Annotated in this window: 46 protein-coding genes and 1 tRNA gene (2 of these 47 cut by a window edge); 27 read left to right on the forward strand and 20 right to left on the reverse strand. The window is 60.5% G+C overall.

Annotated features, from left to right (window positions below; translation table 11 throughout):
- Both QX034_RS16670 and QX034_RS16675 read right to left on the reverse strand, forming a co-directional pair.
- Positions 1 to 279: the 5' end (the start) of a PhzF family phenazine biosynthesis protein gene (locus tag QX034_RS16670; RefSeq protein ID WP_315763105.1), read on the reverse strand. It extends 570 nt beyond the left edge of the window; 279 of the gene's 849 nt are visible here — the first part of the coding sequence; its start codon is at positions 277 to 279; its stop codon lies beyond the left edge, outside the window.
- Between the two features lie 19 nt (positions 280 to 298).
- Entirely contained in the window at positions 299 to 502 is a 204-nt protein-coding gene (locus QX034_RS16675) for a DUF1127 domain-containing protein (RefSeq protein ID WP_315701458.1), read from the reverse strand.
- A gap of 98 nt (positions 503 to 600) precedes the next feature.
- Here QX034_RS16675 and QX034_RS16680 point away from each other — a divergent pair, with 98 nt between their 5' ends.
- Positions 601 to 1,944 carry a PLP-dependent aminotransferase family protein gene (locus tag QX034_RS16680; RefSeq protein WP_410050912.1) on the forward strand — a complete coding sequence of 448 codons (1,344 nt, stop codon included), beginning with the start codon at positions 601 to 603 and terminating at the stop codon, positions 1,942 to 1,944.
- Between the two features lie 16 nt (positions 1,945 to 1,960).
- Here the strand turns inward: QX034_RS16680 and QX034_RS16685 are convergent, their stop codons facing one another.
- Complete coding sequence (locus QX034_RS16685) at positions 1,961 to 2,764, reverse strand: N-formylglutamate amidohydrolase (protein WP_316195576.1); 804 nt, start codon at positions 2,762 to 2,764, stop codon at positions 1,961 to 1,963.
- Between the two features lie 135 nt (positions 2,765 to 2,899).
- On the opposite strand from QX034_RS16685, the gene QX034_RS16690 reads away from it, so the two are divergent.
- From QX034_RS16690 to QX034_RS16715, 6 genes are all read left to right on the forward strand, one after another.
- Positions 2,900 to 3,298 (forward strand): gamma-glutamylcyclotransferase family protein, encoded by a 399-nt coding sequence (locus QX034_RS16690; RefSeq protein WP_315701455.1) that lies wholly within the window; start codon positions 2,900 to 2,902, stop codon positions 3,296 to 3,298.
- Positions 3,299 to 3,407: 109 nt separating this feature from the next.
- Positions 3,408 to 5,414: a DNA primase gene (gene dnaG / locus QX034_RS16695; RefSeq protein WP_316195578.1), complete on the forward strand. Its 2,007-nt coding sequence runs from the start codon at positions 3,408 to 3,410 to the stop codon at positions 5,412 to 5,414.
- A 441-nt stretch (positions 5,415 to 5,855) separates the two neighbouring features.
- Entirely contained in the window at positions 5,856 to 7,982 is a 2,127-nt protein-coding gene (gene rpoD / locus QX034_RS16700) for an RNA polymerase sigma factor RpoD (RefSeq protein ID WP_315701452.1), read from the forward strand.
- A gap of 410 nt (positions 7,983 to 8,392) precedes the next feature.
- On the forward strand, positions 8,393 to 10,099 hold the full coding sequence (locus tag QX034_RS16705; protein WP_316195580.1) for an RNA-directed DNA polymerase: 1,707 nt from the start codon (positions 8,393 to 8,395) through the stop codon (positions 10,097 to 10,099).
- Between the two features lie 224 nt (positions 10,100 to 10,323).
- Complete coding sequence (locus QX034_RS16710; RefSeq protein ID WP_316195581.1) at positions 10,324 to 11,262, forward strand: DUF817 domain-containing protein; 939 nt, start codon at positions 10,324 to 10,326, stop codon at positions 11,260 to 11,262.
- 73 nt (positions 11,263 to 11,335) lie between these two features.
- Positions 11,336 to 11,875: a hypothetical protein gene (locus QX034_RS16715; RefSeq protein WP_316195582.1), complete on the forward strand. Its 540-nt coding sequence runs from the start codon at positions 11,336 to 11,338 to the stop codon at positions 11,873 to 11,875.
- Positions 11,876 to 12,046: 171 nt separating this feature from the next.
- Here the strand turns inward: QX034_RS16715 and QX034_RS16720 are convergent, their stop codons facing one another.
- The gene (locus QX034_RS16720) at positions 12,047 to 12,283 is read right to left on the reverse strand and encodes a hypothetical protein (RefSeq protein WP_315701449.1); all 237 of its coding nucleotides are present in this window, start codon (positions 12,281 to 12,283) and stop codon (positions 12,047 to 12,049) included.
- Between the two features lie 224 nt (positions 12,284 to 12,507).
- Between QX034_RS16720 and QX034_RS16725 the strand changes: the two genes are divergently transcribed.
- Entirely contained in the window at positions 12,508 to 12,882 is a 375-nt protein-coding gene (locus QX034_RS16725; protein WP_316196078.1) for a thiol-disulfide oxidoreductase DCC family protein, read from the forward strand.
- Positions 12,883 to 13,241: 359 nt separating this feature from the next.
- On the opposite strand, the gene QX034_RS16730 is transcribed toward QX034_RS16725, so the two are convergent.
- Positions 13,242 to 13,574, reverse strand: coding sequence for a hypothetical protein (locus tag QX034_RS16730; protein WP_315728879.1), 333 nt, complete (start codon positions 13,572 to 13,574; stop codon positions 13,242 to 13,244).
- Between the two features lie 377 nt (positions 13,575 to 13,951).
- Positions 13,952 to 14,464, reverse strand: a complete 513-nt coding sequence (locus QX034_RS16735; RefSeq protein WP_315728878.1) for a hypothetical protein — start codon at positions 14,462 to 14,464, stop codon at positions 13,952 to 13,954.
- 160 nt (positions 14,465 to 14,624) lie between these two features.
- On the opposite strand from QX034_RS16735, the gene QX034_RS16740 reads away from it, so the two are divergent.
- A complete protein-coding gene (locus QX034_RS16740; RefSeq protein WP_315701445.1) occupies positions 14,625 to 15,431 on the forward strand; it encodes a lytic murein transglycosylase in 807 nt (268 codons plus the stop codon).
- Positions 15,432 to 16,096: 665 nt separating this feature from the next.
- Here QX034_RS16740 and QX034_RS16745 read toward each other — a convergent pair.
- Together QX034_RS16745 and QX034_RS16750 are read right to left on the reverse strand one after the other, a co-directional pair.
- Positions 16,097 to 16,318 carry a hypothetical protein gene (locus QX034_RS16745; RefSeq protein WP_315701444.1) on the reverse strand — a complete coding sequence of 74 codons (222 nt, stop codon included), beginning with the start codon at positions 16,316 to 16,318 and terminating at the stop codon, positions 16,097 to 16,099.
- On the reverse strand, positions 16,315 to 17,154 hold the full coding sequence (locus QX034_RS16750) for an SDR family NAD(P)-dependent oxidoreductase (RefSeq protein ID WP_316195583.1): 840 nt from the start codon (positions 17,152 to 17,154) through the stop codon (positions 16,315 to 16,317). Before QX034_RS16750 ends, QX034_RS16745 begins: the two co-directional genes overlap by 4 nt.
- A gap of 177 nt (positions 17,155 to 17,331) precedes the next feature.
- Between QX034_RS16750 and QX034_RS16755 the strand changes: the two genes are divergently transcribed.
- Positions 17,332 to 17,736: a response regulator gene (locus tag QX034_RS16755; protein ID WP_315701442.1), complete on the forward strand. Its 405-nt coding sequence runs from the start codon at positions 17,332 to 17,334 to the stop codon at positions 17,734 to 17,736.
- Positions 17,737 to 17,811: 75 nt separating this feature from the next.
- Complete coding sequence (locus QX034_RS16760; RefSeq protein WP_316195584.1) at positions 17,812 to 18,423, forward strand: LysE family translocator; 612 nt, start codon at positions 17,812 to 17,814, stop codon at positions 18,421 to 18,423.
- Between the two features lie 73 nt (positions 18,424 to 18,496).
- On the opposite strand, the gene QX034_RS16765 is transcribed toward QX034_RS16760, so the two are convergent.
- Positions 18,497 to 18,643, reverse strand: coding sequence for a hypothetical protein (locus QX034_RS16765; protein ID WP_315701440.1), 147 nt, complete (start codon positions 18,641 to 18,643; stop codon positions 18,497 to 18,499).
- A gap of 297 nt (positions 18,644 to 18,940) precedes the next feature.
- Here QX034_RS16765 and QX034_RS16770 point away from each other — a divergent pair, with 297 nt between their 5' ends.
- Positions 18,941 to 20,167 carry a GGDEF domain-containing protein gene (locus QX034_RS16770; RefSeq protein WP_315701438.1) on the forward strand — a complete coding sequence of 409 codons (1,227 nt, stop codon included), beginning with the start codon at positions 18,941 to 18,943 and terminating at the stop codon, positions 20,165 to 20,167.
- Positions 20,168 to 20,236: 69 nt separating this feature from the next.
- On the opposite strand, the gene rpoH is transcribed toward QX034_RS16770, so the two are convergent.
- Together rpoH and QX034_RS16780 are read right to left on the reverse strand one after the other, a co-directional pair.
- Entirely contained in the window at positions 20,237 to 21,136 is a 900-nt protein-coding gene (rpoH, locus tag QX034_RS16775; protein ID WP_315703097.1) for an RNA polymerase sigma factor RpoH, read from the reverse strand.
- A gap of 219 nt (positions 21,137 to 21,355) precedes the next feature.
- On the reverse strand, positions 21,356 to 22,408 hold the full coding sequence (locus QX034_RS16780; protein ID WP_315701437.1) for an RluA family pseudouridine synthase: 1,053 nt from the start codon (positions 22,406 to 22,408) through the stop codon (positions 21,356 to 21,358).
- Here QX034_RS16780 and QX034_RS16785 point away from each other — a divergent pair.
- From QX034_RS16785 to QX034_RS16840, 12 genes are all read left to right on the forward strand, one after another.
- Positions 22,407 to 22,745: a hypothetical protein gene (locus QX034_RS16785; protein WP_315701436.1), complete on the forward strand. Its 339-nt coding sequence runs from the start codon at positions 22,407 to 22,409 to the stop codon at positions 22,743 to 22,745. The two genes, QX034_RS16780 and QX034_RS16785, sit on opposite strands and share 2 nt — an antisense overlap.
- Positions 22,746 to 22,956: 211 nt before the next feature.
- Positions 22,957 to 23,031, forward strand: a tRNA-Glu gene (locus QX034_RS16790).
- A 644-nt stretch (positions 23,032 to 23,675) separates the two neighbouring features.
- Positions 23,676 to 25,187 (forward strand): ATP-binding protein, encoded by a 1,512-nt coding sequence (locus tag QX034_RS16795; protein ID WP_316195585.1) that lies wholly within the window; start codon positions 23,676 to 23,678, stop codon positions 25,185 to 25,187.
- The gene (locus QX034_RS16800; protein WP_316196080.1) at positions 25,144 to 27,861 is read left to right on the forward strand and encodes a Z1 domain-containing protein; all 2,718 of its coding nucleotides are present in this window, start codon (positions 25,144 to 25,146) and stop codon (positions 27,859 to 27,861) included. Before QX034_RS16795 ends, QX034_RS16800 begins: the two co-directional genes overlap by 44 nt.
- Positions 27,854 to 28,861: a PD-(D/E)XK motif protein gene (locus QX034_RS16805; protein ID WP_316195587.1), complete on the forward strand. Its 1,008-nt coding sequence runs from the start codon at positions 27,854 to 27,856 to the stop codon at positions 28,859 to 28,861. Before QX034_RS16800 ends, QX034_RS16805 begins: the two co-directional genes overlap by 8 nt.
- Entirely contained in the window at positions 28,845 to 30,941 is a 2,097-nt protein-coding gene (locus tag QX034_RS16810; protein WP_316195589.1) for an AIPR family protein, read from the forward strand. Before QX034_RS16805 ends, QX034_RS16810 begins: the two co-directional genes overlap by 17 nt.
- A gap of 18 nt (positions 30,942 to 30,959) precedes the next feature.
- Positions 30,960 to 32,504 (forward strand): hypothetical protein, encoded by a 1,545-nt coding sequence (locus QX034_RS16815; RefSeq protein WP_316195591.1) that lies wholly within the window; start codon positions 30,960 to 30,962, stop codon positions 32,502 to 32,504.
- A gap of 379 nt (positions 32,505 to 32,883) precedes the next feature.
- The gene (locus tag QX034_RS16820; RefSeq protein WP_316196082.1) at positions 32,884 to 33,348 is read left to right on the forward strand and encodes a very short patch repair endonuclease; all 465 of its coding nucleotides are present in this window, start codon (positions 32,884 to 32,886) and stop codon (positions 33,346 to 33,348) included.
- A gap of 498 nt (positions 33,349 to 33,846) precedes the next feature.
- Entirely contained in the window at positions 33,847 to 35,322 is a 1,476-nt protein-coding gene (locus tag QX034_RS16825) for a DNA cytosine methyltransferase (protein ID WP_316195593.1), read from the forward strand.
- A 958-nt stretch (positions 35,323 to 36,280) separates the two neighbouring features.
- Positions 36,281 to 36,592, forward strand: a complete 312-nt coding sequence (locus QX034_RS16830; RefSeq protein ID WP_316195595.1) for a DUF736 domain-containing protein — start codon at positions 36,281 to 36,283, stop codon at positions 36,590 to 36,592.
- A 468-nt stretch (positions 36,593 to 37,060) separates the two neighbouring features.
- The gene (locus tag QX034_RS16835; protein WP_316195596.1) at positions 37,061 to 38,311 is read left to right on the forward strand and encodes an IS110 family transposase; all 1,251 of its coding nucleotides are present in this window, start codon (positions 37,061 to 37,063) and stop codon (positions 38,309 to 38,311) included.
- A gap of 524 nt (positions 38,312 to 38,835) precedes the next feature.
- Entirely contained in the window at positions 38,836 to 40,032 is a 1,197-nt protein-coding gene (locus tag QX034_RS16840) for a DUF932 domain-containing protein (RefSeq protein WP_316195597.1), read from the forward strand.
- 1,175 nt (positions 40,033 to 41,207) lie between these two features.
- Here QX034_RS16840 and mobF read toward each other — a convergent pair.
- From mobF to QX034_RS16860, 4 genes are all read right to left on the reverse strand, one after another.
- A complete protein-coding gene (gene mobF / locus QX034_RS16845) occupies positions 41,208 to 42,338 on the reverse strand; it encodes a MobF family relaxase (protein WP_316195598.1) in 1,131 nt (376 codons plus the stop codon).
- Between the two features lie 3 nt (positions 42,339 to 42,341).
- Positions 42,342 to 44,153 (reverse strand): type IV secretion system DNA-binding domain-containing protein, encoded by a 1,812-nt coding sequence (locus tag QX034_RS16850; protein WP_316195600.1) that lies wholly within the window; start codon positions 44,151 to 44,153, stop codon positions 42,342 to 42,344.
- Positions 44,150 to 44,470: a hypothetical protein gene (locus tag QX034_RS16855; protein WP_316195602.1), complete on the reverse strand. Its 321-nt coding sequence runs from the start codon at positions 44,468 to 44,470 to the stop codon at positions 44,150 to 44,152. The genes QX034_RS16850 and QX034_RS16855 overlap by 4 nt, the downstream gene beginning before the upstream one ends.
- A 395-nt stretch (positions 44,471 to 44,865) precedes the next feature.
- Positions 44,866 to 45,336: a hypothetical protein gene (locus QX034_RS16860; protein WP_316195604.1), complete on the reverse strand. Its 471-nt coding sequence runs from the start codon at positions 45,334 to 45,336 to the stop codon at positions 44,866 to 44,868.
- Positions 45,337 to 45,446: 110 nt separating this feature from the next.
- Here QX034_RS16860 and QX034_RS16865 point away from each other — a divergent pair, with 110 nt between their 5' ends.
- Positions 45,447 to 45,779 (forward strand): helix-turn-helix transcriptional regulator, encoded by a 333-nt coding sequence (locus QX034_RS16865; protein WP_316196083.1) that lies wholly within the window; start codon positions 45,447 to 45,449, stop codon positions 45,777 to 45,779.
- Between the two features lie 112 nt (positions 45,780 to 45,891).
- On the opposite strand, the gene QX034_RS16870 is transcribed toward QX034_RS16865, so the two are convergent.
- From QX034_RS16870 to QX034_RS16880, 3 genes are all read right to left on the reverse strand, one after another.
- A complete protein-coding gene (locus QX034_RS16870) occupies positions 45,892 to 48,456 on the reverse strand; it encodes a hypothetical protein (protein ID WP_316195606.1) in 2,565 nt (854 codons plus the stop codon).
- Complete coding sequence (locus QX034_RS16875; RefSeq protein WP_316195607.1) at positions 48,453 to 49,964, reverse strand: hypothetical protein; 1,512 nt, start codon at positions 49,962 to 49,964, stop codon at positions 48,453 to 48,455. The genes QX034_RS16870 and QX034_RS16875 overlap by 4 nt, the downstream gene beginning before the upstream one ends.
- 346 nt (positions 49,965 to 50,310) lie before the next feature.
- Complete coding sequence (locus tag QX034_RS16880; RefSeq protein ID WP_316195609.1) at positions 50,311 to 51,072, reverse strand: serine protease; 762 nt, start codon at positions 51,070 to 51,072, stop codon at positions 50,311 to 50,313.
- 1,020 nt (positions 51,073 to 52,092) lie between these two features.
- On the opposite strand from QX034_RS16880, the gene QX034_RS34045 reads away from it, so the two are divergent.
- Positions 52,093 to 52,374 (forward strand): excisionase family DNA-binding protein, encoded by a 282-nt coding sequence (locus QX034_RS34045; RefSeq protein WP_410050918.1) that lies wholly within the window; start codon positions 52,093 to 52,095, stop codon positions 52,372 to 52,374.
- A 137-nt stretch (positions 52,375 to 52,511) separates the two neighbouring features.
- On the opposite strand, the gene QX034_RS16885 is transcribed toward QX034_RS34045, so the two are convergent.
- Positions 52,512 to 53,315, reverse strand: coding sequence for a hypothetical protein (locus QX034_RS16885; RefSeq protein WP_316195611.1), 804 nt, complete (start codon positions 53,313 to 53,315; stop codon positions 52,512 to 52,514).
- Positions 53,316 to 54,251: 936 nt separating this feature from the next.
- On the opposite strand from QX034_RS16885, the gene QX034_RS16890 reads away from it, so the two are divergent.
- The gene (locus QX034_RS16890) at positions 54,252 to 57,242 is read left to right on the forward strand and encodes a CHAT domain-containing tetratricopeptide repeat protein (protein ID WP_316195613.1); all 2,991 of its coding nucleotides are present in this window, start codon (positions 54,252 to 54,254) and stop codon (positions 57,240 to 57,242) included.
- 242 nt (positions 57,243 to 57,484) lie between these two features.
- On the opposite strand, the gene QX034_RS16895 is transcribed toward QX034_RS16890, so the two are convergent.
- On the reverse strand, positions 57,485 to 57,671 hold the final stretch of the coding sequence (locus QX034_RS16895) for a glycoside hydrolase family 25 protein (protein ID WP_316195614.1). The gene runs 878 nt beyond the window's last position; the window shows 187 of its 1,065 coding nt (coding positions 879–1,065); its start codon lies off the right edge, out of view; it ends in the stop codon at positions 57,485 to 57,487.

Consider the following 57,671-nt stretch of genomic DNA (forward strand, 5'->3'; position numbering starts at 1 on the left):
CGCCTGGCCGCCCAGCGCGAGCCAGACGTGACAGGAGCCGAGCGTCGGATGGCCGGCGAACGGCAGCTCGCGCTGCGGCGTGAAGATGCGGACGCGGTAATCCGCCCCCGGCGCCTGTGGTCGCAGCAGGAAGGTGGTCTCTGACAGATTGGTCCAATTGGCGATCCGCTGCATCGTCGCATCGTCGAGGCCGTCGGCTTCGGCGATCACGGCGAGCGGATTGCCCTTGAACGGAACGGCGGAGAAAACGTCGACCTGGTGGAACGGCAAGGTCTTCATGCGTCGTCTCCTCTAGGCTCTATGCCCGCCAGAACGGCTTGGTCGCCTCACGGCGAACGGCTTCGGGATCGAGACCGCAGTCGCGCAGCTGATCGTTGTCCAGTGTCGCCAGTTCATGCCGCCAGGACCAGCGCTGCAGCCACGTTTGCGGAAGCTGCAACAGCGTGCCTTCTCCGTGGGCAGTTTGCGTGGTTGCCCAACGCTGCGCCAGGGAATATGCCATGTGTCACCTATTGCTCTTCAAGTCCTTCATTGTTCGGAGAGCAATCGCGCAGTACAATGTTCGGTGCAATTAAAACATTGCACTCGGAGCAATATAGCATGAATGCTTCGTATACCGTTCTGGTCGACGCCATCGCAGCCGATATCGCCAACGGCCGGCTCAAGGCCGGCGACCGGCTGCCGCCGCAGCGGCAATTCGCTTATGAGCGGGGCATTGCCGCCTCGACCGCGGCACGGGTCTATGCCGAGCTGTTGCGCCGGGGCCTCGTCGTCGGGGAGGTCGGCCGCGGCACCTTTGTTGCGGGTGAGACGCAGGCGCTGTTGCCGGCACTGCGGCTGGAGCCGTTCGATGGCCGCATCGACCTCGAGTTCAATTTTCCGACCCTGCCCGACCAGGCTGCCTTGATCGCCAAATCGCTGCAGAGCTGGCAACGGCCGGACGTGCTGGGCACGGTGCTGGCCCCGATCACCCAGCGCCGCCTGGCCGAGGCCGGGCGGACCAGCGCGAGCTTTTTCGCGACCGATCGCTGGCGGCCACGGGCGGAGAATTTCCTGTTCGCCGGCAGCGGCCGGCAGTCGCTGGCGGCGGCCGTGTCAGCGCTGGTCCCGGTCGGTGGTCGGCTCGGAGTCGAAGCCGTCACCTATCCGATGATCAAGGGCATCGCCGCCCGGCTCGGTGTCACCCTGGTGCCGCTCGCGATGGATGGCGAGGGCATCCGTGCTGACGCGCTGGTCAAGGCGCATCGCGCGCACGCGCTGAACGCGATCTACCTCCAGCCGGTGATGCAGAATCCGCTCGGCCACACCATGAGCGATGCCAGGCGCGAGGAGATCGTCCGCATCGTCCGCAAGCTCGACCTGATGATCATCGAGGATCTGGTCTACGGTTTCCTGAGCGATGCGGCGCCGCTCGCCTCGCAGGCCGAGGAGCGCGCGGTGATCGTCGACAGCCTCGCCAAGCGGCTGGCGCCGGGCATTGCCGTGGGCTTTCTCTATGTGCCCTCGCATCTGCGCGAAAAATTCGCGGTCACCGTGCGCACGGGCGCGTGGTCGGTGACGTCGCTGGCGCTGGCCGCCGGCATGGCGCTGCTGGCCGACGGCACCGCGGCGGAGATCACGCGGCGCAAGCGGTCGGATGCGGTGGCGCGGCAGGCGATCGTGACCGAATGTCTGGCGGGCTATCACATCGACGCCGATCCGCGCTCCTATCACGTCTGGCTCAATCTGCCGGACGGCTGGCGCGCCGAAACGCTGACCGCGGCCGCCGCGCGCGCCGGCATCGCGATCACGCCGGCCAGCGCCTTTGCCATCGCGCATGGACATTCGCCCAATGCAGTGCGCCTCGCGCTCGGGCTGCCGAGCCACGGCGAGCTGCGTATTGCCTTGACGCGTCTTGCCGGCCTGCTCGCCGCAAGGCCCGATGAGAGCGACATGACGGAGTAGGCCGCTCCGCGCGGGCTCAGACCAGACCTTGCGCCCGCAGGGTCACTTCGATCTCGCCAAAGATCCGGACCAGCCGTTCGGCCCATTGCTGCTGGCCGTCCGCGTCCGCGATCAGGTCCTGGCGGATTTCGATGCCGGAGTTGATCAGCCCGCGCGCCTCGCCATGGACCGGGATGGTGTAGTCGGTTGCTTCGCTGACGGCATAAGGCTGGTTGTCGCCGACCACGAGCTCCGGCTCGGCACGCAATGTCTGTAGGAGCAGCGGCGGCAGCGTGCGGTCGCGCTGGTAGAGCGTGCCGACATGCCAGGGCCGCTTGATGCCGGCATAGACCGGCGTGAAGCTGTGCAGCGCCAGCAGCAACGTCGGCTGGCCGGCGCGCTGGCGCGCCTCGATCACAGCACCGATGCGGTCATGATACGGAGCGAAGATCGCGCGGCGCCTGAGCTCGGCGGCCTCGTGCGTCAGGCCCTCATTGCCCGGGATCGTGGTGTGCTCGCTGATCATCGGGATCGCGTTCGGCGCCTTCGGTGGTCGGTTGCAGTCGATCACGAGCCGCGAATAGCGCTGCGCGATCAGATGGCCGTCGAGCGCGTCGGACACGGCCTCCGCCACGCCGGCGATGCCGATGTCGACAGCGATGTGACGTTCGAGCTCGCTCGCGGGCAGGCCGAGGTCGCCGAGCGCGCGGGGCAGCAGCCGGCCGTAATGATCGCAGGCGAACAGGAATGGCGAGCGGCCGCCCGCATTCCGTTCGAGCACAGGCGGGATCTCATCGGCCCCGAGCAGGGTGGATGCGGCGGCGTTGCCTTGGACAGTCATGACGTGATTCGGGGCCTTCAGGGACGAGATGATGATCCTAAAATCGGGCAGACGAAAGTCCATCCGGGCACGCTCGTGGCTTTGACGTCGCCCCGCCGAGCTTCGCTTCGCTCGCGATGGCGGCTATAGAGCCGCATGACCTCCGACCTGCTCTTCGTTTACGGCACCTTGATGCGCGGCTTCGATCATCCGATGGCGCGGCTGCTCGCGGCCAATGCCGAGTTTCTCGGCGAAGCCCGCTGCCAGGGCCGGCTCTATCTGGTGAAGCACTATCCCGGCCTCGTGCTCTCCGACGATGCCGCCGACATCGTGCATGGCGAGCTGTTCCGCCTGCGCGAGCCGCTCGCCCTGCTGGCCGAGTTCGACATGTATGAAGCCTGCGGCGAGGGCTTTGCCGAGCCCACCGAATATGTGCGGCGGCTGCTCGATGTGCGGCTTGCCGACGGCAGCTCGCGGGAAGCCTGGACCTATCTCTACAACTGGCCGGTCGCGGAGCTGCCGCGGATCGGTTCGGGCAGGTTCCTGGAGCATTGATGCCAGGAGCCCTGTGAATAGCCCGTACAACGGCGATTAAGTTCACATTTTGTGAACTGCTCCTATATGCCTAGTACCTTGGCATCGGCCGGAGACAGCCCCCAACCCTATGGCCCGCTTCACGCAGGAATTTCTCGACGAGCTCCGCGCCCGGCTCCCGGTCTCGGACGTGGTCGGCCGCCGCGTGAAGCTGAAGAAGGCCGGGCGGGAATTCAAGGGCCTGTCGCCGTTCCAGCAGGAGAAGACGCCGTCCTTCTACGTCAACGACCAGAAGGGCTTTTACCACGATTTCTCCTCCGGCAAGCACGGCAACATCTTCGACTTCGTGATGGAGACCGAGGGCGTTTCCTTTCCCGAAGCCGTCGAGCGGCTGGCGGGCCTCGCCGGGCTGGCGCTGCCGGTGGCGACGCCGGATGCCGCGCGGCATGAGCAGCATCGGAAGTCTCTCTATGACGTGATGGAGCTGGCGGCGAAATTCTTCGCTGAGACGCTGGCCTCGCGGCTGGGTGCGAAAGCGCGCGGCTATCTCGCCGATCGCGCGATCCAGCCGCAGACGCAGCTCGCATTCCGGCTCGGCTATGCGCCCCCCGAACGCTTCGCGCTGAAGGAGTTCTTAGGATCCCACGGCATTCCCGTCACCGACATGGTCGAAGCCGGGCTGCTGATCGGCGGCGACGACATCCCGGTGCCGTACGATCGCTTCCGCGATCGCGTGATGTTCCCGATCACCGATGCCAGAGGCCGCGTGATCGCCTTCGGCGGCCGTGCGCTGGAGAAGGACGTTCCGGCCAAATATCTCAATTCGCCGGAGACGCCGCTCTTCCACAAGGGCGACAATCTCTACAACCTCGCCACTGCGCGCCAGGCGACGCATAACGGCAGCGCCCTGATCGTGGTCGAGGGCTATGTCGACGTGATCGCGATGGTCACGGCGGGCTTTCCAGGCGCCGTGGCGCCGCTCGGCACCGCGCTGACGGAAAACCAGCTCGCGCTGCTCTGGAAGATGGTCGACGAGCCGATCCTCTGCTTCGACGGCGACCGCGCCGGACAGAAGGCCGCCTATCGCGCCGCTGACCTCGCGCTGCCGCACCTGAAGCCCGGCAAGAGCCTGCGCTTTGCGCTGCTGCCCGAAGGCCAGGACCCCGACGATCTGGTCCGCTCGGGCGGCCGCGGCGCGGTCGAGGAGGTGCTGGCCGTGGCCAAGCCGCTCGCCGAGGTGATCTGGAGCCGCGAGATCGAGGGCGGCAGCTTCAATACGCCGGAGCGGCGCGCGGCGCTGGAGGCGCGGATCGGCCAGCTCACCAATGGCATCGGCGACGAGGTGGTGCGCCGCTACTACCGCCAGGATCTCTCCGAGCGGTTGGGGCGCGCCTTCGCTCCCGAAGGTGGCCGCGGCTTCGGCCGCTCCTTCGGTGCCGAATCAGGACGCCGTTTTGCCCCGCGCGGTCCCGCTCTGGGACAGTCATCTGGACGGTTGTCCACAGGCCCCCGCCGCGGCGGCGGCTTATCCACAGGGGCGCCACTGGGCCGCGGACCGTACCAGGCGGCGAGCCCGCAACTCGCGGCCAGCCCGCTGATGCGCGGCCAGCGTTCGGCGATCTCGCGCCGCGAGGCGCTGATCCTGCTCTGCCTCGTCAATCATCCCTGGCTCCTGCACGACCATCTGGAGGAGGCGGCCGCGCTGGAACTTCCGCACATGGAAGCGCACAAGCTGCGCGCCGCCATCATCGCCGCCTTCGCGCATGACCACCACCATTCGCCGGATCCGGAAGAGCAGGCCGAGAAGATGCGCGCCGATCTCGATGCGGCCGGATTTTTACAAATTCTTCAAAGGGTTGAGCGTGCGATCACCACCGCCGCGGTCTGGGCGGTCGGGCCCGGCGCAGCGCGCGCGGACGTTCTTGCCACCTGGCATCAATTGGTCGCCTTGCATCGGCAGTGGCACACATTATTTAGGGAATTGAAGGACGCCGAGCTGGCGCTTGGGGACGACCCGAGCGATGCAAATCTGGGTTGGCTGAAGGACGTGAAGGCCAGAATGGCCGAGATGGACGGGACCGAAGCGCTCATCGAGGGCTTCGGGGAACTGTCCGGCCGGTTCAGCCGGAATGTGTAGCGCACATCCGGTCGAACGGTCCGCCACCAGGCCTTGCGACGCCAGGCCTCGCGAAATGACTCGCCAAACCCATGGTTTGGCTGCACAAACAGGGTTAAGCGAAGTTTAAGGGGTCCGGAGCATTTTCAGGAGTGGGGTCGCTGGGGCCGTCGGCAGCCGCGTTACGTTGGATGGCGTAACGGCGGGCGTCGTCCGACTGTAAACCGGTATCGCTTTTGCAGGCACACCGCAGGGTAAGACGTCGCATGGTAAGACCATGCCGTGTGCAAAAAAGCTTTCGCCGGGCCTTAAAGCGACACACCGGTGACAGAAATTAGGGGGTGGCGACGTAAAAGTGCGCCACCCTTTCCGCGTCGAGGACAGTAAGTAGATCAGGCGGGTGCCGCAATGCCAAGGTGCGAGATTGCCACAGGCAAAGCGGGCGCGTTTCGGGAGCAATGAATGGCCACGAAGGCAAAGACGCTGCAGGTGAAAGACAAGGAAAAGGACGACAAGGCGGTGGATACGCCTGAGAAGGACGCCACCGATGCGCCTTCCCCGTTGCTCGACCTGTCGGACGCCGCCGTCAAGAAGATGATCAAGCAGGCCAAGAAGCGCGGCTTCGTGACCTTCGATCAGCTCAACGAAGTCTTGCCGTCCGACACCACCTCGCCCGAGCAGATCGAGGACATCATGTCGATGCTCTCCGACATGGGCATCAACGTCACCGAGGCCGAGGACGCCGAGGGCGAAGAGGACAAGGACGAGGCCGAGGACGAGACCGACAACGAGCTCGTCGAGATCACGCAGAAGGCCGTCACCGAGGTCAAGAAGTCGGAGCCGGGCGAACGCACCGACGATCCCGTGCGCATGTATCTGCGCGAGATGGGCACGGTGGAATTGCTCTCGCGTGAGGGCGAGATCGCGATCGCCAAGCGCATCGAGGCCGGCCGCGAGGCGATGATCGCAGGGCTCTGCGAAAGCCCGCTGACCTTCCAGGCCATCATCATCTGGCGCGACGAGCTCAACGAAGGCAAGATCTTCCTCCGCGACATCATCGATCTCGAAGCCACCTATGCCGGCCCTGAATCCAAGGGTGGACTTAATCCCGCGATCGCCGCGCCCAACGGCGGTGACGGCGAGACGGCCGAGGCCGATCCGCCCGAGGCGCAAGGCGCCGCACCGGCTCTTGTCGCCCCGCCTGCCGCTCCCCCGCAGCCGACCCCGTTCCGTCCCGCGCCTGCCGCCGCTGACGTGGAGGAAAAGGATCCGGGCGAGGCCGCAGCCGAAGCCGACATGGAGGACGACGAGTTCGAGAACCAGATGTCGCTCGCGGCCATCGAGGCCGAGCTGAAGCCGAAGGTGGTCGAGACCTTCGACAAGATCGCGAGCGAATATAAGAAGCTGCGCCGCCTGCAGGAGCAGGACATCCAGAACCAGCTGCAGAGCGAGTCGCTCTCGCCCTCGCAGGAGCGCAAGTACAAGAAGCTGAAGGACGAGATCATCGTCGAGGTGAAGTCGCTGCGGCTGAACCAGGCGCGCATCGATTCCCTGGTCGAGCAGCTCTACGACATCAACAAGAAGCTGGTCTCGTTCGAGACCCGCCTGATGCGGCTGTCCGACAGCCATGGCGTGGCGCGCGAGGACTTCCTGCGCAACTACCAGGGCTCGGAGCTCGATCCGCGCTGGCTCAACCGCGTCTCGAAGCTCTCGGCCAAGGGCTGGAAGAACTTCGTCCATTACGAGAAGGACCGCATCAAGGAGCTGCGCCAGGAGGTGCAGTCGCTGGCGGCGCTGACCGGGCTCGAGATCGTCGAATTCCGCAAGATCGTGCACTCGGTGCAGAAGGGCGAGCGCGAGGCGCGCCAGGCCAAGAAGGAGATGGTGGAAGCCAACCTTCGCCTCGTGATCTCGATCGCCAAGAAATACACCAACCGCGGCCTGCAGTTCCTCGACCTGATCCAGGAAGGCAATATCGGGTTGATGAAGGCGGTCGATAAGTTCGAATATCGCCGCGGCTACAAGTTCTCGACCTACGCCACCTGGTGGATCCGGCAGGCGATCACGCGCTCGATCGCCGACCAGGCCCGCACCATCCGCATCCCCGTGCACATGATCGAGACGATCAACAAGATCGTGCGCACCTCGCGCCAGATGCTCAACGAGATCGGCCGCGAGCCGACCCCGGAGGAACTGGCCGAGAAGCTCGGCATGCCCCTGGAGAAGGTGCGCAAGGTCCTGAAGATCGCCAAGGAGCCGCTGTCGCTCGAGACCCCCGTGGGCGACGAGGAAGACAGCCATCTCGGCGACTTCATCGAGGACAAGAACGCGATCCTGCCGATCGATGCGGCGATCCAGTCGAACCTGCGCGAAACCACCACGCGCGTGCTGGCCTCGCTCACCCCGCGCGAAGAACGCGTGCTCCGCATGCGCTTCGGCATCGGCATGAACACAGACCACACCCTGGAAGAGGTCGGCCAGCAGTTCTCGGTGACCCGCGAGCGTATTCGTCAGATCGAGGCGAAAGCGCTGCGCAAGCTGAAGCATCCGTCGAGGTCGAGGAAGCTGCGGAGCTTCTTGGATAACTGATCAGTTCAAAAGCGGCGGGCGAAAGCCCGCCGCTTTCTTTTGTAGCCCGGGTGACCGAAGCGACACCCGGGTTTTGTTTTTCCTTAGTGTTCGCACACCGCTTCGCTTGTAGGTCCGCTAACTGCGATCAAGAATGATCGGGCTTTTAGGCGAAGACCTGAGTATGTTAATTGTACACGCGTAGGTCATTCGATATTGGTGAGCATTTAGCTGTGGTTAGATAGAGAGCTACTAGCCTACCAAGTAATTTTGTTCCACCATCATCCTATGGCTGCATTTCCGGGCATGGTCGCGCTCTCTGCGGTTCAAGAATGCACTCTCCAAAGTTTCCCATCAAAGCTAAGAACTTAAGCGAGGTTATAAACGTGCCTCGCTTAAAAATGACCTGGAAGTCACGGGTCCGAGACGCGATGCGCCGCCAACCAATTCCAGATCCAATCGAGCATCTCGATTTTCACGTCAGACTTGATGCGATCTGTAACACGATCGCATCTGAGATCTTGACTGGCGCATATACCCCGCATAGCCCGATCCGGTTTTTATCGGAAAAATCTAAGGGCCTTTGTCGCCAATTAGTGCTTCCATCAGCCAAGGATGCGTTGATTCTTCAGACATTATCCGATGCACTTTGGGCTGAGATCCGTACCAAGGCTCCGACAAACAAGTCATTTTACGCTCCGAGCGACCAGCATTTTTCGAAGAAGAGTCAGGAGGACGACCCGAGCCCATATGGCTCTATGAATGCGTGGCTGGCTTTCCAAGAATCGATTTTTGGCTTTGCGACAAAAAAGAAGTTTATCATTGCGACAGACATAGCCAATTACTTCGACTCTATTTCTTACGATCATTTGCGGAATATCTTGGCTGACTTATCTTTGGCTCGGGAGCATGCTCTCGATCTTCTGTTGTACACGTTGTCTTGGATGCTATGGCAGCCCGACTATATGCCGCGCGTTCCCATAGGTCTTCCGCAGGCGAACCTAGATGCTCCTCGTCTTCTTGCGCATTCCTTTTTGTTCGAAATCGATGAGTTTCTCTCGCTTCGAAAAGGTATCGATTTTGCCCGCTACATGGACGACATCGACATCGGTGTCGATAGCTTTTCGGAGGCCAAAGAGATCCTCCGTGACCTAGATCTAGCGCTCCAAACCCGTCAGATCAGGTTAAATTCAGGTAAGACCAGGATTTTAACCGAGAGCGCGGCTTATGAGCATTACAAGATCAGGGAAAATCATTTACTCGATAAACTGGCTAAGAAAATCGATCTCAAGAAAGCAGCTGGCGACTCATTGGAGCGCGAAGTCCGACAAGTAGGATATGCGATACGCGGAGGTGTAAGAAGGGGCGCATTTGTGAGCGGGAACGGCGAGAAGATTTTCAAAAGAACGATCAATTTCGCTCGGATGCTTCATGTCGATCTCGATAATGACCTCTTCTTTTCTCTCTTATCTGGATGGCCATCGCTTCGTCCTACGGTGCTTAACTGGTGGCAGAATCGTTTGGCGCCAGAAGCCAAGCTTCATCTAATAAAAAATCTATTTGTAGAGAGATTATTGGTGGATGATGCATCCAGGATGGATGTCATTGTGGCAATTGTCGCGGCTCGATTGGAGAGGAACAAGGAAGTCGATGACCAAATAGGTATTATTGCAGGCTATTTAGATGAATCGTCGAGCTGGGGGCTCTACTCGAAAATTTGGCTGCTTTCGAAATATGGTTCGAGTATCGAATTGATGAAGTTGATCGAAAGTACGGTTTCTTTGTGGGTGACCCAAGAGCACCTTTCTAGGCTTGTGGCCGGGCTCTGGTCTCGATTTGTCGGCTCGTCATTGCGTACAAAGTTTGAGGCGATCCTCCGGCGCGCTGGCAATGCTTGGTCCAATTCTGTTCTACAGTTTCATATGGAACTATCCTCAGGGACTGTGGGCTATACAGCAGTGAAAAACTTTATCCAGGCGCCGAATCCGTCTCTGCCGAATCTAATCTCGCATGCGAAGTTTTTGATGTTGTTATCGATTTTGCATAATCTTGATTTGGTTCCGACCGCAGTCACTCATTTGAAAAAGGTTCATCAGTGGGCACTCGCTGATGAATATTATGAATTGATCGTTCCGTAGAGGTTTTGCCCACCGTCTAGAGCCGCGCAGATCTCGGTGGGCTCGGTTACGGTGATAGTGCACTAATCTCTCGCGCCAAAAGGCGGTGTCGAGGTGTCACGGTTGGCCGACAAGACGTCTTGTCCGCAAATGTCCGTGTCCTTGCCGCAAGAGGCCGAACTTTGCGCAGACGGCGTTGGGCGATCGACTGCTAGGAATTAGCGTCTCACTGGACGCCGACTCCCATGCATGACGACGAGTTTTCATCGGCCGCGGCGCACGACAGCGCCGCCGCCATCTGGGCGCCGCTGCGCCCTTTCATTGCCGCTGAGGCGCGGCTCGCGACGCGCGCGGCGCAGGGGTCCTGGACCGCCTTCCTCTATGAATTCCTCCGCTTCGGCGTGAAGCAAGCTTACGCCTGCCTGTTCGGCGGCATCGCGGTGGCGCTGATGCTGCTGACCTGGAAGTTCTATCCAGCGCACGCGCCGCTCGCCCGCTACGACTTTCTTTTTCTCTGTATGCTCGCCGTCCAGGCCATGCTCCTCGCCTTAAAGCTGGAGACATGGGAGGAGGCCAAGGTGATCCTCGTCTATCACCTCGTCGGCACCGCGATGGAGCTGTTCAAGGCCGCGACCGGCTCCTGGATCTATCCGGAGCCGAGCCTGATCCGGCTTGGCGGCGTGCCGCTGTTCTCGGGCTTCATGTATTCCTGCATCGGCAGCTATCTCTGCCGGGTCTGGCGCCTGTTCGATTTCCGCTTCACCAATCATCCACCGCGCCGCTGGCTGATCGGCTTAAGCGCGGTGATCTATCTCAACTTCTTCCTCGATCATTACGGCTTCGATCTGTGCCTCGCCCTGTTCGTTGTATCTGCGCTGCCGATCGGCCCGGCCACCGTTCATTTCAGGGTCTGGCGCGTGCATCGCGCGATGCCGCTGCTCCTCGGGCTCTTGCTGGTGTCCCTGTTCATCTGGCTATCGGAGAACATCGGCACCTTCACGCGGGTCTGGCTCTATCCGCAGCAGGCCCACGGCTGGGCCATGGTGTCGCCGGCCAAGCTCGGCTCGTGGTTCCTGCTGCTGATCATCAGCTACACGCTGGTCAGCCTGATCAACCGGTCGACGGAGATGGAGGTGCGGGAGGAGGGTGCGATAGCGCAGCAGCCGGAGCGAGAAGCGGCATAGAAACCGTTGTGTTGACAATTGTTAACGGCTCTCTATTTAACCTGATGCCCGCACCGGATAAGGGAGGAAGATGATGAAGACGTTTGAGTTCAGCATCATCGCCTCGGGCATTGATCCGGAGGCGGACGATTTTGGTGACCGGTTTTACGATGCCGGATGCGACGATGCACTCGTGGCCTATCAGAAGGGACATATCATCCTCGATTTTGCCCGGGAGGCCGACACGATCGACGAGGCCGTTGCGTCCGCAATCGAGAACGTCCGTGCGGCAGGTGCTGCGGTCGATCGCATCGAACCAGATCCGCTCGTGAGTCTTGCTGATATCGCGGAGCGGACAGGCCTGACGCGGGCTGCGATCAGCAACTATTTCAAGGGAAGTCGTGGAAAGAACTTTCCTGCGCCGGTTGCCAAGGTCACCTCGGACAGTCCGCTTTGGGACTGGGCCGCTGTCGCGCATTGGATGGCTGCAAATCAGAAGGTACCCGTCGAGCTATCGGTCGAAGCCTGCGTGCTCAAGGAAGCCAACGCTGCGATCGGCGCGGGCGAGGTGCATCTCGCGGATAGGCTGAAGCGGCGGGCGCAGCAGGCGGTGCAGGCGTTTAAGGTCGCGTGATCGGCTGGCAAATCGATGTCATGCAGCGGATATAGGGTGGGCAAAGGCGCGTGTCCGCTGTTGCAGCTTGCGCCGTCGATCAACCGGCGCCGTTCCCGCCGTCTAGAGGGCGCACGGATCTCGGTGGGCACGCGCTTCGCGCTTTGCCCACCCTACGGAGCTGAGGCTGTGCTACTTCTTCTTCGCGCCGACGCGGGCAAGGCTCTTGATCTGCAGCGGCGGGCGGCCGGATTTTTCGGCGATCTCGCGGTCCTGCTCCATGATGAAGCCGCGCGCCGGCTCGTCGCCGTCGAGGCCGCCGAGCAGCTCGGCCGGCACCCGCCGGTTGGAACGCTGCGAGCCGTCCTCGTACGTGACGTTGAAGAAGGCGAATTCGCCTTTGGGATTGCTGCCGGGTTTTTTCGCCATAGCAGGCCGTTTACGGCGGGGAGGCCAGCCCGGTCAACGCAAGAAAATGCCTATCCCCTGCCCGAATTTGCGCGGCCCGTCATATGGGTTTCGCAGAATCGCCGGCGTGGAGCGGGTGGCCGCGCCAGCGCCGCGCCCCGCCGGTCGCTCTGCAAACTCCTCGATTTTGCCCGATGAAAGTGCCTTGATGGCAGCAAACCGAGGCCGACGAGACGCCCATGTCCATGCCGCAACTGACCGTCTGGTACAACACCCGCTGTCCGGTCTGCGATGCCGGGATCGACTGGCAGCGCAACAAGCTGCTGGCGCTGGTCAAGTCCGGCCGCGTTGCGTTCAGGGACATCAACGAGCAGCCGGAGGCGCTGGCCGCCCACGGCGCCGATGTCGATGATGTCAGGCGCCGGCTGCATGCGACCGACGAGGAGGGGCGGCTGATCACGGGCGCGGACGTTGCGCTGCTGCTGTGGAAGCTGACGCCGGGCGAGGGCTGGCTCGCCACGCTGCTCGGCAACCGCGCGATCCGGCCGCTGACGCGCTTCGGCTACGACCGCATTGCCGACGCGCTGTTCGCCTGGAACAGGTGGAAGGGGCATTGGTGAGAAGCGGGTGAGCGGCGAGCCCGCGACTGGATGGGGAGCCTGTCACCGCGATTGCGGTCCGCTCCCCTCCCCCTTGCGGGGAGGGGTCGGGGGTGGGGGTCTACGAGTCCGACTCACCATGATGAGGGCGGGGTCTGTTGGGAGGTCCGCGATCATCGGCGCACAATGTCACCGTAGCCGCGCGCGTGCTTGAGCTCGCGTTGGAGCAAGCGGCCGGATGGCATCCCGCGTTCCTTGACCCGCGGCGTTTTGAAAATGTCAGGTGCACCCAACGAAGTTCGGCGCGCGTGGACCCCCACCCCCAACCCCTCCCCGCAAGGGGGAGGGGAGTTCACCGTCAGTGCGGCAACATCTCAGGCCTAGTGCCCTTGCGCCTTCACCAGCGCGGCGGCGGCGTGGGCGCGGGTGCCGCCACGTGGGCCGTCATCGTCCTCGCGACGGCCCAGCGCCATGATGGCGGTGCCCATCGCGGTCGAGCCGAAGGTGATGAAGAACGACATCAGCAACAGCCCGAGCGCCACGCCGGGCGAACGGTCGGTGAAGATCAGATGGCGCAGGCCGCCCGGATTGAGCGCGAGCAGTCCGCCGACCAGGAGCGTGGCCATGCCGAGCCCGAGCGCCAGGTTGATCGCCAGCAATCGAAACAGCGGCAGCCGCAACAGGCTGCGCTTTCTCGGCGTCCGGTTTGCCATCGCTCGTCATCCGTGATCGTGTGAGCGCATCAACTCTAGCATCGATAGCAGCGCGTTCAAGGTCGGCGCCCGCTCCGCGGTACACGATAGGGGCACGTCATTCCGGGGCGCTCGCAAAGCGAGCGAGCCCGGAATCCATGCCCACAGGGAAACATTTTCGAGCACGATGGAGGAAGGTCTGCGCAACAAATTCCCGGCCTGTGGTTATGGATTCCGGGCCCGCGCTCTTCGAGCGCGTCCCGGAATGACCGATGGAGATTTGCGCGAGATTCCATGCTGTGCAATGGCGTCGCTGGGTCCGCGACTTCGCTGACTTCACTGCGCTCCGGAACGACGGCGTCAATGTTGTTGGTGTTGAGCCCGCGGCGAGCCCCGGCCTACGCCGCCTCGCCTTCGGCCACGCCATGCTGCTTGGCGATCACCGTCTGCCAGACGCTCGCGATGGCGCGCTGCGTCTCGGGGGCGATCAGGCAATGGCCCTCATTGTCGAAGCCGCAGAAGCGCACCGATGGATCGTGCCTGACCTCGGCGAGCGCGCGGTTGATCACTTCCAGGCAGGCCATGACCTGGCCGATGTTCTGCAGCCGCGTGTGATGCAGGATGTCGATCAGGCGGACCATCATCACCGGCGGCTGGCCGAGCGAGACGCCGGGCCGGGCGAATTCGAAGAAGACGTTGACAGCCGGCAGCATGCCTTCGATCTGCGAAAGCACTTTCGCGGCGTCGTCGGTGCTCAGGGCAACCAGATGCGCGCTCTGTGCCGGCAGCGTCGGCTGCGGCGGCGCATCCGCAGCGAGCCCGAGTCCGGCCAGCACCTGATGCTCGATCCAGCGCCGCACCTCCGGCGGGGCACTGCGGATCTGGTCGGCGGTCAGGGTAATTCCGATCATGGCGTCTCTCCTTTTGGCGGCGAGCTTAAGGGCGAGCGGTGGCGTAGTATTGACGCGGATCAAGCGCATTCCGGGCGGAGATTGCGACCTCTGCCGTTTTGACGCCACCGTTGCGGCCATGGCATGATCCGCTTCCCGATACCGATCATGAGGACTGTGCATGCTGATCCGTCGTCTGGCTGTGTTGTTCGCGGCCTGTGTTGCGGCAACGTCCGCGCAGGCCGCCCGCTGTGGCGGCGATTTCAACTCCTTCATCGCCAATGTGTCGGCGGACGCGCAGGCGGCCGGCATCTCCTCCAGCACGATCAGCTCAGCGTTGTCGGGCGTGACGATCGATCCCAGCGTGCTCGCCTTCGACCGCCGCCAGCGCTATACCTTCAACAAGACCTTCGAGCAGTATGTCGCGACCCGCGTCGGCCCCGGCCGCATCAACGGCGCTCGCGCCCGGCTGCAGCGCCACGCGGCGCTGCTGGCGCGCATCGAGCAGCAATATGGCGTGCCGCGGCAGATCCTGGTCGCGATCTGGGGGCTGGAAAGCGACTTCGGCACCGGCGACATGGGCAAGCTGCCGGTGGTCCGCACGCTCGCCACGCTGGCGCATGACTGCCGCCGCAGCGAGCTGTTCCAGGGCGAATTGCTTGCGGCTCTGCAGATCATCCAGCGCGGCGATCTGCCCTTGCGCGATTTGATCGGCGCCTATGCGGGCGAGATCGGGCAGACCCAGTTCCTGCCGTCGTCCTACATCAAATACGGCGTCGACTTCGACGGCGACGGCCGCGTCGACCTGCGCCACAGCGTGGCCGACGTGCTGGCCTCGACCGCGAACCTGCTCCACACCAACGGCTTCAAGATGGGCGCATCCTATGAGGAAGGCAGCGCCAATTTCGAGGCGATGCGCGAGTGGAACAGGGCGGTGATCTACCGCAAGACCATCGCGTACTTCGCCGATCAGCTGATGGGACGCTGAAGGGAGTTGCCTCCCACCCTCCACGTCATTCCGGGGCGTCGCGCAGCGACGAGCCCGGAATCCATAACTACCGGCGGATGTCGCGCTCTCGCCTGCTGACTGTACTCCCCGCAGACCGTACTAACAGCGTTGGCCTGTGGCCATGGATTCCGGGCCCGGCCCGCTGGGCCGTCCCGGAAGACGACCTTGAGCATGCGCATACGCCCAATGCGCAGATTGCCCGTCGTGCCAATCTGTCGCGTCACGTCGGCTTGCGTCGTCGGGCAAATCACCTGCAGAATCGTTCGCGTCTCGGCCCACAAGAGGGACGCCTCGCGACCGTCACGAGTGTCGGGCCTGAGATGCGATGGACGCGATCACCCGCAGCGCGCAGCTTGCGCGCGGACGAACGAGGTGAGCGCGGACGGCGAAATCGTGTGGTCCTGGCGTCCCGGTGCTGACGCCTGCGCGATGCGCCTTGGCGCATCGTCGCGACGGGGGCAAGAAAGCCGGTCCCCGGGGAGATCACGTATAAGCCGTAAACCATCGCGCAGGGAAGGCCGGATCATCCGGCTGAAACCTGTGGTAACCGCCGCGTGCATTCTTTTTCGCACGCGGGCCATGGGTATCAGCGGATACCCGGCCTTCCCTGCGTCCTCTGCTTGAAGAGGGCGCTAAATTATCGATCACGACTCGGGCATGCCATGTCGCGAGAATGCCGCCTCATACTCGTTCGTCATGCCCCGCGCATGCGGGGCATCCAGCACGCCGAGGCTCATCGAGAGATAATTGCTGTCTCTGGAATATTGGATCATCCGCTGGAGCCTGTCATCCGGCTCGCCGGAGGCGAGACCCGGTGGCGGATGATGACTGCAGATACGAAAGATCTGCCAGGATCGTTCGGTCACCCCGCCTTCGCCGCCGCCTTCTCGAGCCGCCTCGCCATCACGTTCCAATAGGTGCCCGGCATGAGACGCTGCAACAGATCCATGAAGCGCGCGTCGCTGCCGATCAGGATGCGCGGTTCGTTGCGTTCGATCCCTTTGATGATCCGCAGCGCCGCATCCTTCGGTGTCGTCTTGGCGAGCTTCTCGAAGCGGTCGATGGCCTGCGCCCGCCGCGCATTGTCGGTCATGCCGCTGCCGGACCGGGCGTTGCGCGCGATCGCGGTGGCGATGCCGCCGGGATGCACCACCGAGAGCTTCACCGGGCTTTGTGCCATCGCGAGCTCATGCCGCAGGCTTTCGGAAAAGCCGCGCACGGCGAATTTCGCCGCTGCATAGGCGCATTGTCCGGGCGGCGCGATGATGCCGAAGATCGAGGAGAGATTGACGATATGCGCTTGCGGCCTTTGCGAAAGATGCGGCAGGAAGGCGCGCGTGCCGTGCACCACGCCCCAGAAATTGATGTTGAACAGCCATTCCATGTCGGCCTGCGAGATTTCGGCAAAGGTCCCGGCCAGCGCGACGCCGGCATTGTTGATGAGGATGCTGAGCGAAGGGTGCGCGCCGGTTGCCGCTTGTGCGAACGCCCCGATCGCGCCGGCATCGCTGACATCGAGCCGATGCGTGGTCACCTTCCTGCCGTGCCGGGCGACCTCATCGGCGATGCTTGCCAGCCCGGCCTCGTCGCGATCGGCGAGCGCGAGGTCGCAGCCGCGTGCCGCCAGTTCTTGTGCGAGCGCGCGCCCGATGCCGCTCGCGGCGCCCGTCACCGCCGCCGCCGTTCCGTTGATCCTCGTCATTGTTTGTTGCTCCCCCTTGCGCCTGTTGTTCCTCGCGCGCCTCGCGTTCGTATGATGACTCGTGTATTCCAACGCGTTGCCGGCGACGTGAGACTTTTTGATATTGGAACTGAACCATCGGACGGTTCCGCTTTTAACTCACATTACTTTGTGAAGATACAATTTGGAGGCACACGCATGGGACAGTCGAAGCCCTTCCGCGCCACGGCCCTGATCGTGGAGGATGATCCCACGCAGCGGGATATGGTGACCATGCTGCTGGAGGAGAGCGACTACGACGTGATCGCCTGTGAGAGCGCGGAGGCGGCGGAGCTCGTTCTCAGCAAGCCCGGCAATCGCGTGGTGCTGTTGATGACCGATGTCAATCTGGCGGGACGGATGAGCGGGGTGGAGCTCGCGCATATCGCCAAGCAGCGCCAGCCGCGGCTCAACGTGGTGGTGACCTCGGGCCGGCCTTTGGCGGAGCCGTTGCCTGATGACACCAAGTTCTGGTCGAAGCCGTGGGCGCCGCTGGACGTGCTGCGCGAGGCCGAAATGGCGCTCACGGCCGCCGGTCCTTCCGAGGCGCGGCGGCGCGAATAGCAGGATGGCTGCCGGATGCTTCCGTCGGGTCCGGCGCTGTGATAGCAGCGTGGTGAGTGCAGCCGGAGGCCTCTGATGTCGATCGCATTTCTCCTGACCTCGCTGATCGTGGTGGCCTCGCCCGGCACCGGCGTGCTGTATACGCTCTCTGTGGCGCTCGCGCGGGGCGCACGCGCGAGCATCGCCGCGGCTTTCGGCTGCACGCTCGGCATCATCCCGGCGATGCTGGCCGCGATCTTCGGACTCGCCGCCGTGCTGCACACCAGCGCATTGGCTTTCGCCGCGCTGAAATGGTGCGGCGTGCTCTATCTGTTGTACATGGCCTGGCAGACCTTGCGGGAGAGCGGCGCGCCCTCGGTCGAGGCGCGCGCCGAGGCGAAATCGCACCGTCAGGTGATCGCCACCGGCTTCCTGATCAACATTCTCAATCCGAAACTGTCGATGTTCTTCCTGGCCTTCCTGCCCCAGTTCATCGCCGCCGACGAGGCGCATCCGCTTACTAAGATGCTCCTGCTCAGCGCGGTCTTCATGGCGATGACCTTCGTCGTCTTCGCGCTTTATGGGCTGTTCGCCGCCCGCGTCCGCGACGCGGTCGTGACCAGGCCGAATGTGATGGGCTGGATGCGTCGGGCCTTCGCCGGCGGGTTTGCGCTGCTCGGCGCCCGGCTCGCCTTGACGGATCGCTAGGACGATCCCATTTCGGATAATGGTGAGAGCCCGGGTGGAAGCCGCGCTCCCACCCGGGGAAGGGGTGGCGCAACTACTTCTTCTTGGCAGCCTTTTTGGTCTTCTTGGCGGCCTTCTTGGTCGCTTTCGCGGCCTTCTTCGCTTTCTTTGCCATCGGATCCTCGTTCAGGAGTTCATGGATTGAAACGCGACGCGAGGCCGGCACAGCGGACGCCCGCATGTGCGACAGCCTCGGGGAATGATCCCAGCAGATTCGCGAACGGCTGCCTCACTCTGTCACCGCTCCGTCATGCCGTTATCCACAGCTCGGTTGCAGGTAATGACGGCGTGGGATCGGCGCACAGCGTTAACGGGAGGCAAACGCGCCGTCTTCATCAATTCAAAACCACGGCGAAATCTCGGTTTTGCCATTGAGGTTCCTTTAAGCCCGTCGCCCCATGGTGTCGCGATCGTCAGGGATCCTCATGGCCACCACCTTTGTAAATCGATGGGACAGGGCGCGCGTTCTGTTATCGCCATGCTGAGCGTCCCGACCCTGTGGACGGCCTTCATCGTCAACTTTCTCGCGCTGGGCTTGATCTGGGCTTACGTCCTGCGCAGCTACCCCAACCTGGAAGCGGCCCGCTTTTGGACCGGATCGGCGCTCGTTGCCGCGGCGGGCGCGACGCTCGCGCTGATGCGCATCTATTTTGACGCGATGTTGCCGCTGCTGTTGGGCAGCGGCATGATCGTCTTCGCGATCTGTTTGAGCGCGATGGGCGTTCAGCGCTTCTATGATCAACCTGTGTCGTGGCGGAATACGGTGCTCACCGTCTTGCTGACCGGCGCTGCGGTCGCGTTCTTTGTCTATGTCTATGACAGCCAGCCGCTGCGAATCGTCGCGTATTCGATCGGCCAGTTCATACCGGTGTTTCTGATCGCGCGGCGGCTGCTCGACCCGCGGAAGGGCCGCGTCAATCCCGGCGCGCGGTTGGCCGGAGTTCTCGCCATTCTGCTCATGGCGATTTTCATGTTTCGTGTCGCCGGCAGCCTGACAGGTCTCGACTTCAACATCAGCCGCTCCAGCACCGTGCAGTCCGTCGCGGTGTTGGTCCTGATCTTCTTATCCATGTCGCTCAATTTCGGTTTCCTGCTGATGGCGGTCGACCGGCTCCGTAATGAGGTGGCCGATCTCGCGCTGCTCGATGATCTCACGGGGGTTGCCAATCGGCGTCATCTGATGCTGCGGCTCGGCGAAGAATGTGCGCGCTCGGAGCGTTCGGGCCGGCCATTTGCGCTGCTTGTGATCGACCTCGACGGCTTCAAGTTCATCAACGACACTTATGGCCATGCCGCGGGCGATGCCTGCCTGCAGCATTTCACCTTGATGACGCAGACCCGGCTGCGGCCCGGGGACATGCTTGCGCGGACCGGCGGGGACGAGTTCTGCATCGTGTTGCCGTCGTCCACCTTGCGCGAAGGGGAGATGATCGCGCGGCGCGTGCTGCAGGTCTGCCGCGAGGATGCGGAGGCTTGTACCGGCTCCGACATCCCGATCGCCGTCTCGATCGGCATCGCCGAATGGAGCGGCGAGGTCGGGGCCTTTCCGGACCGCTTGATCGCGCGCGCGGACCAGGCGCTGTACGTGGCGAAGAAGCAGGGCAAGAACGGCTATGCGCTCCATGACGGCGCTCCGTCACTTGCTCCCGATATGATCGCCGGCCTGCTGGGCGCACAGATCGCCCACGACGCTTCGGCATCCTGATGCAGCAAAGCCGGCGTCGCCGCCGGCTCCATTCATTGCTTCCGATGAGCGATCAGACAGAAGCCGCGCTTAGTGCGCAGCTTCCAAGGCTGCAGCTTCCTGCTTGGCGATCGTGCCCTTGACGGCCGACTGCACCTTCTCGAAGGCGCGAACCTCGATCTGGCGCACGCGCTCGCGGGAGACGCCGAACTCGGCGGCGAGATCCTCCAGCGTCATCGGGTCCTCTGCGAGCCGCCGCGCTTCGAAGATGCGGCGTTCGCGCGGGTTGAGCACGCCGATCGCGCCGTTCAGCGCCGCGCGGCGGTGATCATACTCCTCGTGCTCGGCCATGATGGCTTCCTGGTTGGGCGAGGTATCGACCAGCCAGTCCTGCCATTCGCCCGCCTCGCCGTCGTCGCGGATCGGCGCGTTCAGCGAGGCGTCGCCGCCGAGGCGGCGGTTCATGTCGACCACGTCCTGAGCGGTCACGCCGAGCCGCTTGGCGATCAGCTTGACCTGATCGGGGTGAAGATCGCCTTCGTCCAGCGCGGAGATCCGGCTCTTGGCCTTGCGCAGGTTGAAGAACAGCTTCTTCTGGTTCGCCGTGGTGCCCATCTTCACGAGCGACCAGGATCTCAGGATGTACTCTTGTATTGACGCCTTGATCCACCACATGGCGTAGGTGGCAAGACGAAATCCCTTCTCGGGCTCGAACCTTTTCACAGCCTGCATCAGGCCGACATTGCCTTCCGAGACGACTTCGGATATCGGCAAGCCATAGCCGCGGTAGCCCATGGCGATCTTGGCCACGAGCCGCAAGTGGCTGGTCACGAGTCGCTGCGCTGCGTCGCTGTCGTCATGCTCGCGCCAACGTTTGGCAAGCATGTACTCTTCCTGCGGTTCCAGCATCGGGAACTTGCGGATTTCGGCGAGGTAGCGAGAAAGTCCGGATTCTCCATTGAGAACCGGTAAAGTAGCTGTACGGGCCATTGAGCGCCCTCCAGTTGGTTCAGGCCCCCGATAGCGGCGGGCCAGGCAAGACGGTCGCTTTCTTAAAGCCGGCCAGCTTGCGATGTTCCTTGCGTCGGGTATTCGACGCGGACGCAACATACACTAAAATCATCCGCGGGTGGAAGGATAACAGGGGTCACGTCCCCGTGTGGCTGCCATAACATATTGTCATACTTACGTTTTTCTCAACAGTCTGCGTCATAGCGCCGCCCCCAGCGCGCCTCGCAAAGCTGCCAGATCGGGCGGAAGCTCGGATTCCCAGTGCATCAGCTCGCCGGTTCTGGGGTGTTCTATTACCAGAAGGTATGCATGTAGCGCTTGGCGGCCGAGGGACGCGAGGGCGGCCTGGGCCGCCGGGCTGAGCTGGCTCGCCTTGGTCTTGAAATGCGGGCCATAGACAGCGTCGCCAAGCAGCGGGTGGCCGAGATGCGCCAGGTGCACCCGGATCTGGTGGGTGCGGCCGGTCTCGAGACGGCAGGCCAAAAGAGCGGCGACCGGCTTGCCGTCGCGGCCGTTGAAGGTTTCCTGCACCTCGTAATGGGTGACGGCGTGGCGGCCGCGCTCGCGCACGGCCATCTTCTCGCGGGCGTGCGGGTGGCGGTCGATCGGCGCATCGATCGTGCCGTACTGACGGTGCGGCACGCCCCAGGCAAAGGCCAGATAGCCGCGTTCCATCAGCCCGGTGCGGCCGTGATCGGCGAACTGGGCGCTGAGGGATTGATGCGCCATGTCGTTCTTGGCGATCACCATCAGCCCCGATGTATCCTTGTCGAGGCGATGGACGATACCCGGCCGCTTGACGCCGCCGATGCCGGACAGGCTGGCGCCGCAATGGGCGATCAGCGCGTTCACCAGCGTTCCCGTCTCGTGGCCGACGGCGGGATGCACCACCAGCCCGGCCGGCTTGTCGATGACGATGATGTCCTCGTCCTCGTAGACGATATGAAGCGGGATGTTCTCGGCCGCGGGCTCGGCCGCCACCGCCTCCGGCACGTCGATTGTGATCGTGTCGCCGGCCGCGACATGGTAAGCGGGGTCACGAACCGCGACGGGGCTGGTTTGGCCGGGGTTGGTTCGGCCGATGCTGACCTGACCGATGCTGACTTGGCCCGCCAGGATCAGCGCCTTCAGCCGCGACCGTGACAGCTCCGGCAGCCTGCTTGCGAGTACGCGGTCGAGCCGCGACGAGCCCTCGTCGCCGGCGACGACGACCCTGACCGATCCTTGAGGACGAGAAGCCGAGATTTCCATGAACACTACCGTTGCGCCGGACGCATCATCCCCCGAGCAGGCTCAGCTGATGGCACGGCTGCGGCGCATGATGATGATTGCAGGGGTGACGACGTCGGTCGCGATCGCCGTCCTGCTGGTTGCCATCGGCTACCGCCTTTTCAAGGGCGAGGGAAGCGCCGCGTCCGGCCCCGATATCACGGCCGTGCTGCCCAAGGGCGCCCGGATCGTCGCGACCGCCACGGCCGGCGACCGCCTCGCCGTGACCCTGGACGTCGGCGGCACCACCGAAATCCGCACCTACGACGCCAAAACCCTGAAACCCACCGGCCGCCTGCGCTTCGCCGTCGAGCCGTGAGGGCGGAAAAGATATCTTTTCGGTCATACGGGGCGATCTCTCGCCGCGACAGCGGTGCGCCCCCCTCCCCCTTGCGGGGAGGGGTTGGGGGTGGGGTTCTCTCCACGAGGCGCCCCCCTCGGAAAACCCACCCACCCACCGACAACCTCACGGATAATTCCGCCGCCCGTCTTGCGGTGCGCCGATTTCGAGGCTATTCGGTTCACCTCACGCTCCCTTCGTCTAGCGGTTAGGACGCGGCCCTCTCAAGGCTGAAACAGGGGTTCGATTCCCCTAGGGAGCGCCAATATAATCAATAACTTAGCTCGAAATCATCGAAATCGTCGAATATCCGTCGAATAAGTGTCGGCGGACAGGGGCGGCTGTCCGCGACAGGCATCGCCGTTGTCAAGATTTGCCATTCCCTCACTCAGCTGGGCCACGGGCGGCTTTATGTTCGCTTGAACCACAGACTGCGAACTGAGGGCGGCCGGCGTCGGGATCGTTCCAGGCGGCCCAGTTATCCCTTTCAGTAATCATCGTTTCCGTATTGCCGAAATTGGTGCCAGACCAAAGTTCGGGTCTCCCGACCACACTTCAAACTACGATTGCGTTGTTTGCCGTCGTCGCTCGTCCAACGCTTTGACGTCCCGCGTCGAGGCCGCCTCACGAGGCCAGCGCCGACGAGGCTTGCACTCGAATCCGCATGGTGACCGCTACGGGCGCTGTGAGCACGGATCGCTCGGCCACGGAAATCGCCCGGCGGCCAGTACGCCAGTTAAAGTATCACGGAACACCATCGAGGGGCTTCGTCACACGTTATGGCTGCTCGCGGCCCCTCAGGTTAAGCAAAGCAAGCTACCCGGGGGCTTTGCACCGGCGGTTGCATTCGGTTAATTGTGCACGGGGAGTTCAGTGCCTACGCCGGTGGTAAAGTACTGAGGGGGGTTGATGAAAACGGTCATTGCCGCACCGAAGGCAGCCATGCTTATCGAGAGCATGAGGGACATCGGCTATTCCCTGGAAACTGCGCTTGCCGACGTGATCGACAACTCCATAACTGCCAAGGCAGGCCGGATCGATATTCTCACGGATCTGGAACATCTTCGGGTCGGCATCCTCGATAACGGCGAGGGAATGACCGAAGAACAATTGCTTGCTGCGATGCGGCCGGGAAGCACCAATCCGCGCGATGCGCGAAACCCTGTAGACCTTGGTCGGTTTGGTCTCGGGCTCAAGACTGCATCGTTCTCACAATGTCGGCGAGTGACGGTACTCACACGCGCGAAGGGGATCACGTCAGCCGCCATCTGGGACCTCGATTTCGTTGCTGAGAGGGATGACTGGCTCGTCCAGATTCCTGACGACGCTGCGGCTATCCCATGGGCGGACAGACTTCCGACAGCCGGCACTCTCGTTGTCTGGGAGAAGCTGGACCGCGTGCTGGAGCAGGACAAGACGGATGCCGCAATCCAGAGGTTCATCGGTCGCCTCGACGATTCACGCGATCATCTGGAGCTTGTATTTCATCGCTTTCTTTCCGGCGAACCTGGTTTAAAACGCATCGAAATCCGGTTGAACGAGCGTCCACTCTCTCCCTTCGATCCTTTTCACAGTTCACACCCCGCCACAATTGCGGAGCCGCTGACTCCGGAAGTCATCAAGGTTGGTGAATACACAGTCCAGGTGCAGACGTTCACGCTCCCTCACCATAAGAAGGTGACACCTCAGGAATGGGAACGATACGCCGGAAAGGCCGGCTATGTGAAAAACCAGGGCTTCTACGTGTACCGCCAGAAACGTCTGATCATCCATGGAACCTGGTTTGGCCTCGCGCGCCAGATGGAGCTGACAAAGCTCACGAGAGTACGCATCGATATGCCGAATGGACTCGATGCGGACTGGAAGATCGACGTCAAGAAAGCATCAGCTCAGCCTCCATACCAAGTTCGAGAGCGGCTGCGCCGAATTATCGAGACGATCGGCGCTACATCAAAGCGCGTGTACACGAGCCGCGGGCGGGTGCTGGTCACTGACAGCAGACTTCCCGTCTGGAACAGAGTGCAGGACAAAAACGAAATCTCCTATCGGATTAACGCGGATCATCCCGTTGTGGCGGAATTCGCCGGCGAGCTTTCGGATGAACAGAGGCAGGAGTTCACGAGCGTCATCGAACTGCTCGCATCCTCTCTTCCGATGGACGCGCTTTTTGCCGATCTCGGCGGTTCGCCAGACAAGGTGACCGGCCTAGAACTCTCCGATGATGCCCTTCGTCATGTCGTAACGACGACGGTCAGCAAGCTTCTGGAGACCGGTGTGAAACCGCACGAGATCATCGCAATGCTCGAAGTGACTGAGCCTTTCCGTTCGAATTGGGGTCGAGCAGAAGCAATTGCAGACGAATGTATTTATGGGAGAGATGAGGGTGTTGGAGAACCTGAAAAATCTCGAAGTTGCGGTTGAGGGCTTCCTGGCACGGGAAGCTGCGCCGACACCCGAGAAAATCCGTGAATTGATCAAGAATTTCCGGATCATTCCGACGTGCAACGTTTCCGACGATGATGCCGAGCGGCTGGCGCGGCATCTCGAAACCCGTCACGACGTAACGATGACCATTGGGGCAATGCTGACGAGCCGCGACTTCGAGCCGTGGCTCGAAGCGCGCCGCAGTGGCATCGAGCCATACTACTGGAGCAGGTACAGACGCCTTCTTGCCGAAAAGAACTACTCCTCGCAAGTGCTTGCGACGATGGACAATGTGACTGACCGGATTCTCGGACTGCTGGAGAATCCGGACAAGGAAGGCCCATGGGATCGGCGCGGCATGGTCGTAGGGCACGTGCAATCCGGTAAGACCGCAAATTATATCGGCCTCATTTGCAAGGCAGCAGACGCGGGCTATCGGATCATCGTCGTGATCGCGGGCATTCACAATAATCTTCGCAATCAGACGCAGGCTCGCATCGATGAAGGCTTTGTGGGACGCGACAGCGCGTCAAAGGTGACAGATCGCAACCGTCGCATCGTCGGCGTTGGTCGTTACGACAGCCGACACTTGCCTTGGACGTTCACGAATTCGGTACGAGACTTCAATCGCGTCGGTGCCGAACAGGTTGGTGGAAAGCTGTCCGACCTTCGGGTGCCAGCGGTTTTTGTCATCAAGAAAAACAGCAATACGCTGAAGAACCTTACCGACTGGCTCAAGGACTACAATGCACGCGGGGGTGGAAGAACAGTTGAAGCGCCGATGCTGCTGATCGACGACGAAGCTGACAATGCCTCGATCAACATCAAGCACGACAAGGGCGAAGTATCGAGGATCAACGGTCAGATTCGCGAATTGCTGCGAATGTTCGAGCGCAGCTGCTATGTCGGATACACGGCGACGCCCTTTGCAAACATCTTCATCAGTCCGGACACCGATGACGAAATGCTCGGCGAAGACCTGTTTCCACGGAATTTCATCGTGGGGCTTGACCCTCCCACCAATTACTTCGGCGCCGAACGCGTTTTCATCGACGAGCCGACATCATTCATCCGCCACATCGAGGACAACGAGGACTACCTTCCACTCAAGCATGAAAAGGACCTGCAGGTCACAAGCTTGCCGCCAAGCCTGATGAGGGCCGTGAGGACGTTCGTCGTCGCTCGCGCGATCCGTCTGGTTCGCGGTCAGGTCAATCAGCATTCTTCGATGCTGGTCAACGCCTCCCGCTTCACCGATGTACAACGGCAGATTCGTAACGAAATCCATGTGAAACTGGAAGCCATCCAGGCGAGCTGTCGTGTCAACGGCGCACTTTCCCAAGCGCAGGCCCTCAGAGACCCCGAAATCCGAGAGCTCCACGCTGTCTGGGAGGAAGAGTACAGCGATACAAATACCGAGTGGCCGCAAGTGCAAAAGGTGCTGCACGATGCCGCTTCACCCATTCGCGCAGTCGAGGTGAACAGCCGGTCATCCGGCACACTGAACTATACAGATCATGAGAAGACCGGTCTCAACGTGATCGCTGTCGGCGGATTCTCGCTCTCACGCGGACTGACCTTGGAAGGGTTGATGGTCAGCTACTTCCTGCGCAATTCGATGATGTACGACACCTTGATGCAGATGGGCCGCTGGTTTGGCTACCGTCCTGATTACGAGGACCTTTGCCGTGTGTGGATGCTGGACGAGGCGGAAAGCTGGTACCGTTACATTGCGGTGTCCATCGAGGAGTTGCGCGAGGAAATGCGGAAGATGGAGGAGGCGAACGCAACTCCGGAAGAGTTCGGGTTGAAGGTCCGCAGCCATCCGGACACGCTGATCGTGACGGCAAGGAACAAGATGGGCTCTGGCGAGCAGGTTGTCGTTCAGGTGGGCCTCGGCAATGAGTTCATCGAAACGACGGCCTTGAGGTGGGACGATGCCAGCCTCGAAACAAACCGCCGGGCCGCAATCAGCCTTGCCGAGCGGCTCGCGGCCGCTGGCAAATCGCTGGCAGGTTCAGACCCGGTGCCGGGAGGTCGCCTGCTGCGAAATGTGCCTGTCGGTCCGATTCTCGAATTTCTCACTGAGTTCCAGAACGATCCGCAATCCATGCTGACAGACCCTGTCCCGGTTCGCCGTTACATCGATGACCGTGCACGAGGCGAACTGAGGTCATGGGACATTCTGGTACCAAGCGTGTCACGCTTGGACCATGTTCCCTTGATTGACCGGTCACTCGGAATCGAGGTCACTTGCCAGCGGCGCAAGGCAGGTGAGCGGAGCCGGCCCGGAAGAACGTTGCTTGTCACGGACAACCAGCGTGTTGCGTCGCGAGGGGTCGAGAAGACCGGAGTTGACCCCGATGCGATCAAGACTGCCGAGGCAGAGTACCGCAAGAAAAAGAACCTCAGCGAAACCGACCTCCGCAACTATCCCGACAAGATCTATCGCGACAAGCGGCAACGTCCCCTGTTGATACTCCATCTGCTCGCAATCGGTGAGGCTGATACGGACCTCAGCGCGGAGAAACCCGTGGTCGCCTGGAGCATCAGCTTCCCGACAACCAGTCTTCCCGAGGATCGTGTCGAATACATCGTGAACACGACCTGGATGCGCGAAAACTACAGGAATGATATCGACGAGGACGAGATGGCGGGCGACGATGAGTGACGATCCGTGGAAGGACATCGCACCTCCAGCCACGGTGGATGCCTTCAGCGCGAAGCGCGTCGATCCTGATATTCCGTGGAACTTCTTCTGGGGCCGTGCGCTCGATCGCAAGTGCCTGCTCGTTCTTGCTCATGCTCCCGAATCTCTTCCAACCGGAAAGCTCCCCAAGCTGAAGGGAATCGAAATCACCGACGTGCCGCGTGGCGCCGGGGCGGAGCGGGTACTCCTGTTCAAGCTTCTCGAAGATACACATCGAGACATCTTCGAGCGGCTGTGTCGCGATATTGTAGGGTGCGCTACACGAGCGGCATCGGAACGAGAGGCAGTCGCTCTATCGCTCGCGCGAACATGGAGGTGGCATCATCTTCTCCGTGGCGGCTTGGATGGCAAGCTGAGTCCCGAGGAACAGAAGGGGCTGGCCGGCGAATTGCTCGTCATCGAGAGGCTTCTGCTCCAATGTCTCTCGCCAAGCGAAGTGCTGGATGCCTGGCGCGGGCCGCTTGGTTCGCCGAAGGATTTCGAAATAGGCCGGTTGTGTCTCGAAGTGAAGGCGCGCCGTGGCGCGGCTACACCCCAGATTGCCATCAGCTCTGCCGATCAGCTCGACACTGCGGGCATCGATGAACTCTACCTTTATGTGGTCGAACTGGACCAGGCACCAGCCGACACTTTCCAGAGCTTCACGCTGACCGAGCTCGCAGCCCGAGTGCGCGACCGTCTGCTCCTCGGCGATGCCGGTGTGGCAGATGTCCTGGACCGGCTGCTTGCGGCGACCGGGTTCGGCTGGCTTGATGATTATTCGGACTCAAGGTGGGTGGAGGGGCAGAGCCATATCTTCCGGCTAGCCGACGGGTTTCCGAGGCTGGGGTCAAGCTCGTTGCCTCCGGGCGTTACCAATGTCAGATATTCGATTTCGCTTCAGGATTGTGTACCATTCGTGATTGATGATTGCGGCTTGATTGATGCCGTGAGAGCGAGGCGCAATGGCGGAGGAGCTTGAGGAATTCCACAAGGATTTCTTCCAGGGCGTCCACGGCCTAGCGGATGCAGACGGTCGCTGGGCCGAGCATGCGTTCTTTGAATTGTTCACGTCACAGCTGGTCGAAGCGGGTGAGCTCGAAACCGCTGATCGTGCTCCTTACACCTCCCCGCGCGGCGTGCGCGTTGATGGCTACGGTGGCGATCCGGCATCTGCCGAGGGCGTACTCAGTCTCATCATTCTAGACTTCAATCAGTCTGATCGCATTGGAACACTCACGGCGTCGGAGATGGACGCCATTTTCAAGCGTCTAACCAATTTTCTGACGCGATCTCTCGACGCGACGCATCGGAACTCCTTCGAGGAATCGACTGCAGCCTTCGGACTTGCAGACCTGATCGCCAAGCGATGGCCGAACATTTCGAAGGTGAGGATGTTCCTTTTATCGAACCGCGTTCTCAGTAACCGCGTCGATGGGCGCGAAGCGGGTGAGTTCAGAGGCGTTCCCCTCACATACAGCGTGTGGGATCTTGGACGATTGTACCGATTTGTCGAAACCGGACGAGGTCGGGAGGAGATTCTGATTGATCTCGAGACCGACTTCGGCGGACCGCTGTCGGCGCTGCCCGCACATCTCAATGATGCAGGCTACGAGGCCTATTTGATCGTCATTCCGGGCAAGCAGCTCGCCGCCATCTACGACAGGTGGGGAGCGCGTCTCCTCGAACGGAACGTGCGTGTCTTCCTTCAGGCACGTGGTAACGTGAACAAGGGCATCCGAAATACCATCGAGAATGACCCCGAGATGTTCTTTGCCTACAACAACGGCATCACCGCCACCGCCGAAAAGCTCACGACAAAGATGTCGGATGGCGGGCTGCTCATCACCGAATTGCAGAACCTCCAGATTGTCAACGGAGGTCAGACCACGGCTTCAATACATGCTGCGAGCCGCAAAAAGGATGTCGATCTCTCACGCGTCTTTGTTCAAATGAAACTGTCCGTCGTCGAGTCGGCGAAGGCCATCGAGGTCGTCCCTAAAATATCCGAATTTGCCAACAGTCAGAACAGGGTAAATGCGGCCGACTTTTTCGCAAACCATCCTTACCACGTGCAGCTTGAAAAGTTCTCCAGAACCACATTCGCGCCTTCGCCTGACGGTACATTCCGGGAATCGAAGTGGTTTTACGAACGCGCGAGAGGCCAGTTTCAGGATGCTCGCGCCTTGCTCAACCCGAGCCAACGCAAGAAGTTTGATCTGGAGTATCCCAAGAGCCAGGTCTTCTCGAAGACGGACTTGGCGAAATTTCTCAATCTCTGGCTTGGCCACCCTGACATTGTGAGCCGTGGCGCGCAAAAGAACTTTGCGCATTTTGCGGCGGGCATTGGCAAGGCGTGGAGCAAGAATCCCGATCATTTCAACAAGCGATACTATACCGAGGCAGTCGCCAAGGCGATCGTCTTCCGGGAGACCGAGAAGCTCGTCACCGAGCAGTCGTGGTATGAAGGCGGGTATCGCGCAAACGTTGTGGCCTATGCGATCGCCAAGATCGCCCACGACGTTGAGGAGAGGGAGCGCGTTGTCAATTTCGAAGGTATCTGGCGAAAGCAGGGAATCTCGGCCGCATTCAAGGATGCGCTAACGATAGCAGCAAAGGCATGCCATGACGTGCTTGTCACACCTCCGCCCGGGATGAGCAATGTGACGGAATGGGCGAAGCAACAGGCCTGCTGGAGCCGGATTTCAGCACTGGAAATCACGTGGCCGAAGACTTTCCTGCGAGAACTGATAACTCGGGAGGAAGAACAAGAAAACCAGTCGGATGCCGAGAAGGATCAACGGCTTTTGAATGGGATTGAAGCGCAAACGGTAGTTGTACAGGCAGGTGGCCCGCTTTGGCGCACGGTCAGGGAATGGGGCGTCTCGCGCCGACTGCTAACGCCAACAGAAGCCGGTATCCTGGATGTTGCTGCGTCCATTCCCAACCGCCTACCCAGCGAGAAGCAAAGCCTTATTGCAATCGAGACCCTGAAGAAGATGCACAGCGAAGGTTGCCAGATTGGCGTCGAGCTTCTGAATGGCAAGGGAATTGCAACTTAGGAAGGAGCTGGGACTATCTTGCAAGATCATCCGCCCCATTCGACACACCTTGAACTCGACCTTTCCGACGCTTGGTTGTCGGACCTTGTCGAGCTCGATATCCGTAGTCTCGAGACCGCAACGGTGTATCTGCCACTGCCGAGCGTCGGCAGTACGAACATGCACTCCGATATCTGTGCGGACTACCTTGATGCTTCATGGGCGGCAGAAAAGTTAGCCGCTGCTGCCGATAAGGCGACAGTCCGTGACGACTACGAAATTCGGCATAAGACCCGGCTCAAGTTGGAGTTGCTTGGCATTCATCCCGAGTTCCTTGGTGCGATCGAGGACTCAATTGTGCTGTTTCAAGGAGGTGACGAGAGGGAAGATCGTTACAAGGAAATACGGAATACCGTCTACGAATTTGAGGAAAACCTGGATACCTACAATCCGGCACTTCCCGAAATCATAGATGACTATTTCGCGAACCTTGTGAATGGCGCATATTACGAATATCGCAGCGAATCGCCGGATTATTACGAGTCAGAGATTGCAAAGTACCCAGAGCGTCAACTCGGATTTCATAAGACCGCTTTGAGCCATCGCTTGGGAGCGTCGAGCTTCGTTTCGAAAGATAGTTGGCTTGTCCCTGCTTCTGTTGGCGTCGATCATTTTTTTGAAACGACAGAGCAGAAATACCGATTGGATGATTTTGTCACTGGGACAATCTTCATGATTGGAGGCAAGTCGTTCGTGCGTTCGGACGAGCTGACAGCCTATTTTCCGATGAGCCAGTATTTCAAGTCTCGAGTCTGCGCCAGCTTCGCGCTGCGAGACGACGAAGACACGTGGCCCTGGGACTGGAACGATGCTGTCTTCACGCACGCGCCGTTCCGTGAAAGGCTTCCGCCTCATGTCCCGGATGAATTTCGAGCGGGCCGGGAGACGCGCGAGCGTTGCCTTGTCCATCCAACCGGGACTCTCGTGATACTTGATGATGACCGGTTTCGGCATTTTCTGTACGATACCGCGCCCCTCAATCTCGTCGCAGTCAAGCAGGTTCATGAGGAGCTGGCTGAGCTTGCTGGATCGCTCGCCCCCTTGATCGGACTGTCACCGTCATTGTCATGTGATTGGAGCTCACTCACAGATGAGGACTTTGAGCAGCTTTGCTATGACTTGATTTTTGCACATCCAAAATTTGATTCGGACACCATCAGGAAACTTGGAAAATCCAGGTCGCGCGATGGGGGACGCGACATCGAGGTTCACGAAGTGGCGGTCCATCCGGGAGCGCGACCGAGAAAGTGGTTGTTTCAGTGCAAGTTGATTACAGATAGGTCCTCGCTAACTGCTCGCAAGCTTCAGGATTTAGGCGACATGCTCGAGATCCACGGAGCTGAAGGGTTCGGAGTAATGACCTCGGCGCCGATCGATGCAACGCTTTACGACAAGATGAATGCAATTTGCGGCAAGCGGGGGCTGTCCCAGCTTCATTTTTCGAAGCTCGAAATTGAACGAGCACTGGTGCGTTATCCGAGTGTGCGCGATCGTTACTTTCGAGAGCAGCCAATCGACCAATAGTCCTCGTCGGCTTGGTCGCGGATCAGTGGATCTACGTTTTGATGTCGAGCATTGTGTTGATAAGGCGTGGCCTGTTGGCGTAGTATGTCGCTTTGCGATCGGCGGCGTCCGGCGCAGAGCTCTCATCGAGCGCGATATAGAGTAGAAGCCTTCTTTGCGATATCCGATGTCCTGGCGGAGCGCTTTGCTTGTATGATTGTTTTGTCCATGGGCGGCTATTCTGTCGATAAGGTGGCCCCCGTCTCTGACTACTGTCTGATACCCTCTCCGAGAGGGAACCGGCGAGGGTGGAAACAGGATGGCATCTCGGCGGGAAGGTAGACTTGGCACGTCGGTAGCTCCTACGAGCGGGAGCGAGCCGAGTCCGCGGTTCGATATCATAAGCCGGGAGCATCGCAGTGCCCTCATGGGCCGCATCAAGGGCCGCAATACCGGCCCGGAGCTGACGGTCCGCAGGCTCCTGCATGCGATGGGTTACCGGTTTCGGCTGCATGCCCAGGATTTGCCGGGAAAACCCGACGTCGTCTTCCGGCGCAGGCGAGTGGCCGTTTTCGTCCACGGCTGTTTCTGGCATCGCCATGACTGCGGGCTGGCCTACGTGCCCAAAACTCGCTCCGAATTTTGGCAGCGGAAATTCGACGGCAACATAGCCAGGGATATAAGAAACAAGCGGGAACTTGAAGCGGCAGGCTGGAAAGTTGTGTTGATTTGGGAATGTCAGCTGGACGATCTCTCCTCCTTAGCAAGAAGGTTTGCGAAGGCTCTTGGGCCGCCGGGGTCAGTGGACCCTACGGTCGGTGCGTCCTCGAGCCGAGCCGTGGCGGGGCGAAAGGCTCACGACTAGGCGAATCCGGGACCGTATAAGCCATCGGTACGGCTGTTCCTCGCAGACTCATAGGGCTGCATATGAGCTAGCGGGTGGTGACCATTTCTAAGCCGGAGGTGCCCTAGCGTCGAGTGGCCAGGACATGCCTTTGACCTGATATTCCGTCGAACAGCAGAATCGAGCCTGCACGTGCGAAGTCGAAAAGAATGATGCGGTACCGAGAATACTCGCCGGCTGCTGACCTCGGTAAGACAATCTCCTTCGAACGACCGACCAGCTTTTCTCGCTAGAAGAAGCCGCCTGGATCGCGGGTAACTAGGGGTGAAGCATCGCCAGCGATCCCAAGTGACGGCTCGCGTACCGCGTAGTTTTCGGATCACCTGTTGCGTGCGTCTAGTGATATCGATACCGTTCATCCCACGCTCTCCCCGAGAAATCCAAAGCGGACCTGGCAATTTCCCCTGAACCTGGTAACTTGCGAGGCTGTCCCGGTTTGCATGATGGAATCGCCCGTCAATGAATTCGTCGTCAGCCGTCGCTTTTAAATGCAAGCGGCTCAGCAATCCTATGGCCCGACCACGGGTTCTCGACCTGTTCGCGGGCTGCGGGGGACTGAGCCTCGGTTTCCAGACGGCTGGCTGCGACATCGCGGCTGCGCTGGAAGTTGACGAGCTGGCGGCGCGTTCGCATGCGATCAACTTCTTTAAGAATGCGTCAAAGGACGTCATTGAGCATCACGCCACGCCCCGCGATGTTGCCGAGCTCGAGCCGGAAGAGATTGTTTCCGAATTCGGCTTGGGGGAAACAGCCGAGTCCATCGACATCATCGTGGGCGGGCCACCCTGCCAAGCCTACGCTCGCGTGGGTCGCGCGAAACTCCGTGAGGTGGCGGACCATCCACGCGCATTCAAGATCGATCCGCGGGGAAATCTGTATCTGCGCTATCTTCACTACGTCGACCGGCTCAAACCGCTCGCGATTCTCTTTGAAAATGTTCCGGACGTTCTGAACTATGGCGGGCACAACGTCGTTCAGGAGATCGTCGAGGCGCTTGACGACATGGGCTATGAGGCGGCTTACTCGCTGATCAATGCAGCCCATCACGGTGTCCCGCAGATGCGAGATCGCGTATATATGATCGCGTATCGTAGGGAGCTTGGCGCAACTATCAGCTTTCCTCGCGCAACGCATCACTGCGATCTCCCTTCGGGATACGCCGGGACTCGTGCCGTCTCGTTGAAGCTGATAAATGGCTCCGATGGATATGCCTTCGTCAAGCCTGACACCGGACACGAAGAACTACCACCTGCAGTCACCGCTCGCGAGGCTCTCAGCGATCTGCCGCCAGTCACGGCGCATCTCGAAGGTAAACTGAAGCGAGGAGCACGTCGGTTTACCGAAGCGGTTCGGTATCGCAGGACGGCCTGGGAGAACCTGTCCCCCTACGCCCGGCTGATGCGTTCCTGGCCAGAGTTCGAGGCTCGTGATGGCATATACGATCACGTGCTGCGCTACCTGCCTCGTGACGCTCAGATCTTCAGGGCTATGGCGCCGGGGGACGAATACCCAGCAGCTCATCGTCTCGCATCGCAGTTGTTTCACGCGGCCGCGCGTCGAGACGGACTTGCCCCTTCCACACCCCGGTGGCGCATGCTTCGCGACTCTATGGTCCCTCCGTATGACCCGACGAAATTTCCAAATCGATGGTGGAAGCTAAAGGCAAATGGACCGGTCCGGACGCTTACTGCCCACATCGGAAAGGACACCTATACGCATATCCACTACGACAGCGACCAAGCGCGGGTGATCACGGTGAGGGAAGCGGCCCGGCTTCAGTCATTCCCGGACGGCTTTGTCTTTGCCGGCACCATGAACCCGGCATTTCGGCAAATCGGCAATTCAGTGCCCCCCGTCATGGCGCGTGAGATCGCGATCGAAATGGTCTCCAGTCTTCGAGCCGCCTTGATGCCTTCAAGCGTTGCCGCTGAATAGGATCAAAAAGCCGTGTCAATCACACGCCGCTCGTGCCGCGAAAGCTCGTCAAACGACGTGATTTCGGCGACCCGTCAGTCGTCGTTCGCGCGCTGCGCGGCTATCGCCACGCCACCGAAGAGCGTAGCGTCTCGGCCATCCGGCTTCGATCCTTAGCGTACGACACTGTGTCGCTCGCCGGAGCCACTCGCTCGCGGTCTCGCCACCATTGCATGCCGGCGTCGTTTTCACTGTCCCGTGTTCGAGTGCCTTCTTGACCGGTCTCGCGACTGCACTCGGTCCCGGGTCCCGCCACTGCGCGTCGGCGCTATGCTGACCCTCCTGCGGGTGCCTTTTTGATCCTCTCAATGTTAGCTCTAATTTCACCGCGCCGGGCTGCCACCGTTTTCACAGCCGAGAGAGAGCATTGCTAGTACGCAGATAGGGGCGACTTCTTCACGGCCATCGCTGCTCCGCAAAGAGCGAACCAGCGGGACCATCGCTCCGATAGGCTGCACCCGAAAGGTCGAGCTTGCTGCCAAGCTGATCGTTCCAGCCACATCTTTGACCGCGGCAAAGCTAATGCGGAAGAAGCGTTCGAGTTCGTTGCCGGGATGCGCAGTTTCTGCCGTTGATCGTCGCGAAAGCGTATGATCGACCGAGCCCAGTTCGCCTTCTGAGCGGTTAGGTCGATAGCATTATCTACGTCACCACGTTCGTGACGCGTCCGACGCCGACCTCGAACGGCTGATCAGGCCCGAGGGACGGAAGATTCTCGATCGCCTTCCCGCAACGGCTCGGGCCAGCTTTTTTCCCCTGCCGCGAACGCGCGGCATTCCTCGCGGAAGCCAATAAAGCAAGCCTTCGCCGTCCTCCGCTGCGCTGCGGGCCTGCCGGCTGCGGGCCGATCGCCCTCGGCACAAGAAGCGCCATCGAGGCCGCGATGGGCGCGGCCCGAGCAAAACAGACGGAGATCACCATGGCGACCATCGGCACCTTCACCGCATCGGAAGACGGCTACACCGGCATGATCAAGACACTGTCGCTGAGCATCAAGGTCAAGTTCGTCGCATTCCAGAAGGACAGCGACAAGGCGCCAGACTATCGCATCTTTGCAGGCTCCACCGAGTTCGGCGCAGCATGGAGAAAGACCGCCCGCGACAGCGACCGTGAATATCTTTCGGTCAAGCTCGACGATCCGAGCTTCCCCGCGCCGATCTACGCCTCGCTGGTCAAGGTTGAGGGCGACGACAGCTTCACGCTGATCTGGTCGCGCCGCGCCGGCGACTAACCGACGCTGGATCATCGGCCCTGCCTCTTCGGAGGCGGGGCCTTTTTGGCCCTGTCTAAGGAGCGAAGGGAGCTTTTTCTTTCGAAGAGATTGCTAAGGGCTCCGCCCTCACGCGGGCAAGGGTTTAAGCACAAGACGTGCCGGCCGGGACGGTCTCCCCGGTCTTCCGCGCCTCTCATCTGATCGCGGTCCTCGCGCACTGGAATGGCGCGTGCAGACGCGCGCGAAACTCGCGCTCTTGCCGGGCGGGTGATCCCTGTTCCAATCACGATGCTCCTCACGGGGCTATCGTCGTCTGCGGGCTGATTCGTTGGGAGTCACCTGGTGATCCAGCGCCGTGAGCGCCTAGAGGGGACGAGTGCCCCGACGGATGAGCTGCGTTCGACGCCCCGTGGGGAGTTGCGCCTTTGAGCGCCAGAACAGGGCCGGCGAGGAGCGCAGCTGCCCGACTGAGCCAGGAGGAAAGGAATGACCGAAGACATTGCTGCATACGTGGGCGTCGATTGGGCATCGGCGACGCACTACGTCTATGCGTTGGATGCCCAAGGAGCAAAGCTCGGTCATCGCTCGTTTCAGCATAGCGGTGAAGGGTTGGCTGAACTTGCTGACTGGATCCGAACAACGACGGGTGCCGAGCCGGGCCGTGTCGCTGTTGGAATCGAAGTCCCGCACGGACCAGTCGTCGAGAGCCTGATGGAGTCTGGTTTTCTCGTGCATGCCTTGAATCCGAAGCAACTTGATCGCTTCCGAGATCGATTTACCATGGCGGGTGCCAAGGATGATCGGCTCGATGCGCTCGTGCTTGCCGATTCTCTGCGAACAGATCGGCGTTTCTATCGGTTCTTGGAACCGGTGCATCCGACGATCATCCAGTTGCGTGAGTGGTCACGCATGGCAGAGGACTTGTCTGCCGAACGCAATCGTTTGGCTAACCGCTTTCGGCATCAGCTCTGGCGCTACTTTCCGCAGATGCTGGACCTTGCGGAAGATTGGTCGCAGCAGTGGATCTTGGAGCTCTGGGACTTGATCTCCACGCCCGCAAAAGCACAAACGGTGAGAGCGTCGACGGTCGCAAAGCGACTGAAGCAAAGCCGGGTGAAGAAGTGGACGGCCGACACGTTGCTCGACCATCTTCGTGGCAAGCCGATAACGGTGGCAGACGGCGTTACGGAAGCCTGCGTCGCGCATTGCGAGCTGATCCTGCAGCGTCTGCGACTGGTAATGCAGCAGATGAAGGTCGCGCTGAAGCAGCTCGAGCGCCTGTGTTCCGCCGTCGCCGAGCTCCCGCCAACAATCGGCGTCGTACCGAACGCCCAGGCCGATCCCGAGATCTTGCGGTCAATGCCTGGAGTAGGGACGATCGTTCTCGCGGCGCTCTTGTCCGAAGCACATGACGCGGTCGCTCGCCGCGATGCCCATGCACTTAGGGGCCTGTCTGGAGTCGCGCCCGTCACGCGGCGCAGCGGCAAGCAGACTCTCGTGGTTATGCGACAGTCTTGTCCGCATCGTCTCAGAACGGCTGTCTACCATTGGGCGCGCGTGGCGGTGCTGCACGACTTCCAAACACGCAATCGATATGCCGCCTTACGAAAGCGCGGACACTCTCATGCTCGCGCGCTGCGTTCGATCGGCAGCCGTTTGATTGGGGTTGCTTGCGCCATGCTGAGGCCCGGCGAGCTCTTCGACAGAGACCGAACTCCGCACTCTGCGGCGGTTTGATCCTGTCGTCGGCGAGGCGCGAAGCCTCCGCATAGCGGAGCGTCGCGACGACGACAGGCCCGAATGTCGCCGATCAGTCTGTTTACATGAGCGAGCGATGACCTTGACGCGTTGTCGCTTGGTAGCGGTGCTTTGCGCGTCACTTCGCTCACACACCGAAGGCTTAGGGCGCCGCCCTCAGCGCGCTTCGGAGTGCCTTCCGCCCAGCTTCAGTCGCGGCTCACGGGGCCATCAGCGACGGCTTCAACACGCTCCCTGCAGCCGGTTCCCCGCGAAAGCACTCGCTCCGCTTGCACACCCGCTGCTCGCCGCGAGGCAGAGGTTCGAGCGCGCTTGTGCGCTCTTCACCCTGCCTAACGCGAAATCGAAGCTGCAATGGTTGGTCGCACTCGCAAGCAGAATGCTCTTGCAAAAGGTGGGGAGTCCCCTCCGCTCCCGGCCGCCCTTGCCCTCGCTACCCCAGGTCTCGCCGACGGGCAGGGTTGCAGCGCAGCGCAGCGCTTCAACCTGACAGGAGATGAACGATGAACGTGAAGGTTGCTCAGCACGATGGGCAGAACGTTTCGAGCGGATTCCGGGTGGACATCTCGCGCGGCCATCGCATTGGCCGGGTGTCCTCAGAGTGGTTTGCGCGGCCCGATGACGAGAGATATTTGAACCTGCCGGACCTTTATGATGCCGTGCGCAGGCGGACAGAGTGCGCGCAGGCACGGATCCTCGAGAGCCGATCTATTCGCGTCGAAGCTGCCCGAGACGACGCCGAGCGGCTGGTCCTGGTCGTTCCTGGTCGTGATGAACCCGTCGCACCGACGCATTGGAGCTTTGGACAATTGTGCACGCTGGTTGGTACGCCGGCCGCTTACCTGCGGCAACTGCCCGCCCCATTGTCGGCCATCAACCTGCAACATGGGCTGCTGTCGCACCGCGCCGAACTGGTCAAAACGCTGGAAGCGGACAGTGGCCGGGTCGAGCTTCGCGCGGTCACCGGGCCGGACTACGGCCGCATCTGGGATCACGAGTTGGTTGCCGCCGTCATGCAGATCGCCGGCAATGGCAGCAGCGACACGCGGTGGAAGGTGCCGGGCGTGCTCGACTGGTCGACCATGACCCACAATCCGTTCGTCGACGTGACCAAGGACACCACGACGCTCTACGCTAGCGACCGTGACGTGTTCCTCTTTTTGGTCGATGACACCAATCCGATCGAGGCGGGGCGGCTGCCCGACGGTTCGCCGGATATCTATTTCCGAGGCTTCTACTGCTGGAATAGCGAGGTCGGCAGCAAGACGCTTGGCATCGCGAGCTTCTATCTACGCGCTGTTTGCATGAACCGCAATCTTTGGGGCGTGGAGAACTTCGAGCAGATCACGATACGACACTCGAAGTTCGCCGCACAGCGCTTTGCCCATGAGGCGGCGCCGGCATTGACGAGCTTTGCCAATTCCTCGCCTACGCCGTTCGTCGCCGGAATTGCAGCCGCACGGCAGCAGATCGTTGCCCGAACCGACGAGGACCGGGACAGTTTCTTGCGCAAGAGAGGCTTCTCCAAAGCCGAAACGTCGAAGGTTATCGAAGCCGTCCTTGGCGAGGAGAACCGCAAGCCGGAGAGCGTTTTCGACTTCGTTCAAGGCATCTCGGCCGTTGCACGAGGCAAGGAGCATCAGGACGCAAGGCTGGAGCTCGAAGGCAAGGCGAAACGCCTGATGGAACGAGCAATCTGAACGCGACCTGCGCAACCGAACCACATCGGTCGCGCGCCGTTCGAGCCGCTGATCTGCAGCTCCGCCCGTCTGGCAAGCCGGACCGGCGGAGCTGCCGCATGCAAATCCCATGTGGCCCGCCGGGCCTCCGGCCCGGCTCGCGAAGCACAGAAAGCGGACAGTTGATCACAGGTAAAACTTCCAAGCAGGCGGACGAACTCGTCCGGCACTTGTGAATTGCGTCGACTGCACAATCTCCCAAGATCGTCGGTTGTGGCGCTTTCAAGAAGCCACGAAATGGCCTGCGCCGTTGGCCTGCAGTGACAATGCTGGCGCTCACGTTCTGTTCGGAGCCTTATCGAAAACCGACACCTTCTTTGGCTGCAACTGAGACGAAAATCGGACGAAGTGGACCGCCTTAACGTCCTGCTGCTGAGCCCGACCTTGGCCATTGGCGGCGGTGCTTTTCGTCGCCTGGCTGCTTTCGATAAGCGATTGTCGAGCTTCCGCCCGACGCTCTCAAGCGCCCCCGATCTGCAGCAGAAATGGCTAGAGATACTCGTCCACGTTCGCACGAGGAGGGAGACTCCGTGCCGTTTTTTTGCAAAGAGACGGCGTAAATTCCGCAATTGGACGGAGACTGTTTCGCTGCTCGACAGAGGTTTTATCGGCGCGTCGATCCCGGGCTCATTGCAATTTTAGTCTGAGGTTGGGTTGGATCAGAAGGTGCGCAAGAAACTGAGAGGCCAAGCGAAGGCGCGGGGAAGAGAAGGAAGGGAGTTTTCACACCCTATGCACCTCCGGTGCTGACGATTCGCGGTTCGCGCGCGGCTATCTCATTGGGGTGAAACAAACATTCTCTCTGAAGCGGTGTTTACGCAAGCGGTCCTGAGCGAATACAGCCGTCTTGCGGAAGGGCCGACAAAACGAAGCTCGTCAATAACTTGTCGGCCTTTGAGCGCGAATACGAAAGAAATGTCCGGTCTCACTCTCGATCCATGGTGAGTTTGCTTCGGTCTAGGGGCCGGACAAGGCTGTGGCTCTCGCGCCCCAAATTTGACGTCGCAGACCGTTTCCCGAAAGCCGCAGATCGATTGCGAAGCCGGCAGAGGCCTACGCCAGCCGGCAATCGTTGCGCGATCAGGAGCCGCTGTAGGCCCGGGAAGCAACGTCCAATTTGCCTTCCCGGCTCTCGGTCAATCCCGCTCGTACTCGCGGTAGCGGAGCTTGATCTTGATGCCAGACATGCCGGCCGGCTGATCCATCGTGCGAAGGACTTGGCCGAGGCGAGAGCCGAGTTGAGTGGCGGCTTGGTTCTGGGTCGGCTGACCAGCTGCCAAAGCTGTCGGCGGTAGTGGTTGAGCGACTGACGAGCGGGCCCGACCTCGCCCTCCTGGGAGCTCCGCGTGAGAACGGCTGCTGGTGGTGGCGTGCATGTGATCGCGGCTCCTGCCGAGATTGAAGCCCATCGCCTTGGCCTCGGCCTGCCAATGGCTGGTGAGTTCGCTGAGCTTGGCATCCCGCTTGGCGCGCCGCGTACGTAAGGTCGCCAGCTCCATTCCCTTTGGTGTGCTGTAGCCGTGGACGTTTGCGGCCTGCTCAATAGCCTGACGCCGCTTTGAGAAGGCCCGCTCGACTTGGCGCGGGATAGCGGCCACCCGGAACGTGTCCTTCTGCCGGTCCAGCCGAATGCCTTGCCGTTCGAGCTCTGAGGCTAGGGTCTGGCGGTAGGTCGCGCCGGCCTGCTTCTGGGCCTTGTAGAGCTCGCGGCTGACGATAGCGCCCCAGCTGCCGTCGCGACGCGGGGCGAGATTGAAGATGAAGGTGTGGGTGTGCAGCTGCGGATCGGATTCGCGGCTGGTGTGATGATCGAACTGTGCCATCAGCAGCCCGGCGGTCTGTTCTCGGTTGGCTCCGGCCCGGCCACGCCTGGCCCAGCCAGCGGTGGCTTCCAGTCGAGCGGTCGCCGCCAGCACTGCCGATTGATGGGCCTGTGCGATCATCTGGCGCTCGGGAGCCCCAGAAAGCGCCCAGAGCACCGAGACGGATTTGGGCGCACTGAAGGTCATGTCCCAACCGGCCGCGTGCTCCCGGCCGCGGCCGCCAAGCTGCGCCAGCCGCTCGCCGATCTTGGGATCGATGCCGCGCAGGGCTGCATCGAATTCGCTCTGCGTGACCGGCCCGTTGAGGCTGAGCCGCTCGGCCCCTTTGCCGGCCCAGCGGCCCGGCGGCTCTCCATCGCGGCCGTAGTAACCGTCGCGCTGCAGATGGCTGTAGTAGCGGGAGGCCGACGCAGCGTTGCCGCGGGCGGAGATGGAGGCCACCATGGCTCACTCCCGGCGCTTGAGGATCTGTGCCGCCAGGTCCTTCGTGAGGCGGGCAGGTGGCGGCCTTGGATCTGGATCGGCTTCTCCATCGGCAGCGCCCGAGCGCCTCGCCCCGGAGACGGGACGAGTCCAATCTGCCGGCACGATCGGCTCGCGCAACTGCGGCACCCTGAGATAGGGCAGCTCCAGCTCATAGACGTCTTCACCGAGGCCGATCAACAGGACCCGCACGCCATCCCTGGTCGGGCTGAGACGAGAGCCAAGCTCGGACGCCGTGATCACCCGGCGCATCTCACGCTGGGTGCTTTCGGTGACGCTGGTCTTGCCGTTGGCATGGGTTGAACTCTTGGTGCGCCGTTCAACCTCCTGCTCGCCAATCAGCCGGCTGATGTCCTCAGCCGCCTCGCTGGCGTTCATCCGGGTGATGATCTTAGTGCCGGTCATGCCGAACCAGGACTTGGCCTGGTCCTGGCCGTAGACTGCCCTGATCTGCGCCGTGTCCTGCGCGCCGATCACAACGGTCACGCCCTTGGAGCGGCCGAGCTCGAGGAAGGTCGCAAACCGCTTGATCGGTGGCAGCTGCGGGAATTCATCCAGGAACAGCCAGACCCGCCGCTCGCGGCTTTCGGTCAAGGTCGGGCTTCCGACGGCCGAGGCGAGCAGGCCCAGCATGCTGCCGATCCAGATCCGCGACAGCTCGGGATAACCGGGGTCGTGCTGCAGGATCAGCGGACGATAGCGGGTCGGGTGATGCAGCCAGCTGCGGATCGAGAAACGCTGGGCGGATGGATCAGACCAGGCCTCCGCCAGGACCGAGACGATCCGCATGTGGGTCTGGAAGGTGGTCAGGATGCTGAGCGTGGTCTTGCTGTCGGGCTGGTCGAGCAGCCGCAGCGCATTGGGATTATGCTCTTTGGCGAACGCCGCAAGCGCGCCGACATCGGCGGTGACTGCCCGTTCCAGATCGCCCCAGCTCCAGTCCTTGCCCCTGGTCGCCTGCAGATGGACGAGGCAGGCGACGAAGATCTCCTGCGCGGCCTCCGACCACATCGGGTCGGAACTTGCCGGTATGAAGCGGGCGGCGAGCTCGCGGGCGTCCTGCTTGATGCTGCAGTCCGCTGCCACATCCCAGACCAGAGATCTTCTGTCATGGGGAGCTACGAGGAGGGGGTCTCCGTCAGCGGGAAGCCCGCCCATCATGTCGCCCTTGGTGTCGAGTACGAGGAGGCCATCCCCGCGGGAGAGGGCTTCATTGATCAGGTGCAGCATGGTCTGGGTCTTGCCGCCGCCGACGCTGCCCACGATCAGGAAATGCCGCGCCTCCCGCTCGCGTCCCAGCGGGATGGATGGCACGAGCGCCACGCCCGTGCCGTGGATCTGGCACTCTGCGGCTGCGGCCCTGGCAAAGGCCCTCAGGCCGCGTCTGCCAGCTTGCAGACGAGCGCCGCGAATGACCTTGAGCGAGACTGTATCCAGCCGAAGGCTGACCGCGAAGCCGAACAGCGCGACCAGCCCTCCAAGACTGGTCCCGATCACGCTCCAGAACCGAAGCTCGAATCCGGTCAAAGCCTGATATCGCGTGAGCCAGTCAATACAGGTCCGCCATTGGGCGTCGCCGGAGCGATCGGCAAGCCAAGCGAGCCCACGCGCTCGGATGCAGACTTCAACGTCTGCCGCCCCGATCGGAACGCTCCTGCCGTCCGCCAGCGTGGCGCCTGGAGGCCACAGGTCGAAGCCGAGGTAAGAGACGCCGGCCGCGGCCGCAAAGCAGCCCACGGCAGCGAGGAAGCTGATAATACGCAAGCGCCGAGTCATGCGGCCCTCCCGGAGCTTTCGCCGGTCAGGGCCTTCAACAGGGCCTCGAACATCGCAAGCAGGTTACCCGCTGCCTTGTCGACTGATTGGACCAGCGCGTGGGTCTCCAGGCCTTGCTGCTCGACCGCGGCGATCCTGCGCTCGATCCGCATCAACCGATCGGCGAGCGCCTTGTTATCGCCGCCAGCAAGCCCGATGCGGATCAGGTCGCGGGCGACGCCGGTGATGTTTGCTGAAAGCCTATGAGCACGTGCGTGGAGCTGCTCAATCTCGCCCGTTGCGAGACGAATAGAGATTGGTCTTGTCTTGCCTGTCATGAGATTGCCTCAACAGAGTTGCCGAGGCGATCGATCACGGAGATCAACCAGACATCCCACTCGCGACTAGCCGTTCTTTAGGCCGACGTCTGGTCCCGCCTGAGCATGCGTCAAGCAGACCAGGTGAGCTAAGATGCAGAAATGTCTAACGACGTACAACATTGATCACTCGATCGTCGCCCCGAGCGGACGTCGATTGTGCATTGTGGTTCTTTTGCGAATCTAGGTCGCCGATCGTACAATCGGCGTGAAATTACAAGACGAGCTGCTGAAACGGCCACGTTGCTCGGTTAGTCGCGCGGAACGTTTTCTGAAGTGCCCTAGGTAGCAATCCGCGATGCTGGCTCGATTCAGCTGGCGTATCATCCTGAATACGTTGCATTGATTGCGCGTGTTTATTGGCCTGCTTTACGAGAGAAGGGCAACCCCACGCCGGCAGCTTTGCAGATCGCTTCAATCAAGAGCCGAACGGCCCGCACGTCCCAGTCATTTTGCTCAATAGGCGAATCCCAATGCTCTGACACCACGTAGGCTGCATGGCGAGCCTTTACGCCCAGACCTACGATCGTCCGCGCTGGTGTGGCCATAATTGCCCGCTCAACAGGATCCAAGCGAGCCAGGACCGATTCGATTTTCTGTATTCGGCTGACCTCGTTGGAGCGAACGTTGTCCGCGTCTCGTCGTCCCCGATCGTCACTGTGCTCGGGCTCTAAGGCGGAAATCTCCGACAGCAGCGTGACAAACGTCGTGTCAAGCTGGACAAGCGCGAAATCATCCTCAAGCTGTTCAGCTGAGGCTGTCTGATCCCCTGGAAGCTCATTTCGAAGCGCGAGTGGTTCGCCTTCCGTTGGGCTATTGGCCTTCATGGGGTGACCTCTAACGGCGCATGACCTTGCCGGTGGTCGGTACGTATTGTACCGTAGACAGTACAATAGTTACATGGACCGAGCAAGCCGCATCAGAACAGATTGTTCTGATGCAAGTACTGGGGCAGAAGCTGCGATCTCGCGCCAAGGAACTCGGCTTTTCAAACGCCGAGGTCGCGCGTCGCGCGGGGTTGAGCGAACGAAGGTACGGATTTTACGTTACAGGCGACCGAGAGCCGGACTTGTCGACGCTATTACGAATCTGCAAGGTCTTGGCCACTACCCCGAATGTCTTATTGGGCTTTTCTGAAGATGGGAGAGAAGGTTCGAACCGAGCCGCACTTACCGAAAGACTCCGTACCGCGAGTCGTGCTCTCTCGGAACATGATCTTCAAATTCTAGCAATACAGGCTGAAGCGCTTGCGGCGCATCGAGGCCGGTGAGATAGTAGTTCGCGAGTAAACTTAGACGCTGCTTAAACTACGATTACCTATATAGTTCTGATGAACGAACAAGCGTTTGCAAGTGCCGATTTGATCCAGATGGATCCCGCAATCAGCCGAGACGCGCGCCAATGAGAAGATCGAACGCTTGACGCTTAGCGCGGTCGGACAGCTCTATGTCGGATTTCAGGATGTCGAGCAGAGGTGCGACAAACTTCGATTGTACGCGGATCATGTCGGAACCATCCAAAGGAAGCAAATGGGCCTTGCCCGTCGGTACGCGCGCGAGGTCCTGATGCAATACGCACAAGCCGTGGCCTGCCTGCCAAGCCAGCTCTCCCGCACTAACTGCAGGTCGCACACAGAATTTCGCAAGCTCGCCCTGTTGGCGAACTTCGAGAGTTGCATAGAGCGCAGCTACCGTGTGACCGTCTCGAACCCACCGAACCCAGGCGTCGAAGAGATCCTCATGTCGTGATGCCGGGAAAAGTTTCTCTGCGAGCCTGTGGAGCTCTTCCACCAAAGTAGCCTGATCGCCACCTTCAGCGAGCCAGCGATAGCGCGAGGCGAGCAAAGCGGTCGAGAAGCGGAATTTCTGAGCATCTGCCTCTGCTCCAGCCCAGTCGAACGTACACCACAAGGACATGGCGGCGCTCAGCCTCGGAGAGCGCAAGTCGGCCGTATAGGCTGTACGGGCGTCCTCGTCGAGGCTTTTCAGGAAAAGAGGAATGAGACCGTTGTCGCCCTTGGGCCCGAAGAACAGGACGCGCCAGAATCGTATTGCCTGCGTTCGATAGGATTGCTCGTCGAGCAACCCATCGGCGCGTGCTTTGGCCATGAGCACGGCCAGGAAGGCAATGTCGCCCGCCATGCGGTCAGCTTTACGCCGCTGCAGATATTCGGGCCGCTGCAACGCGGCCTCAATCTTCGTGAGAAGTCTAGTCAGGCGAACTCGCTGTATGTCGAGCTCAGACTGGTCGATAGAGGCCCGCTTTACGGCTTCGGGCTTCTGGTCTTCTCCTTCCTTCTCCTCGTCGCTCGGTCGGACACAGGGCGGACGCTTCGGGTTCGGCTCGCCAGGCGCACGGAAAAACGAACAGATAAGAGCAAGCTCGTCTGTCTCGGAGAAGCCGCCCGGCAGGGCAGAGTTGGATGACGGAGGCGGCCGTCCGAATTCTTCCGCATAGATATCGGCTTCAGAAAAGTAGGCCATTGCATTCTCGTCGCTGCGAGACTTGGTTATCCCGCCCCCGTGAGCCGTGTCCCGTTGAACATGAAGCTCGAACAGTTCCAAAATCTGCAAAAAATCGCGCCCTAGAAGCGATCCGCGCGCTGCTGCTTCTTCGAGCCTGTCTCTGAGGACGCGCTCAGCGGGGGCCATTCGAAGAGAGCGCTCGTCGTCGATCCAGCAGGGGAGGGAGGTCACCGTGCGGCCACCAATAGTCAGTCCAACAAGTGACACCGAGCTCACTTGTTCGTTGATGTCGAAATCTGCTCTACGAGGCGACACGGTATGCGCCTTCAGCAAGACCTTAGCTGTGGTTTGGATTGAGACTTCTGACAACTCGTCCTCGGCCTTGTAATGAACAGTCAGTTCGGAGCCATCTCTCCGAGCAGCTAGGATCCGAAGCTCGCTCGTCTCGAATGTCCAGTCTTCCGACGGATGAGTCTCCGGCAGCTCTGGTGCTGAATCCGTCACAGCATAGCCAGACCAGAGCTCTTCGAGATCTTCTGCTCGCAACGCGGATATCGCCATGATCTCCGCATTTCCCCATGAAGCATCAGCCAAGAGCGCGGCCCGCGAACAGTTGGCGCTGCCTGCCGCAACAAAAAAATCGGCCGAGGTCGCGAACGCATAGATTTTTGCATGAATGAATTTGTGCCGAGCGTCTTCGGCGATCGGCTCGATGCTGCTAAGTCGGATCTGCTTGGGCAATGTCGCGACGATATCTTTTGAGAGCCCAGCTCGCCTCGGCTGCAGCATCACTCGAACCTCACCGGTGCAGAGTTCGGCGATTCGGGCCAAAGCAACACCTTCTGGATCGAAATATGGGCTGAGCACTTCTATTGCGGTGGGCGGCGCGCCGATCTGCATCAGAATTTGATCCAGCATCGGTGTCGGTTTCGGAGTCCAGGCGAGACCTCCAGGCTCTGGCAGAGCCGCCGCCCACGCATTTTCTGGCGCATCGAACAAGCCGAGGACCTCGGCGCGGATCGCGGCTGGGTCGGGCACGTAAGAAAGGATCACAGCGAGATAATCTCTGAAGCTCGCGATCTGCGCTGCGCCACTGCCCGGAACGAGAAAGTCTGTCCAGATCTCCTTGTTTCCGCTCCAGCCTCCGTAGGTCATATTGCCACTACCGACGGCAAGACCCGATCCATCATTTCCGGCGAGGAAGATGGCTTTCGGATGAAAGCGTCGGGCCTGCCCCAGATCGATCGGCACCACCCGGTAACGGAGACCGAGCTGAGAGACCAGCATCTCTTGAGTCTGGTAGTTGCTTGCCGCGCAGGCGGCGTCGGCGAGAATGGTAAGCTGCGGCGATCCAATCGCTCTCAGGCGAGGGAGCACGACGGACTCAACGAACAGAAAGTCGATGTTGTGGGTGAGGACAATTGCGGTGTTGGCCTTCTTTACGGATCCGCAGAGACGCTCGATGACATTCGTCTCTCTCATGCGGCCTCCATTGTGATGAGCTCCCCATTGGTGCCACGCCGGAAGAATCCGATATCGACCAGAATATTGATTGTGTTGTCGAGACGGCTATTGCTGAAGCCGGCAACGATCTGATTGGCGGTCAATCGCAGTCGCTGACCGTCAGGGAAGAATCTCAGAGAACACTTCTGACCGCCCGACATCTTCCTGAGCGTCACCTGCAGATGCGGGGCGATTGCGCATCGCTCCATGAAGGTGCAGATGAATTTGTCGAAAGGTGTCTCATCTGCTGTCATGGCGAATTGTAGTGCGAGATCACTCGTCGAACGGACGGGTGATCCTGGGCCGAAGGTACGGAACGGACGAGTTTGCTTTTCCAGAGCGGAAACGAGAGCGAACGCCCCCAGGAGACGATGAGAGGCACGCATTTCGGTGAAGGGAGAGAATGGTAGAGCCCTGTCGGCCATCAGATCTGCCGGGACGGAAGCCGCAGCATTGCGAGCGCTTCGCTCCCAAGCCTCAGGCGCCTCGGGCCAGTAATTTGACAGCGCGCGCGGATCACGCAGAAAATCCGCCTTCGCCTCCTGGACGAGTTCCTTAGGACTTCCCGTATCGATATTTTGCAGGAGGCCGCATACCGCGCTGAGCAGTAGCTCCAACGCGAAATGATGTCTTCTACGCCATTCGTAATTAGACCAAGCGATCGACACCGAATTGTCTTGCTCTTGTCTGCAGCAAGCATCAAGATTCCGCGCCAATAGCCGGTTTGCCGATGCGCGGTCGTTCGATGCCAAACTCTGAAGCCATAACCGCGTCTCTTCGAAGCGCCGATATCGCTCGTTCAGTTGCGGTTGCAGGGCCTGTGTCGTTCTCCACGGCGTTCCGAACGCCTGCCGTAGCAGCGTAGCTTCGTCGCTTCCCGAAGCCATGCTTCCCAGCGAAAAGGAAGCGACCGCGCGTGTCGCCTGACCTTTCGCGAGCGAGCCGCCGTCGAACAGGCGGTCGATGATCGAAGGGTCAGAGAGCCTGTTTTGACGAGCCTTCCAAAGTGCCGTACCGCGGTCGGTGAGTTGATAAGGGACGGGGCTCCCGATCTTCCCATCGACGAGAAGCCCCAGACCCTTGCATGGGTTGTAGTAAGTATTGAGTATCCGACTGTTTTCGGAATCAGGAAGCGTAACGTCCTGACCGGCCGCGATCGCTTTCATCTCTTCCGAGAATACGTCGCTGCCGAGGATTGCGCCGCCCGCATTTCGCGTAGGATCGGCTTGTGAGGCAGCGATGATCAGAAACTCGACACGTGTGAGAAAGGTTGCTAGCTGGCTCATGGCGAACGGCCGGTCTCGATCGAGAGCCTTGACGTAAAAGGTGTTAATTGCCCAAGGCAAGATTGAGAAATATCGGCCACGCGCCGACACCGTTGTGACGCCGTTTACGAGATCTGCTTCGAGACTTTGATCCACGGCCCTGACGCCAAGGATATCCAAGCCCTGGGTGTTTTCCGCAATATCAGCTCCCCAGAAAATCATTCTGATGCGCCCGAATACTGGCCAGCACCGCGGTGCATGGACATGACTGCGTTATGACGTTGCTAGACCAAGACAAAAAGCAAAAACTGTTCAGTTGCGATGTCGTCTGGATAGGGGTTGTAAAGAGGTTCCCTCATCGTTGCACATGGCTGTAAACTCGCATCAGTTCGAGTCTCTGCCGAGAAGTTGAATTGGCAAAGGCTAACTTAACTCGGAAGGGTTGGCAAAACGGAGCCGGCATCGAACTCGGAGTCGAGAAGGGTTGGCTGTGACGGCATAGAAAGCGGCCGCTATCACCGCTTAACTCAGCAGGACAAGGACCGAATCGCCAGGGCAAAAGGCTAGGTCAGATGGGAATTTCTTGCACGAGCCAATTTTCGATTGCGGCCGCGACGACCGACATCCCATATAAAATAACATTCTTGGTGCTGGTGAAATTCTTCTGACCGTCCTTAATCGCCAATTCTTCGGAGTAGCTAATTTCGGTTCCTTCTTCGTGGTTTTCGGTGACTATCGCCAGCAGAACGTCATGTCTATCCCGTCGAAAAACGGGTCCGCCGCTGAGACCTCTCGGGCACGGAATACTCAATTCGCCAGCAAAATAGGTGTAAGGACGTTTGTCGGCTTCTCTAGTCAGGCAGCTGGTATAGTGGCGGAAGGTCTGGAAGGCGCCCCAGAGCACGCGCGGGTCTAAACGCTCGCCACCAAAGATTGGAAAGCCGTAGGCGAAGAAGTCTTCGCCCATCTGCGGTCGCTCAATTGATTTGAAGAACGAGAGCGAGGTAGGTAGTTCCTGGTCGGGCGGCACCTCAAGTATGGCGACATCCGCGTCTGGATGATGAATAACGTTGGACGGGCTCAAGAGCGCCCGGTCTCCTCGAGATGTCTGTACGGCGATCAGTATGTCATCCAGACTGAGCCCGTCTAATACATGCGCAGCGGTTACGAAAAACCTTGGATTACGGAAGGCAAAGCATGTCCCGATCACAGGTGACGTCGGCCGTGTAACTCCAGGTACTAGCTGAGGAACTCCCGTTGTCACGGGCTGAAGCACCTTCTTGTGGACGCGGAACGTGGCAGAAATTGCTTCCTTCGAGCCAGCTCTCATCGCGCCAAATCCCCCTGGTCATGTGCTTGGTGTACATTAACATACCGCGCTAATCAGAGGTGGCAAGATCGCTGCCCAGAAGCCGTGTGATGGAGATAGAGGGGGCCATGCCGGTAAACTCGGTTGCCCAGCGGCGGGAAAGTCCGAACAGTGTCCGTCGGCTTGGCCACGTGGTGATTTTGGAACCTGCTGACTTCTTTGATGCGGGTGAATCAGCATCTGAAGCGAGATCGGCTTCCTTCCGCTGCGCCGGAGTTCGCGAAGCCGTCGCTACGTGGCGGGAGGGAGGACGCCTGGCTGGTCGATCCGGCGCTGCGGGGCCGGTTCGAGCGCGAGACGGCTGCCACTCTGCCGTCAGCTCGGGTGGAGCGATCCATGATGTGTTCGTGACGCTGGAGTAGCGGCGCCTGCAACTGCAGCAAGATCAGCGGGTTCAAGAGTGGGTGGGTGCCCGGCCGAACGAGTCCCCAGCGCGTACGGCAAGACGCAATCTGGTGTCTTGCCGATCGAAGAATGTGCGGCATCATACCTGCTAACCCAGCCCGAGATTATCGTGGCAACGCAGCGTATGACATGAGCGATTGGTATCGCGCTGCTTCACGCGAGCTGTTGCAGGCTGGGCAACTGACAAGCTTAGATATTCCAAGCGATATCTTGCGGACGCTACACGGCGAGCGGCGCTGAGTATCAGGCGTTGTCCGCGATGCCGATGGTCCGGCAAGCAGGACAATAGAGAAGCGCGGCAATTTCCTGGGAATCTATTGGTCCAGCCTAACCCTTACATAGGTCGGGCGCCGCGGGAAATTCTCGTCTGCGCTAAAGACGCCAGAACAGTGGGTTAAGGAGGCTGTTGACCGGCAGAACACCCACACAATTGAGAAAGGTTGTCTTGCCTTTTCGAGGCGACTCCTCCGCCGCTTCCTGACGTACGCCAATACACTCTGCTATTTCGTTTCGATTGACGTCGGGCGCGGGCGGCCTCACGGTAACTTCTTCGATTGTGGAGGAGGCACAACCTTGATGCGACGTGACCGGGACCTCGAACGCGCTACCCAAACTGCGCCCGATGTGGCTCCAGATGAACAGAAACGCAACCCCCTATATTGCATTCCGTTTGCGCAGCGGCTGACCTGCACCGTGGCGGAAGCGTGTGAAGCAACCGGTCTCGGGCGAACCAAGATCTATGAACTCATCGGGAATGGTCGAGTTACCACGACGACTATCGGTCGTCGCCGGCTCGTCGTTGTAGAGTCTCTGTTGTCTCTGGTTGGCATCAATGCGACATCGACCGACCGCAGATAACCATGCCGTCACTCCGGAAAAGCCCGCTCAGGTAGCTATCAACTCGATTGTAGTATCGGACCAAAGGCCGCGAGCGCGCTTGCGGACCTGCAGCAATACGATACCTGGTCGTGGCGGAGCCGTGCCGATCGACGGCATTATGGATTGGCGATGAGAGCTTCTTGTTGATCATCGCCATCGGTGGCATGCTTTCCGCGGTGCGGAACAAGCGGTACGACTGCCGCCCGGGCGAGATCTTCGAGGGCCGTTGCTATGTATTTCGCGTAGTGACGTTCGATCATCTGCACCGATGTGTTGTGCAGTTTAGCGAAGTGCTGGATTGGCAGCAAATTCCGTAGGCCGCGTACGATGCTGGAATGCCGCAGCGCATAAGGAATGACCTTCGGCAGCCCGGCGCGCTCACGGATGGCTTGCCACGGGCGAGTGAGTTCTGCTGTCCTCCACGGGCCGCGCACTGACTTTTTCCATCCGAAGCTACCGGCCTGCTCGTACCTCCATCGCTCGAACACTGGCGCTTCTTTCGGTCGGGCTGAAATTGCCGGAAGCAGAACTTCGATCACATCTTCGCCCACCGGCACCGGGACGGAGCCGCCATTGCCGCCTCGCCCCTTGTACGACCCTCGAATCATCAAGCGTTGCTCTATTGGTTGCGCATCACTCACGCGCATCCGTTTGAGTTGCGCAAAGCGCGCGCCTGTGGCCGCAAAGCAGACGACAATGCGAAACAGGTCTCCTTCAAAGCCTTGCTCCTCGTCTATCTCGCGTGCGGCTCGAATGGGTGTGCCAATCTGTGCATCCGTGAGGATCTGGTTGTCTCTGGCGACAGATATCTCATCGTCATCGTCGATGCGCTCGGCCCTGAGTCCGTCTTTCACGATCGAGGGGAATGTCGGGTTCAGCTTCTTTTGTTCCGAGGACAGACGGAGCCATGCAGCATTCAAGGCAGCTTCAGGTCAGCTGCGAGCCCGCGCCTGGTCGTGGCCTTCAATTTTGCCGGCAGGCTCTCAAGCCAAGTCAAGAGGTGATTTTCCGTCAAGGCGTACAGGCGGACAGCGACAAGAGGGCGGCGTTAATGGCTTCCTGATGACCACTGCGCTCTTGACCAAGAAGGTAGCGCCGCAGTCGGAGCGAATCTCGCTGCCGACCCTTCAGCTGCCGCGTGCATTGCGGTTCCTGACGTAAATCTCAAATGGTGGTTTGCACCATGGGCGGCGGTCCGGCAGTAGCCGCGAGCTCTCAGGAGGTTGTCTATTCGGCCCTGACCGAGGAAGCTGAGGTTGCTGAAGCCTCAGAGTCCAAGGGGAGAACCGGATGGACACCCACGGGAATGCGCGTCTGACGCCTAGAGGTCGAGACGCGATGGTGCGGATTGTGGAAGGTGGCAAGGCCGCTGCCACGCTGTGCTCTTACAGAACCCGAATTTGAGTCGCGCGCGCCCGCTGGGAAGGACCGCAGACCGCATCCCATACGATCGATGCGTGAGATGCTCATGGACAAGTGTCGTGCGAGTGGTAAACATTGGTGCTTGCAATTCGAAGCGAAACTGTTGGGGTTTAGCTCCGATCATGCGACGGAGGCTCTTGGCTCTGGAGCCATTCTAAATGATGTAATTCGAACTTAGTAGGTTGCGTGCTGAGGTGCCGCAATACAACTGTTTCGCCTCGTGGTGAGCAGACAGGTCGCTAACGGTTTTTCGTACTACTCCCCCCGCACGTAATGCCAAGACCGCTCTAAAGCTGCGGCCAAGCATAGTGAAGTCTACGGAAGAGTCGCAATGCCCTAGGCCGTTGTTTTGAATTGATGTGGCTTCATTCCGTGCCCCGAAGTGAGCGTCGCAATGGCATCGATGCGGAGTGATGGGCTTTGTGAGGTCGGCCATGGAGAATGTAGAGGATGATTGCAACCTTCATTCGCCTCAGGACGGCAAGCTGCGGTTATACTGGATTCTGAAGACCGACAGAACGAGCCGCCCTCAAGCTAGATGCATTGCTGTTGCATCAATAGCGCGCCTGAGCTCGCTCGCACCACGCTGCTTCAGATTAGCCGCAGTCATCTTTCTCGTTCTCGGCATCATCCCCGTCGTGCGCGCTGTCGATGATCGAGAGGGAGAGTGGCGGACGCTGGACCGCCAATTCTCACAGGTTTGGGAGGCCAGTCTCGGCCTTGGTGGCCGAAGTCTTGCGGGCCTTATTCCATCAGCTGAGCACGCGAAGGCGTTGGCTCTCCAGGTTTTTGGTCCCCGCGATCCCAGAACGCTGCGAAGCATGCGCAACCTGGGCGTTTTGTACAATCGCGAGGGGCGGCTTGGTGAAGCTGAGAGGTTGCTTAACGACACATTTCAGCTGGCCCGCGACGTGCACGGTCCGAAGGACCGTCGCACTCTCACCGTCATGTACGACCTGGGCACTGTGCTCGCCAACGAGGGGCGCTACGGTGAGGCAGAGCAAATTTATAGAGACGTGGTGAAGTTGAACCTCGAGGTCCGAGGTTCTCTTGATATGAAAACACTACAAAGTATGGTTACGCTCGCTGACATGTTTGTCCGCCAGAAGCGATATTATGAAGCCGAAGACATATATCTGGATGCTTTTCCATTGTACCGCAGCGTAGTCGGTCTAGACAATCGTGACACGTTGTATTGCATAAACGGGTTAGCAGCAGTCTACGCATTTCAGGGTGACTATAGAGGGGCGGCGGTTCTGTATCTCCAAGCGCTGGAGCATGAACGCAAGGTCTTGGGGCCCTCGGATCCTGAGACGCTGCGAAGTATGGGGGGCCTAGCTGCGACATATGATGACCTGCACCGCGATAGTGAGGCAGAGCGCCTTTATCTTGACACGGTTAAGCTCATGCGCAAGGTGCACGGGCCAGAGCATCGTTCTACGCTAGCCAGCTTGAACAATTTGGCGGTTTTCTATCTGGAACGGGGCCGTTATTCTGAAGCGGGGCCGCTGTTGCGTGAGTTAGTGTCAATCTCCCCCAAAGTGTTCGGGCGAGCGCACCCAAATACGTTGACCGCCCAGCTAAGCCTCGTCCGGCTCCTGGCTGGTGAGGGGAACATTGCGGAAGCCGTAGCATTCCATGCACAGATGATGCCGGAAATACTGAACCGGCTCGGCGTTGAACTCTACAGTACCGAGGCAATCGCTGCGCGTCGGCGGCTTGTCATTTCCCAGACGGCCTATCAGGACATCGCGCTGACCTTAGCGCTGGCGCCTGAAGCCGACTCGACCGCGGCAGAGTTGGCTGCATTGGCACTGCTGCGCTTCAAGGGCCTAGCAGTGGAGGAGGAGGGCTATCTCGCGCGCTTGGTGCATCGCACCCAGGATCCTGCCATCCGAGATATCGCTTCTCAGATTGGGCGGCTGCACGCCCAACTCGCCCAGTTGCAGAACCAAGGCAGGCCGACGTTCGAGTTAGGCGAGCAACTCAACGCCAAGGAGCTCGAGCTCGGGCGGCTGAGCCGGGCGTATGGCTCGCAACTGCAGGTGCGCAATGCGAATGTTCAGGAGATCCGAAGCAGGCTAAAAGACTTGCCGTCGCGCAGTGCATTGCTCGAGCTTCGACAGTTCTCCCCACTCGATTTACGTACCCAAGAAAGGGCTCCTCCGCACTGGGCGGGAGTTCTAATCGGAGCGGAGGGTGACATAAAGGTTCGTGACCTTGGCGCTACAACGAGCACCGCCGGACAGGTGGAAAGTCTCCTGCAAGGTTCCGTGTCAGTGGCGGGGTCCTCCTCTCGCGCGCTCTATGAACAGCTAGTCGCGCCGTTTGCACCGGAGCTTGCTCGGGTGGATCGCATCTACATCGCGCCGGATGGGATGTTGTACCTCGTACCATTCGGGCTACTGGTTGGTTCAGACCAGCGAGCGTTGTTGGAAACCAAAGACGTGCGGCTGCTGCAAACCGGCCGCGACCTTTTACGGTCGACTCCAGAAGAGGTGCGTCGAGGGCTTGTGGCCATGGGAGGCATCGATTTCGACCATGCCCCGACTGAGGGCATCTCGACAAAAGTTCAAATCGACTGCCCATCGTTTGCAGGCCGACGAGTTACCCAGCTCACCGATTTCGTAGCGGAGAATGCAGGGGACGCCAGCCGCATCGCATACGCGCGCGACCGGGCCGCTGAGAGCCTGCACTTCGGGCCACTACCGAACAGCGCAGATGAGGTAAAAGCGATCGCGGGTCAGTATTGTGCGGCGCATCCGGATGAGGGTATAGAGGTTGATATCGGCACTGCGGCAAGCAAAGCCCGGCTCATGGGGTTGGATCACCCACCGCGGGTGCTGCATCTGGCGACACATGGGTTTTACCGAGTACCCAAGGAGCCCGCAGACCGGCCGCTATTGTTATCAGGCGTCGCTCTGGCCGGAGCCAACGTCTCGCTCCGCGAGGGTGGCGGAATAGACGGGATTCTGTCAGCGCTGGAAACAGTCGATCTCAACCTGGACGGCACCGAGCTAGTGGTACTCTCGGCATGCGAGACCGCTCAAGGGAAGATCGATTATGGTGAAGGTGTATCGGGTTTACTCCGAGCACTGCGCACCGCCGGCGCGCGCAATGTGCTGGTGACTCTGCGCCCAATCAGCGATCCGGACGCGCAGCGGTTCATGGAGCGCTTCTACGGCCACTGGCTCGGGGAGGCTCGAGGCGATCTCGCCACAGCATTGCGTCAGACCCAGTACGAATATCTGCGCCAGTCGCAGGTCCCAGCTGGGCTAACAACGCCGCAAGTGTCCGCCCCAGTGGCCGGGACGGTGAGAAGCGACGGCGCCAGCCGAGACGCGCGCGGCGCGGCGCCGATTGTTGCCTCCCCGTCAGTGAAGCCCGATACCACTTGGAGTAGCTTTATTCTCATTGGCGAATGAGGCCGCCCTATCGGGACGGTCAGCGCATTTTTTATCGGTTCGGCGGTGCGCTTTCATTGCCAGGCCGCTCGTCTCCGAGTCGTCAACATTGGGCACTTCGATTTTCGACGAACGCTGGTCCGCTCCTGGGCGCTTAGCCGTGCTACGCTGAATCAGCGAACAGCGGGTCCGGGACCAACAATCAACTAAGGGTTGAGGCGGGTTGGTGCTCGGGAGCGTCGCAATCTGAACCTACATCGCTCTCAATTACTAACTCCGAAAACGACCTCATAATCCGCTTTGTTGATCGGAAGCCAATTCATGTCCATCGAGCGAGTTTCAGGCTTACCATTGCACGTAAATACCTCTGGAAGAGTGCCGTTCTCCGAGAACTGCCAAAAATGTCCAATTGTGTATTTTGCAGTAGGATATGATGCACCGTGTGGCAGG

This window comes from Bradyrhizobium sp. SZCCHNR3119 (assembly GCF_032487775.1).
Taxonomy (GTDB): domain Bacteria; phylum Pseudomonadota; class Alphaproteobacteria; order Rhizobiales; family Xanthobacteraceae; genus Bradyrhizobium.

Excerpts from the sequence above, each read along its gene's own strand:
- QX034_RS34045 (WP_410050918.1), top strand. The coding sequence starts at position 52,093 with ATGCGACGTGACCGGGACCTCGAACGCGCTACCCAAACTGCGCCCGAT.
- QX034_RS16720 (WP_315701449.1), bottom strand. The coding sequence starts at position 12,283 with ATGGCGAAAAAACCCGGCAGCAATCCCAAAGGCGAATTCGCCTTCTTC.
- QX034_RS16685 (WP_316195576.1), bottom strand. The coding sequence starts at position 2,764 with ATGACTGTCCAAGGCAACGCCGCCGCATCCACCCTGCTCGGGGCCGAT.
- QX034_RS16810 (WP_316195589.1), top strand. The coding sequence starts at position 28,845 with ATGGCGGAGGAGCTTGAGGAATTCCACAAGGATTTCTTCCAGGGCGTC.
- QX034_RS16735 (WP_315728878.1), bottom strand. The coding sequence starts at position 14,464 with ATGATCGGAATTACCCTGACCGCCGACCAGATCCGCAGTGCCCCGCCG.
- QX034_RS16785 (WP_315701436.1), top strand. The coding sequence starts at position 22,407 with ATGAACACTACCGTTGCGCCGGACGCATCATCCCCCGAGCAGGCTCAG.
- QX034_RS16675 (WP_315701458.1), bottom strand. The coding sequence starts at position 502 with ATGGCATATTCCCTGGCGCAGCGTTGGGCAACCACGCAAACTGCCCAC.
- QX034_RS16825 (WP_316195593.1), top strand. The coding sequence starts at position 33,847 with ATGAATTCGTCGTCAGCCGTCGCTTTTAAATGCAAGCGGCTCAGCAAT.
- dnaG (WP_316195578.1), top strand. The coding sequence starts at position 3,408 with ATGGCCCGCTTCACGCAGGAATTTCTCGACGAGCTCCGCGCCCGGCTC.
- QX034_RS16770 (WP_315701438.1), top strand. The coding sequence starts at position 18,941 with ATGCTGAGCGTCCCGACCCTGTGGACGGCCTTCATCGTCAACTTTCTC.
- QX034_RS16780 (WP_315701437.1), bottom strand. The coding sequence starts at position 22,408 with ATGGAAATCTCGGCTTCTCGTCCTCAAGGATCGGTCAGGGTCGTCGTC.
- QX034_RS16860 (WP_316195604.1), bottom strand. The coding sequence starts at position 45,336 with ATGAAGGCCAATAGCCCAACGGAAGGCGAACCACTCGCGCTTCGAAAT.
- QX034_RS16870 (WP_316195606.1), bottom strand. The coding sequence starts at position 48,456 with ATGAGAGAGACGAATGTCATCGAGCGTCTCTGCGGATCCGTAAAGAAG.
- QX034_RS16740 (WP_315701445.1), top strand. The coding sequence starts at position 14,625 with ATGCTGATCCGTCGTCTGGCTGTGTTGTTCGCGGCCTGTGTTGCGGCA.
- QX034_RS16765 (WP_315701440.1), bottom strand. The coding sequence starts at position 18,643 with ATGCGGGCGTCCGCTGTGCCGGCCTCGCGTCGCGTTTCAATCCATGAA.
- rpoH (WP_315703097.1), bottom strand. The coding sequence starts at position 21,136 with ATGGCCCGTACAGCTACTTTACCGGTTCTCAATGGAGAATCCGGACTT.
- QX034_RS16725 (WP_316196078.1), top strand. The coding sequence starts at position 12,508 with ATGCCGCAACTGACCGTCTGGTACAACACCCGCTGTCCGGTCTGCGAT.
- QX034_RS16710 (WP_316195581.1), top strand. The coding sequence starts at position 10,324 with ATGCATGACGACGAGTTTTCATCGGCCGCGGCGCACGACAGCGCCGCC.
- QX034_RS16800 (WP_316196080.1), top strand. The coding sequence starts at position 25,144 with ATGAGGGTGTTGGAGAACCTGAAAAATCTCGAAGTTGCGGTTGAGGGC.
- QX034_RS16840 (WP_316195597.1), top strand. The coding sequence starts at position 38,836 with ATGAACGTGAAGGTTGCTCAGCACGATGGGCAGAACGTTTCGAGCGGA.
- QX034_RS16890 (WP_316195613.1), top strand. The coding sequence starts at position 54,252 with ATGGAGAATGTAGAGGATGATTGCAACCTTCATTCGCCTCAGGACGGC.
- QX034_RS16880 (WP_316195609.1), bottom strand. The coding sequence starts at position 51,072 with ATGAGAGCTGGCTCGAAGGAAGCAATTTCTGCCACGTTCCGCGTCCAC.
- QX034_RS16795 (WP_316195585.1), top strand. The coding sequence starts at position 23,676 with ATGAAAACGGTCATTGCCGCACCGAAGGCAGCCATGCTTATCGAGAGC.
- QX034_RS16750 (WP_316195583.1), bottom strand. The coding sequence starts at position 17,154 with ATGACGAGGATCAACGGAACGGCGGCGGCGGTGACGGGCGCCGCGAGC.
- QX034_RS16730 (WP_315728879.1), bottom strand. The coding sequence starts at position 13,574 with ATGGCAAACCGGACGCCGAGAAAGCGCAGCCTGTTGCGGCTGCCGCTG.
- QX034_RS16755 (WP_315701442.1), top strand. The coding sequence starts at position 17,332 with ATGGGACAGTCGAAGCCCTTCCGCGCCACGGCCCTGATCGTGGAGGAT.
- QX034_RS16805 (WP_316195587.1), top strand. The coding sequence starts at position 27,854 with ATGAGTGACGATCCGTGGAAGGACATCGCACCTCCAGCCACGGTGGAT.
- QX034_RS16715 (WP_316195582.1), top strand. The coding sequence starts at position 11,336 with ATGAAGACGTTTGAGTTCAGCATCATCGCCTCGGGCATTGATCCGGAG.
- rpoD (WP_315701452.1), top strand. The coding sequence starts at position 5,856 with ATGGCCACGAAGGCAAAGACGCTGCAGGTGAAAGACAAGGAAAAGGAC.
- QX034_RS16830 (WP_316195595.1), top strand. The coding sequence starts at position 36,281 with ATGGCGACCATCGGCACCTTCACCGCATCGGAAGACGGCTACACCGGC.
- QX034_RS16690 (WP_315701455.1), top strand. The coding sequence starts at position 2,900 with ATGACCTCCGACCTGCTCTTCGTTTACGGCACCTTGATGCGCGGCTTC.
- QX034_RS16875 (WP_316195607.1), bottom strand. The coding sequence starts at position 49,964 with ATGATTTTCTGGGGAGCTGATATTGCGGAAAACACCCAGGGCTTGGAT.
- mobF (WP_316195598.1), bottom strand. The coding sequence starts at position 42,338 with ATGGTGGCCTCCATCTCCGCCCGCGGCAACGCTGCGTCGGCCTCCCGC.
- QX034_RS16835 (WP_316195596.1), top strand. The coding sequence starts at position 37,061 with ATGACCGAAGACATTGCTGCATACGTGGGCGTCGATTGGGCATCGGCG.
- QX034_RS16850 (WP_316195600.1), bottom strand. The coding sequence starts at position 44,153 with ATGACTCGGCGCTTGCGTATTATCAGCTTCCTCGCTGCCGTGGGCTGC.
- QX034_RS16705 (WP_316195580.1), top strand. The coding sequence starts at position 8,393 with ATGCGCCGCCAACCAATTCCAGATCCAATCGAGCATCTCGATTTTCAC.
- QX034_RS16865 (WP_316196083.1), top strand. The coding sequence starts at position 45,447 with ATGCAAGTACTGGGGCAGAAGCTGCGATCTCGCGCCAAGGAACTCGGC.
- QX034_RS16760 (WP_316195584.1), top strand. The coding sequence starts at position 17,812 with ATGTCGATCGCATTTCTCCTGACCTCGCTGATCGTGGTGGCCTCGCCC.
- QX034_RS16855 (WP_316195602.1), bottom strand. The coding sequence starts at position 44,470 with ATGACAGGCAAGACAAGACCAATCTCTATTCGTCTCGCAACGGGCGAG.
- QX034_RS16680 (WP_410050912.1), top strand. The coding sequence starts at position 601 with ATGAATGCTTCGTATACCGTTCTGGTCGACGCCATCGCAGCCGATATC.